This window comes from Acidovorax sp. GW835-FHT14B10 (assembly GCF_058793725.1).
The window spans coordinates 109,191-163,339 of record NZ_JBXAGC010000006.1 but is presented as its reverse complement, the minus strand read 5'-3'; the positions used below and the strand labels follow the sequence as shown (position 1 = coordinate 163,339).

At 65.1% G+C, this 54,149-nt stretch carries 62 protein-coding genes (2 of these 62 cut by a window edge); 8 read left to right on the top strand and 54 right to left on the bottom strand.

What is annotated here, in order from left to right; genetic code table 11:
• On the bottom strand, positions 1-1,655 hold the 5' portion of the coding sequence (mobH, locus tag AC1Q5S_RS07175) for a MobH family relaxase (protein WP_454840385.1). The gene continues 208 nt to the left of window position 1, outside the view; the window shows 1,655 of its 1,863 coding nt (coding positions 1-1,655); it begins with the start codon at positions 1,653-1,655; the stop codon falls past the left edge of the window.
• A gap of 306 nt (positions 1,656-1,961) precedes the next feature.
• On the opposite strand from mobH, the gene AC1Q5S_RS07170 reads away from it, so the two are divergent.
• Genes AC1Q5S_RS07170 through AC1Q5S_RS07160 form a run of 3 tightly spaced genes read left to right on the top strand, consistent with a single transcriptional unit; the run spans position 1,962 to position 3,130 of the window.
• A complete protein-coding gene (locus AC1Q5S_RS07170) occupies positions 1,962-2,279 on the top strand; it encodes a type II toxin-antitoxin system PrlF family antitoxin (RefSeq protein WP_009876619.1) in 318 nt (105 codons plus the stop codon).
• Complete coding sequence (locus AC1Q5S_RS07165; protein ID WP_009876618.1) at positions 2,279-2,737, top strand: type II toxin-antitoxin system YhaV family toxin; 459 nt, start codon at positions 2,279-2,281, stop codon at positions 2,735-2,737. Before AC1Q5S_RS07170 ends, AC1Q5S_RS07165 begins: the two co-directional genes overlap by 1 nt.
• Before the next feature lie 27 nt (positions 2,738-2,764).
• Complete coding sequence (locus AC1Q5S_RS07160; protein ID WP_312483803.1) at positions 2,765-3,130, top strand: DUF3742 family protein; 366 nt, start codon at positions 2,765-2,767, stop codon at positions 3,128-3,130.
• Positions 3,131-3,157: 27 nt separating this feature from the next.
• Here AC1Q5S_RS07160 and AC1Q5S_RS07155 read toward each other — a convergent pair whose 3' ends face one another.
• From AC1Q5S_RS07155 to AC1Q5S_RS06895, 53 genes are all read right to left on the bottom strand, one after another.
• On the bottom strand, positions 3,158-4,705 hold the full coding sequence (locus AC1Q5S_RS07155) for a conjugal transfer protein TraG N-terminal domain-containing protein (RefSeq protein ID WP_312483804.1): 1,548 nt from the start codon (positions 4,703-4,705) through the stop codon (positions 3,158-3,160).
• 15 nt (positions 4,706-4,720) lie between these two features.
• Positions 4,721-5,065: a hypothetical protein gene (locus tag AC1Q5S_RS07150; RefSeq protein WP_492238568.1), complete on the bottom strand. Its 345-nt coding sequence runs from the start codon at positions 5,063-5,065 to the stop codon at positions 4,721-4,723.
• Positions 5,066-5,076: 11 nt separating this feature from the next.
• Positions 5,077-6,474: an integrating conjugative element protein gene (locus AC1Q5S_RS07145; RefSeq protein ID WP_492238567.1), complete on the bottom strand. Its 1,398-nt coding sequence runs from the start codon at positions 6,472-6,474 to the stop codon at positions 5,077-5,079.
• A 9-nt stretch (positions 6,475-6,483) separates the two neighbouring features.
• Complete coding sequence (locus AC1Q5S_RS07140) at positions 6,484-7,431, bottom strand: TIGR03756 family integrating conjugative element protein (RefSeq protein WP_047350889.1); 948 nt, start codon at positions 7,429-7,431, stop codon at positions 6,484-6,486.
• The gene (locus AC1Q5S_RS07135) at positions 7,428-7,874 is read right to left on the bottom strand and encodes a TIGR03757 family integrating conjugative element protein (protein WP_047350888.1); all 447 of its coding nucleotides are present in this window, start codon (positions 7,872-7,874) and stop codon (positions 7,428-7,430) included. The genes AC1Q5S_RS07140 and AC1Q5S_RS07135 overlap by 4 nt, the downstream gene beginning before the upstream one ends.
• A gap of 158 nt (positions 7,875-8,032) precedes the next feature.
• A complete protein-coding gene (locus tag AC1Q5S_RS07130) occupies positions 8,033-8,527 on the bottom strand; it encodes a JAB domain-containing protein (RefSeq protein WP_047350887.1) in 495 nt (164 codons plus the stop codon).
• 184 nt (positions 8,528-8,711) lie between these two features.
• A complete protein-coding gene (locus tag AC1Q5S_RS07125; RefSeq protein ID WP_047350886.1) occupies positions 8,712-9,476 on the bottom strand; it encodes a DsbA family protein in 765 nt (254 codons plus the stop codon).
• A 13-nt stretch (positions 9,477-9,489) separates the two neighbouring features.
• Positions 9,490-12,372, bottom strand: a complete 2,883-nt coding sequence (locus AC1Q5S_RS07120; protein ID WP_009876609.1) for a conjugative transfer ATPase — start codon at positions 12,370-12,372, stop codon at positions 9,490-9,492.
• A complete protein-coding gene (locus tag AC1Q5S_RS07115) occupies positions 12,372-12,812 on the bottom strand; it encodes a TIGR03751 family conjugal transfer lipoprotein (RefSeq protein WP_003158644.1) in 441 nt (146 codons plus the stop codon). Before AC1Q5S_RS07115 ends, AC1Q5S_RS07120 begins: the two co-directional genes overlap by 1 nt.
• On the bottom strand, positions 12,793-14,223 hold the full coding sequence (locus tag AC1Q5S_RS07110; RefSeq protein WP_455240163.1) for a TIGR03752 family integrating conjugative element protein: 1,431 nt from the start codon (positions 14,221-14,223) through the stop codon (positions 12,793-12,795). Before AC1Q5S_RS07110 ends, AC1Q5S_RS07115 begins: the two co-directional genes overlap by 20 nt.
• Positions 14,213-15,130, bottom strand: coding sequence for a TIGR03749 family integrating conjugative element protein (locus AC1Q5S_RS07105; protein WP_454840393.1), 918 nt, complete (start codon positions 15,128-15,130; stop codon positions 14,213-14,215). Before AC1Q5S_RS07105 ends, AC1Q5S_RS07110 begins: the two co-directional genes overlap by 11 nt.
• A complete protein-coding gene (locus tag AC1Q5S_RS07100) occupies positions 15,127-15,816 on the bottom strand; it encodes a PFL_4703 family integrating conjugative element protein (protein WP_454840394.1) in 690 nt (229 codons plus the stop codon). Before AC1Q5S_RS07100 ends, AC1Q5S_RS07105 begins: the two co-directional genes overlap by 4 nt.
• A complete protein-coding gene (locus tag AC1Q5S_RS07095) occupies positions 15,813-16,223 on the bottom strand; it encodes a TIGR03750 family conjugal transfer protein (protein ID WP_492238566.1) in 411 nt (136 codons plus the stop codon). Before AC1Q5S_RS07095 ends, AC1Q5S_RS07100 begins: the two co-directional genes overlap by 4 nt.
• Positions 16,224-16,235: 12 nt before the next feature.
• Positions 16,236-16,595, bottom strand: a complete 360-nt coding sequence (locus AC1Q5S_RS07090; RefSeq protein WP_454840397.1) for a TIGR03745 family integrating conjugative element membrane protein — start codon at positions 16,593-16,595, stop codon at positions 16,236-16,238.
• A gap of 16 nt (positions 16,596-16,611) precedes the next feature.
• Complete coding sequence (locus AC1Q5S_RS07085) at positions 16,612-16,845, bottom strand: TIGR03758 family integrating conjugative element protein (protein WP_003050225.1); 234 nt, start codon at positions 16,843-16,845, stop codon at positions 16,612-16,614.
• The gene (locus tag AC1Q5S_RS07080) at positions 16,842-17,222 is read right to left on the bottom strand and encodes an integrative conjugative element protein, RAQPRD family (protein ID WP_247735634.1); all 381 of its coding nucleotides are present in this window, start codon (positions 17,220-17,222) and stop codon (positions 16,842-16,844) included. Before AC1Q5S_RS07080 ends, AC1Q5S_RS07085 begins: the two co-directional genes overlap by 4 nt.
• A 461-nt stretch (positions 17,223-17,683) precedes the next feature.
• Positions 17,684-18,433, bottom strand: a complete 750-nt coding sequence (locus AC1Q5S_RS07075) for a TIGR03747 family integrating conjugative element membrane protein (RefSeq protein ID WP_047351277.1) — start codon at positions 18,431-18,433, stop codon at positions 17,684-17,686.
• Entirely contained in the window at positions 18,430-20,616 is a 2,187-nt protein-coding gene (gene traD / locus AC1Q5S_RS07070) for a type IV conjugative transfer system coupling protein TraD (protein ID WP_047351278.1), read from the bottom strand. The genes AC1Q5S_RS07075 and traD overlap by 4 nt, the downstream gene beginning before the upstream one ends.
• A gap of 4 nt (positions 20,617-20,620) precedes the next feature.
• Positions 20,621-21,169, bottom strand: coding sequence for an integrating conjugative element protein (locus tag AC1Q5S_RS07065; RefSeq protein ID WP_003460312.1), 549 nt, complete (start codon positions 21,167-21,169; stop codon positions 20,621-20,623).
• Positions 21,166-21,756, bottom strand: a complete 591-nt coding sequence (locus tag AC1Q5S_RS07060) for a transglycosylase SLT domain-containing protein (protein ID WP_455240162.1) — start codon at positions 21,754-21,756, stop codon at positions 21,166-21,168. Before AC1Q5S_RS07060 ends, AC1Q5S_RS07065 begins: the two co-directional genes overlap by 4 nt.
• Positions 21,738-22,463 carry a TIGR03759 family integrating conjugative element protein gene (locus tag AC1Q5S_RS07055; RefSeq protein WP_047351280.1) on the bottom strand — a complete coding sequence of 242 codons (726 nt, stop codon included), beginning with the start codon at positions 22,461-22,463 and terminating at the stop codon, positions 21,738-21,740. The genes AC1Q5S_RS07060 and AC1Q5S_RS07055 overlap by 19 nt, the downstream gene beginning before the upstream one ends.
• 14 nt (positions 22,464-22,477) lie before the next feature.
• A complete protein-coding gene (locus tag AC1Q5S_RS07050; protein ID WP_047351281.1) occupies positions 22,478-23,128 on the bottom strand; it encodes a hypothetical protein in 651 nt (216 codons plus the stop codon).
• A complete protein-coding gene (gene pilL2, locus AC1Q5S_RS07045; protein ID WP_047351282.1) occupies positions 23,125-23,724 on the bottom strand; it encodes a PFGI-1 class ICE element type IV pilus protein PilL2 in 600 nt (199 codons plus the stop codon). The genes AC1Q5S_RS07050 and pilL2 overlap by 4 nt, the downstream gene beginning before the upstream one ends.
• 161 nt (positions 23,725-23,885) lie before the next feature.
• Positions 23,886-24,758 (bottom strand): hypothetical protein, encoded by an 873-nt coding sequence (locus tag AC1Q5S_RS07040; RefSeq protein ID WP_047351283.1) that lies wholly within the window; start codon positions 24,756-24,758, stop codon positions 23,886-23,888.
• Between the two features lie 112 nt (positions 24,759-24,870).
• Entirely contained in the window at positions 24,871-27,150 is a 2,280-nt protein-coding gene (locus AC1Q5S_RS07035; protein WP_047351284.1) for a helicase-related protein, read from the bottom strand.
• A gap of 100 nt (positions 27,151-27,250) precedes the next feature.
• Entirely contained in the window at positions 27,251-28,384 is a 1,134-nt protein-coding gene (locus tag AC1Q5S_RS07030) for a DUF6094 domain-containing protein (protein WP_255352826.1), read from the bottom strand.
• Between the two features lie 40 nt (positions 28,385-28,424).
• Positions 28,425-29,075: a hypothetical protein gene (locus AC1Q5S_RS07025; RefSeq protein ID WP_047351286.1), complete on the bottom strand. Its 651-nt coding sequence runs from the start codon at positions 29,073-29,075 to the stop codon at positions 28,425-28,427.
• 76 nt (positions 29,076-29,151) lie between these two features.
• A complete protein-coding gene (locus AC1Q5S_RS07020; RefSeq protein WP_003290203.1) occupies positions 29,152-29,412 on the bottom strand; it encodes a hypothetical protein in 261 nt (86 codons plus the stop codon).
• Positions 29,413-29,428: 16 nt separating this feature from the next.
• Positions 29,429-29,836: a hypothetical protein gene (locus AC1Q5S_RS07015; RefSeq protein ID WP_003460301.1), complete on the bottom strand. Its 408-nt coding sequence runs from the start codon at positions 29,834-29,836 to the stop codon at positions 29,429-29,431.
• Positions 29,837-29,932: 96 nt separating this feature from the next.
• Complete coding sequence (locus AC1Q5S_RS07010) at positions 29,933-30,364, bottom strand: hypothetical protein (protein WP_084002082.1); 432 nt, start codon at positions 30,362-30,364, stop codon at positions 29,933-29,935.
• Positions 30,361-31,050 carry a DUF3275 family protein gene (locus AC1Q5S_RS07005; RefSeq protein ID WP_047351287.1) on the bottom strand — a complete coding sequence of 230 codons (690 nt, stop codon included), beginning with the start codon at positions 31,048-31,050 and terminating at the stop codon, positions 30,361-30,363. Before AC1Q5S_RS07005 ends, AC1Q5S_RS07010 begins: the two co-directional genes overlap by 4 nt.
• A gap of 57 nt (positions 31,051-31,107) precedes the next feature.
• Positions 31,108-32,025, bottom strand: coding sequence for a DUF3577 domain-containing protein (locus AC1Q5S_RS07000; RefSeq protein ID WP_047351288.1), 918 nt, complete (start codon positions 32,023-32,025; stop codon positions 31,108-31,110).
• A 260-nt stretch (positions 32,026-32,285) separates the two neighbouring features.
• Positions 32,286-32,798 carry an XF1762 family protein gene (locus AC1Q5S_RS06995; protein ID WP_047351298.1) on the bottom strand — a complete coding sequence of 171 codons (513 nt, stop codon included), beginning with the start codon at positions 32,796-32,798 and terminating at the stop codon, positions 32,286-32,288.
• Between the two features lie 5 nt (positions 32,799-32,803).
• Complete coding sequence (locus AC1Q5S_RS06990) at positions 32,804-33,646, bottom strand: phosphoadenosine phosphosulfate reductase domain-containing protein (RefSeq protein WP_023124706.1); 843 nt, start codon at positions 33,644-33,646, stop codon at positions 32,804-32,806.
• Between the two features lie 146 nt (positions 33,647-33,792).
• Positions 33,793-34,146 carry a DUF3085 domain-containing protein gene (locus AC1Q5S_RS06985; protein WP_047351289.1) on the bottom strand — a complete coding sequence of 118 codons (354 nt, stop codon included), beginning with the start codon at positions 34,144-34,146 and terminating at the stop codon, positions 33,793-33,795.
• Between the two features lie 143 nt (positions 34,147-34,289).
• Positions 34,290-35,102 carry a hypothetical protein gene (locus AC1Q5S_RS06980; protein ID WP_047351290.1) on the bottom strand — a complete coding sequence of 271 codons (813 nt, stop codon included), beginning with the start codon at positions 35,100-35,102 and terminating at the stop codon, positions 34,290-34,292.
• Between the two features lie 286 nt (positions 35,103-35,388).
• Positions 35,389-35,667 (bottom strand): hypothetical protein, encoded by a 279-nt coding sequence (locus AC1Q5S_RS06975; protein ID WP_003290191.1) that lies wholly within the window; start codon positions 35,665-35,667, stop codon positions 35,389-35,391.
• 97 nt (positions 35,668-35,764) lie between these two features.
• Positions 35,765-36,499 carry a DUF5983 family protein gene (locus tag AC1Q5S_RS06970; RefSeq protein WP_003290190.1) on the bottom strand — a complete coding sequence of 245 codons (735 nt, stop codon included), beginning with the start codon at positions 36,497-36,499 and terminating at the stop codon, positions 35,765-35,767.
• 212 nt (positions 36,500-36,711) lie between these two features.
• On the bottom strand, positions 36,712-37,104 hold the full coding sequence (locus tag AC1Q5S_RS06965; protein ID WP_003290188.1) for a hypothetical protein: 393 nt from the start codon (positions 37,102-37,104) through the stop codon (positions 36,712-36,714).
• 21 nt (positions 37,105-37,125) lie between these two features.
• Positions 37,126-37,338 (bottom strand): hypothetical protein, encoded by a 213-nt coding sequence (locus tag AC1Q5S_RS06960; protein WP_003290186.1) that lies wholly within the window; start codon positions 37,336-37,338, stop codon positions 37,126-37,128.
• Between the two features lie 330 nt (positions 37,339-37,668).
• The gene (locus AC1Q5S_RS06955) at positions 37,669-38,226 is read right to left on the bottom strand and encodes a hypothetical protein (RefSeq protein ID WP_003290183.1); all 558 of its coding nucleotides are present in this window, start codon (positions 38,224-38,226) and stop codon (positions 37,669-37,671) included.
• Between the two features lie 247 nt (positions 38,227-38,473).
• The gene (locus AC1Q5S_RS06950; protein WP_047351292.1) at positions 38,474-40,075 is read right to left on the bottom strand and encodes a DNA cytosine methyltransferase; all 1,602 of its coding nucleotides are present in this window, start codon (positions 40,073-40,075) and stop codon (positions 38,474-38,476) included.
• 536 nt (positions 40,076-40,611) lie between these two features.
• The gene (locus AC1Q5S_RS06945) at positions 40,612-42,624 is read right to left on the bottom strand and encodes a DNA topoisomerase III (RefSeq protein ID WP_455240161.1); all 2,013 of its coding nucleotides are present in this window, start codon (positions 42,622-42,624) and stop codon (positions 40,612-40,614) included.
• Positions 42,625-42,903: 279 nt separating this feature from the next.
• Complete coding sequence (locus tag AC1Q5S_RS06940) at positions 42,904-43,344, bottom strand: single-stranded DNA-binding protein (RefSeq protein WP_011489282.1); 441 nt, start codon at positions 43,342-43,344, stop codon at positions 42,904-42,906.
• Between the two features lie 73 nt (positions 43,345-43,417).
• Positions 43,418-43,945 (bottom strand): DUF3158 family protein, encoded by a 528-nt coding sequence (locus AC1Q5S_RS06935; protein ID WP_003460292.1) that lies wholly within the window; start codon positions 43,943-43,945, stop codon positions 43,418-43,420.
• A complete protein-coding gene (locus AC1Q5S_RS06930; protein WP_011489281.1) occupies positions 43,942-44,721 on the bottom strand; it encodes a PFL_4669 family integrating conjugative element protein in 780 nt (259 codons plus the stop codon). Before AC1Q5S_RS06930 ends, AC1Q5S_RS06935 begins: the two co-directional genes overlap by 4 nt.
• Positions 44,722-45,051: 330 nt before the next feature.
• The gene (locus tag AC1Q5S_RS06925; RefSeq protein WP_003460288.1) at positions 45,052-46,296 is read right to left on the bottom strand and encodes an STY4528 family pathogenicity island replication protein; all 1,245 of its coding nucleotides are present in this window, start codon (positions 46,294-46,296) and stop codon (positions 45,052-45,054) included.
• Between the two features lie 3 nt (positions 46,297-46,299).
• Positions 46,300-46,860 (bottom strand): DUF2857 domain-containing protein, encoded by a 561-nt coding sequence (locus AC1Q5S_RS06920; protein ID WP_003460285.1) that lies wholly within the window; start codon positions 46,858-46,860, stop codon positions 46,300-46,302.
• A gap of 15 nt (positions 46,861-46,875) precedes the next feature.
• A complete protein-coding gene (locus AC1Q5S_RS06915; protein WP_047351295.1) occupies positions 46,876-48,528 on the bottom strand; it encodes a ParB family protein in 1,653 nt (550 codons plus the stop codon).
• Entirely contained in the window at positions 48,521-48,778 is a 258-nt protein-coding gene (locus AC1Q5S_RS06910) for a hypothetical protein (protein WP_003460282.1), read from the bottom strand. The genes AC1Q5S_RS06915 and AC1Q5S_RS06910 overlap by 8 nt, the downstream gene beginning before the upstream one ends.
• A complete protein-coding gene (locus AC1Q5S_RS06905; protein WP_003460280.1) occupies positions 48,762-49,637 on the bottom strand; it encodes a ParA family protein in 876 nt (291 codons plus the stop codon). Before AC1Q5S_RS06905 ends, AC1Q5S_RS06910 begins: the two co-directional genes overlap by 17 nt.
• A gap of 43 nt (positions 49,638-49,680) precedes the next feature.
• Positions 49,681-49,893 carry an AlpA family transcriptional regulator gene (locus AC1Q5S_RS06900; protein ID WP_003460278.1) on the bottom strand — a complete coding sequence of 71 codons (213 nt, stop codon included), beginning with the start codon at positions 49,891-49,893 and terminating at the stop codon, positions 49,681-49,683.
• Positions 49,894-50,012: 119 nt separating this feature from the next.
• Positions 50,013-50,768: a hypothetical protein gene (locus AC1Q5S_RS06895; protein WP_003460276.1), complete on the bottom strand. Its 756-nt coding sequence runs from the start codon at positions 50,766-50,768 to the stop codon at positions 50,013-50,015.
• Positions 50,769-51,353: 585 nt separating this feature from the next.
• Here AC1Q5S_RS06895 and AC1Q5S_RS06890 point away from each other — a divergent pair.
• The 5 genes in view from AC1Q5S_RS06890 to arsC are tightly spaced (at most 16 nt apart) and all read left to right on the top strand, a layout consistent with a single transcriptional unit that may run on beyond the window.
• On the top strand, positions 51,354-51,698 hold the full coding sequence (locus AC1Q5S_RS06890) for an ArsR/SmtB family transcription factor (RefSeq protein WP_039964609.1): 345 nt from the start codon (positions 51,354-51,356) through the stop codon (positions 51,696-51,698).
• On the top strand, positions 51,695-52,159 hold the full coding sequence (locus AC1Q5S_RS06885; protein ID WP_003460271.1) for an ArsI/CadI family heavy metal resistance metalloenzyme: 465 nt from the start codon (positions 51,695-51,697) through the stop codon (positions 52,157-52,159). Before AC1Q5S_RS06890 ends, AC1Q5S_RS06885 begins: the two co-directional genes overlap by 4 nt.
• A gap of 12 nt (positions 52,160-52,171) precedes the next feature.
• Positions 52,172-52,669, top strand: a complete 498-nt coding sequence (locus AC1Q5S_RS06880; RefSeq protein ID WP_003460269.1) for an arsenate reductase ArsC — start codon at positions 52,172-52,174, stop codon at positions 52,667-52,669.
• 10 nt (positions 52,670-52,679) lie between these two features.
• The gene (gene arsB / locus AC1Q5S_RS06875) at positions 52,680-53,765 is read left to right on the top strand and encodes an ACR3 family arsenite efflux transporter (protein WP_003460268.1); all 1,086 of its coding nucleotides are present in this window, start codon (positions 52,680-52,682) and stop codon (positions 53,763-53,765) included.
• A 16-nt stretch (positions 53,766-53,781) separates the two neighbouring features.
• On the top strand, positions 53,782-54,149 hold the 5' portion of the coding sequence (gene arsC, locus AC1Q5S_RS06870) for an arsenate reductase (glutaredoxin) (RefSeq protein ID WP_003460267.1). It continues 55 nt past the right edge of the window; 368 of the gene's 423 nt are visible here — the first part of the coding sequence; the start codon lies at positions 53,782-53,784; the stop codon falls past the right edge of the window.

Sequence of the window (54,149 nt, the reverse complement as noted above, 5' to 3'; positions counted from 1 at the left end):
GCATCCTGCTTGGCAAGGGACTCCACCTGGGGGTGTTCCTGCGCATAGCGCTGGAACACCCCCGGACTGACCAGATAGGCCGTGTCGCTGACCGTATGCACGAGCGCCTTCGCATCGTTGATGATGAGCCGCCGCGAGGCGACTCCCTGTTTCAGCCATGCCATGAAATGCTCGCCGGATGGCTGTGCCCCGGAGGACGAAAGTGCCGCCGGGGGCGCGGGCGATGGTGGTGGCGCTGCGGCCCTCGCTGGCGTGAGAGCTTTGGGAGGTGTGGCAGGCGCCTTGCCTGAGACGAACTGCGCCTCTTCCTTGGCGCTGGACAAGTCGTCCATGCCCACCATCGCCAGCATGTCCTCCATAACGTCCGGCATGGGGTCGACTGCGGGCGGCGTAGCGGCGACGGTGCTGCCGCTCTCCCAAGGCGGCATCTCCTGGCCATCGAGGGACGGTGGTACACCGGCCACAGGCGGCGTGGCCGGCGCACCTGCGTCGTTCTCTGCGGGCGTCGCGTCGATCACTACCGTGCCCGCAAAGGGCGTTGGCCGCTCGCCGGATTCCCAGATCAGCGCGGGAGCGAGGCGCAACAGGGTAAATGAATGGGACCAGCCGGTCGCGCTGGTGACGCTCGCGCGCCAGACTGCCTTGCCGTCCAGCGTGGGCTGCAACATCCCATGGTCCTGCAACACGTTGAATACGGCGGTGTTGTTCGCCGGGATACCGTCGATGCCCTGGGACAGCAGATGCGCGCGCAGCTTGTCGGAGACCGTCTTGCTGACCAACCACAAAGCGTCTTCCGTGAGCCAGCCATCGGAGGCTTCCGGCTGGTTCAGCTTCAGCTCTTCCTTGAGCAGGTAGCGCAACCCGTCCAGCAGCTTGCGTTGCAATGCGTGCTTAGGTGCGGCCATGGCACGCGCCGGATCGCCGCCCAGTTCCTGCGCCACGGAGGCGCGATCGGCCTGCACGACGAGTTCGCCCAGTACCCCGGCATGCTCGTACTGGCCCGCCAGGACGTAGAGCAGCGGCCCCCACAATGCAGGGTAGCCACTGAGCCAGTCCAGAAGCTGGGCGTCCAGTAGTTGGCGATAGAGCAGGCCTGTCGCGGCACTGTGTAGCCGGTACTTGCGGTCCTCGCGGTAGCGGAAGCGGTACGGCTGGTGCAGGGGGCCGTGCCAGGGGTGCCAGGTGCTGCCGTCGGCCAGTTCGACGTGGAGATCGACGGCGAGCTTGCCGATGTCGTGCAGCAGCGCCGCGTAGGCGACGGCGGCGGTCCAGGCTTCGGATTGCGCCGCCTGGTCTTCGGGGGTGCTTCCGGCCGGCAGGAGGTGCGACTGACGCAGCTTGAGGGCGTAGGCAACAATCTCCAGGCCGTGGTCCAGCATGCCGCCGGGGTACGCATGGTGATGGGCCTCCGATGCGGGAAACTGCTGGACCAGCTCGGCGTAGCGCTCCAGCGGCATGCGGTACAGGGTGGCGAACTGTTTGCGCGACAGCGACGTGCGCTGCCAGATGTGCTCCAGTAGCTTCTGCCGGCGCGGTGTCGCCAGCAGCGATGCGGCCGACTCGGGCCGCAGCCGCCCTTTCGGGGGATCGGTGGCGGGTGTTGGCGGCGGAGCGGCAGCGGCCGAGGCCCGTTTTCGCTGGAACAGTGAGAGCATGTAGGGTGTCCTGGTGGCGGGCCGACCGGGAGGCCTTTTCGCCTTTTCGAGGTAGGGCCTTTCCCCTTGCACCCCATTCCCTTGCCCTTTCGGCCTTTTGGCCTTTAACCATTTGGGTATAGGGCGTGGGGCATTGACCGTCCACGGCCAATGCGGGATTCGGCGGGCCGGATTGATGCGTGAAGGCTTGGTGTTCCCGCCCTACGATGGGCCAGTTCTTGGACTCGGGAGGACGCCATGAGACCCCATATTGACATCGTAAGGAATATTCCTTACGATGGAGGCATCGCTATTAGGAGAACGGCCATGCCTGCCATTCATGAAGTTGCCACCCTGACCTCCAAAGGCCAGATCACGCTGCCCAAGCCCATCCGGCAGGCGCTCGGTGTCGATGCCGGCGGCAAGGTTGCGTTCGACCTGCGTGACGGAGAAGTCGTCGTGACCCGTGCCGACGCCGAGCACGAGGACCCCGCCATCGGTGCGTTCCTGAGTCTGCTGGCCCGCGACATCGAGGCGGGCCGGAACGTCCATGGCCTGCCCGAGGATCTAACTCGCGCCATGCTGGAGCAAGCGGGTCACGGCGTGAAGCTGGACGAGGAAATCGACGGCGAAGTGGAACTCTGATGCAACGGCATGGCTGGGCATTGCTGTTCCACGACTGTGTGATCGAGCAGTTGCAGAAGCTGCACGCAGCCGCACGGCGCGCGCAGGAGAACGACCCGGAGGGCTTCGAGTCCAACGCCAACGTCAAGCTCTTCCGGGCCTTGAACCAGTTGATATTAGATGTGGTGCCCGGTGATCCGGCACGCGACGAGTACCGCCAGGGCAACACCCTGGGGCTGGCCCACCGGCACTGGCGAAGGGCCAAGATCGGAAGGCGGTTCCGGTTGTTCTTTCGGTACGACTCGAAGGCCAAGGTCATCGTGTACGCCTGGGTCAATGATGAGCAGACCTTGCGGTCTTCGGGAAGCAAGTCAGATCCCTATGCCGTGTTCGAGAAAATGCTCGGGCGTGGGAATCCGCCAGACGATTGGAACGTATTGGTGCAGGCAAGCAAGCAGGATTGGAGCAAACTGGAATAGGCATTCCTCATGTAGCAGGAGACGACCATGAACACGACACCCCGCATCAGCACCGCAGAACGCCTCGGCCGCAGCGTTGGCCGTGGATGGCGCGCCTATGCGCGCGGCGAGCGCCGGCTTTCGTGCTGGCTTGTTCTGCAGGGCTTGCCGGCGCGTGTGGCTCAAGTACTGCTGTCGGCGATCAAGCTGAGTGTCCTTGGCGTGCTGCTCTACTTCGCTTTCTGGCTGGCCCTACTGGTGGTGTTTCTTGTGTTCGTGGCCCATGGTTACGATACCGATGATTTGGCGACGCCAGAGCCGGAATGGCGGGATGGCCATGTCGGTTTCGGTCTCTATACCGTAGATGAACATCGGATCGACCCGCACGACCCCAACGATCCCCAGAACACTTAGCCCTGAGCGCATGCAACAGAGGGCGTGCTATTTCTTCTTTCCGGGTGTCGTTGCCCACTTCATGGCATTGCCGAACGCCAGGTCGCCGGCCTTGCCGCCTGCGGCCCGGGCACCAGCGGTGCCCATCGTGAGGCCCTGTAACAGGTTCCCGACAGCGTAGCCAGCCCATCCCAAGGCTGTCACCCAGAACAGGGGCAGTACGATGAACATTGTTGCCATCACGAAGTTCAGCAACATATCGCCGAAGGCATTGTTGAGCCCCATGACGGGGTCGAAGTTCGAGTGGGGCCGGTTCCACCCCCAGCCCCAGCCGTAGAGTGCGTCCAGGATCGTGCTATCGATCCAGCGAGCCAACTGGAACCAGAAGTCCACGAAGAACAGCGCGAACTGCACCACCGATGCAGTCATCACCGTCTTGAGGCCGTAGGTTCCGACCACGAGCACCAGTGGGATGCAGATGACCAGGGCCATCTTCAGAAGCGACAACACCATCGGCAGAGCCTGGCGTAACGCGTCCATGGCGGGGAAGTAGCCCAGTGATCCGATTGCCAGGCCAACATCGCTCGCAGCTCGGGTGACGATGTTCGGGTCGGTCTTTTCGATCTGGCCACCGTAATCTGTATAGACCGATCCCTGGTTGAGCTTCTGTTGGCGAGGCGAGGCGATGGCGCGGATCACCGAGTCATCTACCTCAGCCCGGCTCAGGAAGCCAGCCCAGCCCGCCAGGCGATTCAGCAGGCTCGGGTCCACCTGGCCCAGCAGCCGCGCGCGCAGTCCGTTGCTGCCGTCGGACCACCACTGCCTGCAGGTCGGGTAGCCGCCACCATTGGCAACTTGCGCGAGCCCAGCATCGCGGGTGTCGTCATAGGGCCATGCCTCGCGCGCCGTACTGGAGCGGTAGCTGTCGTAGTAGCCACCCGTGTCCGTGAAAAAGCGCGAGCCAATCCAGGTCACGTCTTGCATCTGCTGCTCATCGAGATCCGGGCGCTGCATGAACAGCTTGGCGCGCGCCGGTCCGTAGCAGTCCCGAGAAAAATCCGCCACCTCTTGAGCCAGCACCGGATCGTCGATACGGGTTGCATCGATCTCCATCCGCATCTGCCGCAGATCTGTGCCGCACGGGATCGCAGCCACCGAGGCGCTCGTGACGGCGCGCGAAAGCGCGTGCATGAAAGCCCACCAGACCGGAACCTTCGCCGACTGGTTGTTGATGCTGCTGAAGGACTGCGACCAGCCCGTCTCCGTTGGCTGCGGCACGCTGACTTGGCACTGCGCCGAGCGCGAGCTGTCGTACTGGATAGTGTTGAGGTCGACATCGATGAACGGAATACCGGCGAACATGACGACCACGATGGCCACAAATACTCGGTTCTCGATGCGCGCCGCCGAGAGCACGCCCTTGTTGCCTTCGTCGGCGCCCTCCGCTCTGGCCTTGAGCCATTCCTGGATGACGATCGCCACAAAGGGCAGCGCAAACACCCCGCTGGACACCAGGACGGCCCAGATGCCGTTGTTGACGATCCAGGACACGAGGGTGAGGTAGTACTCCAGGTAGTCGGTCGTGAAAAGCGTCATGGCCTCGATCTCCCCTCAAGCGGCCTGCATCAACAGGCTGGCTTCGAGCGCCACAATGGCAAGGACGCCGGCGACCTCTGCGCGGATCAGCCGACGTCGCGCCTGCGTGTTGTCTTCGCGGGCCAGCAGCCGACGGCGCATCCAGACCCATCCATAGGCCGTACCGCCGTACAGGCACAGTCGCCAGATGAAGAAATACCCTGCGGACGCGGCCAGCCACCGCTCCCAGGCCGCGACACTGCCGACCAGGTAGATGCCCGCAACGTTGGCCCCTACGGCGGCGGCCACGACCAGCACAAGCCATAGCAGGGTTTTCGCCGCGTGCCGGCTGAACAGCCAGCGTAGTGGACGCCAAGTCATGCGAGCCTCGCTCATGGCCGACCTCCCGGATTGCCCTTCTGGAGTTGGTCGAGACGGTCGGGCACCGGATCACCCTCGTAGATGCCACGCGAACCCGACGCGCGCGTGCTATGGCGCTGAATGATGGCCATGGGCGAGTTATTCGCCAGTTCGCGCCGTAGCTCCAGTTCGGTCTTGAGGTTGCGGATTTCGCGGTCGAGCGTATCGCTCTCCTTGTTCACGCCCTCCACCGCAAGCTCGTTCGCCGCGACGTTGGGCTCTTTCTTGCCCGTGAGCAGCGTGCGCTGTAGCAGCAGCGCCTTCTCCAGCACTGAGGACAGCGCGACCTCGGACGCCAGGCGCTGCGACAGCAGGTGCTGGTCTGGCTCGTCGCGCAGCGCCTCGATCACGCCGCGGGTGATGGGCAGCGATGCACTGCCAGCCTCGCGCAGGTTCTCGGGCGTCGTGTTCTTCGCCTTGGACACCAGATCCTGGAGCGCCTGCAGCTTTGCGTCGTATTCTTCCTGGATCAGCGGCGTCAGCCCTACGCCGGGCGTCGTCTCGGTCTTGGTGCAGGCATCGCAAGTGCGCTGTTCCTTCTCGCCGAGTACGCGCGTGGCCCACTCGACGGCGGCCTGCGGCGAGGTCCAAGTCTGGCACGAGAGACTGCTACAACTGGTCGGTGCGATGGAGGACGTATCGGTCACGCTGCGGCCGTTGACCAGGTTGTAGCCGGCGCGGGTGACATCGCCGACGACCTTGATCGCGGGCTGGCCGGAGCCCCCCGCGTTGCTGCCCCCGACCCACGGCACACCGTCATTGCCGCGGCGCGTCTCGGCCTGCTCGATGGCCGAGACCGCATCCGTGCTCGACACCGCATCGCGCAGCGCCAAGCCTTCTGCCATCTGGCTCCAGCTGAGTTGCCCGCCCGCCGTCTCGGCCATCTTCTCCGCCATGGCACGGCACGTCAGCTTGGAGCGGTCGAAATCGAGCCGTGCCTGCAGCACGCCATTGGTGAGCAGGTTGTAGAGGCCGGGATCGGCCCGCTGAATGATCAATGCCGGCAACGACGCCACCGCGCTGGTGGCGCTTTGGATCACCGATGACATGATTTGCTGGAAGCCGTTGGTGACGCCGTTGAGCTGATTCTTCAACGTGGTCTGGATGCTCATGTCACCGCAGATCAAGTTGCTGTTCCAGCCCACGCCGACCCCGAGAGAGCGCATGCCAGCCGCACGTCCCATCGACACGGCGTTTCCGCCGCCGATCGAGTACATGACGTCATCGCCGATGACACTGCCGCCGGTCTGGTAGCCCAGTTGGCCCCAGGCCACACCGCTCGTCAGCGCGAGCGCACCGGCCACCGCCAGGACGATCCTCGTGCGACGTACCCGGCGGGAGAACGGATTGAATGCAGGACGGAACTTCATGGCACCACCTCAGAGGAAATCGACGCTGCCGAGAAACACCTGGCCCCGGCGTTCGCAGCAGGCATACGGCCGCCAGAGCGCCCAGGCGTAGTCGCCTTGCTGGGCTTGCGTCAGGGAGCCATCGCGGGGGAACACCGCGCAGGACGAGGACAGGACAGGCGTGAGTTCCTGCCACTTGCCCGTCGAGGCGTCGCTCTCCATGAGCGCGCCAGCCGGCCAGTAGCCATCGCGGGAGTTGGCGAGCAGCGGCTGATAAACGTGGATCTGCCCCCGGCGCGTGACGACATCGCCTGCGCGCTGGGCCACCACTGCACCAGCCTTGTGGTCGTCGGTCTGGTGCAGGAAACCCCCGCGGGGATACACGTTGCCCCAGAGGTTCATCGTGGTGCGTGCGCCGACCTCACGCATGCCGGGAATCAGCGCCTCCGGGTAGGCCATCTCGGGCACGTTGTAGCGCCAGGCCAGCGTGTCCAGCGTGCTGAGCAGATACGGCATGAAGGCTGTGCCCGCGCCTTGGCAGAAATAGCCCGACGACGAAGCGAACTGGTTGAACACCTCGGCCCCCGGGTGGCCGATGACGTCCGCGTTCTTGAACTTGGCGAGGTTGTTTTCGTGGTCCTCGTTCGTCGTTCCGTCCCCGCCGGCTTGGGCGGATGGGTTGGGCGTGCTCATCGGCCGGACTTCGATCCAGGGGTTTTCGCCGGTGTTGCTGTAGCTGGAGACGACCGCATCGGGGATGTAGTGGCGGACCTTGATGGACGTGCGTACCGTACAGCCCGTCCAGGTGCAGTAGAGCCAGTAGCAGATCCCGGCGACGCGGTATTCGAGGCAGTCTGGCGATGCCACCGAGCCGACGATGGTTGCGGTGTTGAGCGCGTAGCTGCCCGTGGCGCTGAGCAGCAGAACGGACGCCACGCCAGCACGCAGGCGGCGCATCAGGTCGAATGGGCGGGTCACGGCTGGGCCCTCCAGTGCTGCTCGATGCGAGCGACTGCGCGGGCCACATCCGGTTCGCCATAGACGACGTAGCGTTGATCCACCACGACGGCCGGGACGCTGGTGATGCCCAGGCTCCATGCGTCGGTGACGCCCTGGTAGGCGGAAGCGATGCGGCGTTGGAGATCGGTGCCGCCGCTGTTCAGTCGGCGCTTGACGATGGCGGTCGCCTGCTCGGGTTCGGCGGGCAGTTCCGCAGAAAGCTCCGCTTCAATCCGGTGCGCTTCGTCCAGCTCGATCAGCCGCTCGCCGCCCATGGTCTTGACCGGATGGCGGCTGTCGGTGATGACCAGCACATCGGCAGCGAATGTGGCCGGACTGAAGACACCCAAGGACACCGGCAGTGCAACGGCCAGGCCAAGGGCTCGCCAGCTTGGCGCGAACCTGGGAAAAGATGCTGGCATGACACGTGCCCCGGAAGTTGATCAGGGCCATAGTCAAACGCCGAATCCGGTGCAGCCCCCACAAACAATGCGCATCGCGGACACCCCGCATACCTGCTTGCTTCGGGGCAAGGAAGAAACGGAGGCCGAAGCCCCCGTTGTGATCAATGAACGATGCGCTACAGCAAGCTGTGCTCCGCGAAGGAGTACGGAATCCCCTGGCCAACGATGATGTGATCCAGTACCCGAACATCGATCAGCGCCAGCGCTGCCTGCAGTTGCTGGGTCAGCGCACGATCGGCGCTCGACGGCTCAGTGACACCCGAGGGGTGCTGGTGCGCGAAGACCACTGCGGCGGCTTTCAGCTCCAATACACGCTGCACGACGACACGGGGATAGACCGCAGTCGAATTGATCGTGCCCCTGAACATCGGCTCGTAGGCCAACACTTGGTGCATGCTGTCCAGGAAAACGATTGCGAATACCTCGTTGGGCTCAGCGACCAGTTTTAGACGCAGGTAGTCCCGCACGGCGGCCGGTCGGCTGAGGCACGGTCCGACTTTGAAGATCCGTCTCTCCAGCAGCGCGATAGCCTGCTGGATGATCCAGTCCTCATGCTGGGCTGCGACAGCGGAAAGCGACTCCACGCAGGAGTCATTGACGACGAGAGACATGGCGAACCTCCGGATGATGAGATCAGAGGGCGCACGCCCTGGGAGGGCAAGCCCTCCTGGGGATGAGAACAACGGAACAAGGTGCATCCACCACCACGCAGCGGTGATTGTTCGCGGCCAGGATGCGGAGAGAACGGGGAGCGGTCAGCGCAGAAGACTGCGCCGTAGCCTCAAGGACCGCGGGCTACCTGGGCATGTCGCCGACAACGTCGGCAGGCATTTCGGTGGCGGGTGTGGCGGGTGGTTCATCAGCGGACAGCATGTCCATGGCCGACAGCAAGGCATCGCCTTCGATCGGTCCCTGCAGCAGGATGGACTGGCCCATCTGGCGATCGAGCAGGCGCAGCGACGGCGTGGCCGTCACGCCGCTTTTCGTGGCTTCCGCGGCCTGGGCGCGGATGGCCGCGTCGACCCGCTCGCTTGCCATGCACTGCTCGACGGCCGGCGTCGATTCGGGGTAGCGCAGGCCATCGGGCAGTCCCAGGCCGTCGCTGCGCGTGTGGGCATAGACCCACTCGACGGCTCGCCAGAAGGCAGCATGCCCGCCGGCTTCGGCGACGCACTCGACCAGACGCGCCTCGGCCAACGCGGCCGGCTCGTGCGCAGCCAGCGGCTGGTGGTGCCATTGCAGGGTCACGTCGGCGTTGCTGCCGACCCAGCGCTTGAGCTGCGGGAAGTACTCCCGGCAGAACGGACATTCCAGATCGGCATAGAGCGTCAGTGTGAAACGGCCCTCGGGGTTGCCCATTTTCCAGGGCGGCCCGGCCATCTGCGCCGTGCTAGCCGGCGTGGGCGAATGCGATGAGGATTCGCCGGGCGACCGGGACACGAGCCAGATCAGCAGCAGCGCGACCAGCGCAGCAGTCAAGGCCCAAGGCCAGCGGGGCCGCCTGTGGCGACGGCGGAACGCCTGGACTTGTATCGGAATGGAAGGACGCTTCTGCTCCATGGTGTTCTCCGGCTTACGACAGTTCCAAGGCCGGCGACTCGATGCCGCGTGCCTGGTCGATCTTCTCGGCGACCTTGAAAGCTGCTTCCAGCTCGGTGCAGCCGTATTGCTGCATGAGCTGGTAGCGCTCTGCCTTCTCTTCGGGTTCGGTTTGCGCGAGCGCGAGGTACAGGCTCGGCGGCACGGCGCGGAACAGCACTTCCATGCTCTTGGAGAGGATGACGCCCTCGGTGAATTTCCCCGCCTCTTTGCGCGCCGAAAGCATCAGCGCCTTCTGCGCGGGCGAGAGTTCGCGGAACCGGGCGATCTTCTCCACCTCGTCCGGCGGCATCGACAGGCAGATCCACCACTCGATCATGTTGAGCATGGGTTCCGCGGCGCGAGGCAGATCGTCTATATTCTGCGTCGCGAGCCAAAACCAGGCACCCAACTTGCGCCACATCTTCGTGATCTTCACGACGTAGGGCGCGAGCAGCGGGTTCTTGGTGATGATGTGCCCTTCATCGGTCACGTTGATGATCGGGCGGCCCAGGTACTGGTCGCGCTCGGCGATGTTGTTCACCGTGCTGATCAGGCTGATGTAGGCGATGGAAAGCTGCGCGTTGTAGCCTTCGCGGGCATAGGTCGCCAGATCGACCAGGGTGATGTCGGCCTCGGGCCACGGCGTGCCGTCGCGGTCGAACATTTCGCCATCGGTGCCTTGACAGAACATGTCCATGGCATCTGCCATCTCCAGCAGCCGCACGCGCCGCATCTCTGGCAGCGTTGGGTCCTGGCCGCGCTCGCGCAACGCGTTGCGCACGTCGCGCGTGAGCACCGTGCGCTTCTCGGCCACGCAATGCTCGGCGGCGTCGAGGATGCACTGGCGGATGAGCGAGCGATCGGCCCGCGTCATCCGGGCCTCTTCTTTATCCTCGCCGCCGGTGATCATCAGCCGTGCGGTGATTTCCAACTCGCCGAGTACGTCGCGCTGCTCGTCCGCTTCCATGGCCGATGCATCGGGTGGCATGTCCTCGTCCAGCACATCGGCATCCAGCGTCTGCACGTCGCTCGGCGTTTCGATCAGCCGACGCGCGTCGGCGAACGGCGCCAGGCTGATGCCCGAGCCTGGGGCCAGCTTGACCCGGTTCACAGTCAGGCCCAGGCGCTTGGCGAAATCGCTGAACAAGCCGAAGCTGTTGCCGGCTTCCACGATGAAGAGGCGCGGCCGGTAGATGGCCGTGACCTGGTTCAAGAGGTTGTTGAGCGTTGCGCTTTTGCCGGAGCCGGTGGGGCCGAACAGGAACAGGTGCGCGTTCATCTGCCGATCCAGGCGGTTGAGCGGGTCAAAGGTGATCGGCCCGCCGCCTCGATTGAAGAACGTATTGCCCGGATGGCCCGTGCCCTGGCTGCGGCCCCAGGCCGGTGAGAGGTTCGCCACGTGCTGGGCGAACATCAGTTGGGTGAACCAGTTCCGTCGATCCTGGCTCGGGTTGTAGCAGCACGGCAGCCAGCGCAGATAACTGTTCAAAGGCGCGACTTCATCGTCCTCGCGCACGGGCTGCAAACCGGCGTTAAGCATCACGTTCGCCAGATCAAGGCCGCGCCGGTCCAGTTCGGCTTCATCCCGGCCGCGCAAATAGAACGCCAGTGTTCCCCGGTACAGCTTGTGCGCGCTGCCGATCAGCGAGCGGGCCTCCTGCACATCCTTGAGCGTCTGTTCCGATGCCAGTGTTTCGCCGACTGCCTTCTTCGCCAGGTGGTTCAGGTGCGATTCGAGGATGTCCTGGGGTGTCGCCACCATGGTCAGACACATCGTCGTGTCCTCGGGCATCTGATCGAACAGCGTATTGATCGCATCGCCTTTGCGAGTTTCGCCAGTCAAATGCCCCGTGCCGGGCGGCATGCGCAGCCGGTCAGTGACCAGCACACGATGCGGCATGCCGTCGAAGTGCCAGGTGCCGTGCTCCGCGTCCGAACGTGGCTGGCTGAAGAAAAGCCGCTGGCTGAAATCCCGTCCGCTCGCCAGCTCGATCTCACCGTCTTCTGTCTCGTCGGGGTAGCGTGCCAGCGCATAGAAGCGTTCGCGGTCCTCGACCCCAGGGCCGAGCAGCGTGGGACGCGGGTTAAACCACCGCAGTAGCCAGTCATGGACGTCGGCCGCGACCATGCGCCGGGCCTGGATGCCGGCGTTCGCCAGCCCGCCACACAGGCGATCACAGACGATGTTCAGCATCTGCTCGGGCGTCTGGCCGCGGCGGCTCGCCTGCCCGGTGGCCCGGCGATAGACGACCATGCGCACGCGCCGCGTCTGGCCGCGCCAACGCAGCCGCGTGACCACCGTGTCCTCGAACAGTCCGCCCGGCTTCGCTACCGCGCGCAGGTGGTGTCCGAAGAAGCGAAGGTAGAACTCGGTGAAAGCCGTATTGCGGGCGCGCGGCTGCACGTAGTCGCGCAGGGTCTGCATGTACTGGTCGAAGCTGGGTTCGTCCTGGGCGTAGAGCTGGAGTACCCAGGGGTTCTCGTCCAGTTCATCGAACGAGTCCTGGAGCGCGTTCTCCAAGGCGTCGCGGGCATGCGCGAGCCAGCCGGGTTCCCGGCCCTCGGTGCCCAGCGGCACCAGCTCGTAGAATGCCGCGACCGATTGCCCGTCTTCCAGCAGCATGGACTTCGAATCGGGCAGGAACTCCACCCAGGGCAGGAATTCCGCGAACGACGGCGCGACGTCGTACAGCGCCTGCTCGTCGGCCACGGTCGCCGGCCTGCGGCCATGGACCGCCGTGCCGGGTTCTGGGATGCCGGCCTGGCGCAAGGCCTCGACGTGGCGCTGCCAGCCCTCCGGCCGCTCGTCATCGCCTGCGCCGGATGCGGCCAGCTTCGGCGCGGCCGACTTGTGCCAGGGGAGTTTCCAGCGCATCAGTAGTCCTCCACGCGCTCGCCCGGCATGGCGTACTGCACGCGCTGGTACAAGGGAAAAACCGTCGTATAGCCCGGCACGGGCACGGGGTCCGTGCCTGCCAGGTGCGGGTACACGTACATCACCAGGTCGGGATTCGGCAGGCGCTGGAACTGGCGATAGACCTCGTTGCGCGCTGTGCGCGTGTAGCGCATCTGCTCGGCGGGCGCGGCCTGTACATCCATCTCGGTCAGCGGCCGGCGCAGGCTCTGGCGCGCGTCGAGCAATTGCCTGCGTGCCACCTGGCCGGCGCCACCGCCGCCGTCACCGGCGTTCTGCTGCCAGATGTCCATCATCGTGCTGTCGCCGTGGGGCAGCAGCTTTTCTTTGCTGGTGGCGCAGCCGCCGAGCACCGCGACGGCAAGGGCCAGCGCCAGGCCCTTATTCAAGTTCGAGAGCATGGCTTTCTCCTGCACGGTGATCGACCTTGCGACCTTCGGGATCGAAATCGATGGCGAGCGGCTTTTCGAGGTGGACGGCGACCTTTGCGCCGGGTTGGACATAGACGGCGGCGAAGGCCTGGCCGTACAACTTGTTCACCCAATCGGCCATGTCCCGAACGCCGCCGGCCAGGATGCGGCCCACGGCTTCGTTGCCCGAGATGCCGACGCTTCCGATGGAGCCATCGGCGCCCACGTAGGACATCTGACCGCTGTCGCTGTCGATGAGCGAGGCGACGCCGGCACCCGCCGCGGTGATCAGCGCCTGTGAGCCGAGGTACTGCTGGGCGTTGCTGCGCCGCTCTCCGCTGACGCAAGGAATGCCATACGGGTCGCTGATCCAGCCCAGGCCCCCACTTTGAGAGTTCTGCTGCTGGTTGTTCTGCTGGTTGCCGTCGCGGTCTTCGGGAATTGTCCGAATGGTCCCGTCATGGAACACAAAGGTGATGCTGCGCACCTGGCCGCGCACGCAAGAGAGCGTCCAGTCGCCCGAGGCCGTGCCGGAAAACACGGCGCCCGCCACGTCGGGAATGTCGATACCGTTTGCCGTGAGATTGTCGGGACCGACCAGGACTTTGAACGGATACGGATCGTTGACCGTACCGTCGATCGGCACGCGGCCGATCAGCGCCGTCATTGCCACCGATCCCATCAGCGTCGAGTTGGTCGGCACCGTATAGACCGGCTTGGCGCTCTTGACGCCTGCGGCGCGGGCGCCCGCGTTCGCCACGGTTTGTGCCGTGGTTTCCAGCGTGCTCTGCGCAGGGCCGAAGCTCGTCGGAAAGCTCATGCCGCCACCCGTGCCACGACTGCCGTTACGCCCATCAGCGGGCTTCGCGTCGTCCGGCTCGACCCAGCGCACGCCGCCTTCCATGCCTGTCTCGTCGCCGTTACGCAGTCCCAGGCCCACGGGTAGATCGGCGTGGCCGCCGCCGCGCCCGCCGATGCCTTCCAGGCGCCGCTGCAGGTCGGCGAGCAGTCCCTCGGTCTGCTGGCGTTCGCTGGCTGCCTGCTGCTGGTCGCGGCGCAGGTTGGAGCGCTCGGTCTCCAGCGCCGAATTGATGCGCTGGTCGATCGAGTTCTCGCGTTGGCGCAGGCGCTGGTTCTCTTCGCGCTGGGACTTGTTGTCGGACAGCGCCGTCTGCAGTTCGGTGCGCAACTGCTTCACCTGCGCCACGAGCGTCGCCACGGTATCGCGGGGGGTATCGCCCTCGATGCCCAGCGCCTTCATTTCCTCCGGCGTGAGCTTGGCGCCGGCATCCGCAGCGGGCGGCGCCGACGAGCCTCCACCCGAAAACAGCCGGATGGCGACGAACAGCACCAGCAGGGCCACGGGGATCATTAACCACTTCAGGAGTCCGTTACTGCGCATGGCGGGCCTCCTTGTCGTCGGTGGCCTCGGCTTCGGGCTGCGGCAGATGCACGGCTGGGTCGAAGCGGTTGATCGCCGGCAGCAGCGATTGCGCGAGGCCGTGCCCCCGCGTCACCAAGTACAGGACGGTCGTGTCCTCTGGCGTCCCGCGCGGGCCGACTGCTTCGTGCTGGAAGGTGGCGGTGAGGAAATCGCCCTGCAACACGCGCGGGTCGAGGGTGATCCAGCCGCCGCTGCTATTGGTGAGGCGCACGGCTGTGACCCACTGGTCTTCCAGACGCCACGAGGCGAGCGCAACTGCGCGCACCGGCAGCGTCGGCACCAGCGTGCCGAGGTCGAGATCGCGGCGCAGGTTCACCCGCATGACGCCCGGCAGCGGCTCCACGGTGCGCAGCGGTGCGTAGAGGTTCTGCGCGGCGAAGCGCGTCAGCACGACCGGAACCGGGGTTTCACGCCGCGCTGCCCGCGCGCCTGCCTGGTCCTGGGCGCGCGCCGGGGCGTCGTCTGCTCCGTCGGCTTGATCGCCATAGCGCGTCGGGGCGCTGTCGCCCTCGACGATGCGCACCGGCTCCAACTCGGCTTCGCCGTCCTTGGCCGGCTCGGCCGCGATATCGAGCAGAATCAGCGCGCCCGTGTCGGCATCCTGCAATTGCAGCCGTGTGGGCTCGATCGGCTCGCTCGCGCGCAGGTACACCGCGCCGCCCGCACTCTGCACCCGCAAGCGCTCGCCGACGCCCGCGGGCACGCCCACGCGGACGTTCCGGTTGATAAACACGACGCGCTCCTGCCCGACACGCAGGGGCACGGCCAGGGGCATGCGTTCCCAGCGAAGGATCTCCACGGCCTGGGCAAAAGGAGCCGAGGCGACGGCCAGCAGCCCCAGCAGTGCGAGTACAAGGTGCTTCATGGGGTTTCTCCTTGAGGCGCTTGCGGAGACAGGCCGCCAGGTGCCGGGCGCGACGGCTCCGGTGTGCTGATGCGCTGGGGCGCACCCTCGTAGCAGTCGAGCGCCAGGCCAAACGGATTGCGAGCGGGATCGATGTCCACCCGCGTGACTTTCACGGGGTAGCGCACCAAAGCCCGCTTGACTTGTTCCGCCCCGTAGTACTCGTCTGCGGTGATGTCCAGCGTCACCACCCAGTCGCGGTCGGACACCACGCGCACGCGCGCCGTGGGGTCGTCACCGTAGCCGCGACCGGGGATTTCGTAGATGCCGCGCACGCGCTGACGCAGCTCGCCCGTGGAGCGGCGATAGTCGTAGTCCGCTCGCAGGAGGGCCTGGCAGGATGGGGTGAGGTACGGCGAGAGCGTGTGGAGATTACGCGCATAGTCCTCTTCGCCATTCGTCGGCCAGCGGTTGAGGGTCTGAAACACGTAGAACGTGAACGCATAGACCGATTCGGGCGGCACTTCCCACCACTTGCGGGTACTGCCGGAGCGCAGATCAGGCGGGACGTGGATGGTCAGGTCGCGCGGAGCGCTCCACCAGCCGCCGCCCATGACCAGGGCGACGATGACCAGCGCGCCAACACCCAGGCGAAGCGTCTTGATGTGCGCCTGCAGATGGGTGATCTCGTTCTTGAAGCGGCTCATCGTGCCCCCCTTGCAGCAGACCTTCGGGTGGTCCAGAAGCCGGAGCGTGAGATCAGCGCATGGCCGCCCACCCAGCCCGCCACCAGCGGATAGCGCGTGGCGGTGCGCCACTGGAGTTGCCGATACAGCCAGGTGTCGGGACGCCCACGCTTGAGGCGACGCAGGATGCCGCCCCCGATGAACACGCCGAAGGCCACGCCCAGCACGACGAACGTGGGCGCGAGCGCGATCGTGCGGAACACCCAGGACAGCGGCGCACCGACCAGCAGGCCGGCGGCGCCGGACAGGCCGCAGCAGATCCACAGCTCGTCGGCGGTGAGGCCGCGCGCGACAACGGGATGGCGGTTGAGCCGGTGCGGAAGGAACGTGACCGTCCCGTCAGCACGGACGTGCTGCTGCTCGGACATACCGGCCTCGCCTTACAGGATGCCGGTGGCTTCGGTGAGCAGCCAGATGCCGATCACGAGCAGCACCGCGCCGATGGCGACCGTGAGGCCGAATTGGCCCCAGGTTTTGCGACCAGTGTGGATTTCCGCGTAGGTGCCGTAGGCGTGGTAGCACACGCCAATGAACATCGACGCCACAACCAGCAGGGCCACGAGCATGATGATGTCGTAGCCGTAGTTCCTGATCGTTTCCATGATGCCGTTGCCCGTGCCGCGGGTCGGGTTCTCCAGTTGCGGCAACCCCTGCGCGGACGACAGCGCGGGCAGCGCGGCGGCGCCCAGAGCCACGGTGGCGCGCTGGACAAAACGGGAAGTGAGGATGCGGTTTTGCATGGTCAGGCCTTTCAGGTCAGGAGAGGAGGAAGAAACTCAGGACGAGGTACATCGCGACGAAGCGGATGCAGACGCCGAGGAACTGGCGCTGGTTGAGGCGGCTCTCGGACCACCCCACGTAGGCCGTTCGGATGGCCCAGACGCCCCAGACGAGCAGGACCGCGAACACGACGCCGACCAAGACGGTCGCCATCGCGGAAGGCGCGATGCCGCTGTTGGCTTGAAATGCCGAGACCTGGGCGCCGTTCATGGCTTGGCCTCCGCGGTCGTCGGCGATGGCTCGACGGCCCGCTCGGTGCGGTAGTCGCCGGCCAGTTCGGCGGGGTCGCGCGGCTGAGCACGCGAAGGAAAGAGGTGCGCCTGGATGCCGGCGCGTACGCGCGCTAGGTCAGCCAGCAGCCGCGGGTAATCGAAGTGGTAGCGCTCGCCCGGCTGGACGGGAGCATGCGCGGCGCTGTCGGCGACGGTGCGCTCCAGCGCGTCGAGTTGGCGCAGCGCCGCGACCAATTCCTGGCGCTGCGCGGGGGGCTCGGCCAACGCCATCGGGGACTGGCCCAGCAGGAGGGCCGTCACGAGAAAAGTGGGCACGCCGCGATGCGCGGCACGCAACCAGGTTGAAGCCACCATCGCGCCATTCCTGTGTGATCAGCAATGGCTCGATCGTGGAGATCAGGGCTGCTTTAGGCCGCAAACAATAGGAACCCGCGGATGACCGGATTTATGGGAGATATAGACTCCCCGATCGGGAAGTGACTCACTCAATACTCGCAAGCCCTATGTTCCTTCTGACGCTCACAGCACTCGCAGTCTTGGCGCTATTCGCGCCAACGTATTTCTGGCTCCTGTCCGAGCGGTGCTACTACTGGCGACATCCGATCGCATGGGTCTTTGACGATGCGATGGTGCAAGGCATCGAGATGCCTACGGAGGTCCTTCTTTCTCCACTGCCCAACAGCGACTTTTCTTGGCAAGGACAAAGGCGCCAGGCAGAGCAGCTACGCTTGCACTACCGGGTTCGTAAACTGAGTGGGCGCCAGCGCAGTGCGTTGATGTAATTCATGCTGACGCCGTTGGCAGACCCGAAGGGGTTACAGGTACTTCTTGAAACTGCCTGCGGTCAGGCTCACGGCCAGTCCCAGCAAGGCGGCGCTCGGCAGCAGGATCACCAGCGGATGCACCGAGATCGGCAGCGCCAGGTACGTGACCCAGGGCAGCACAGCCAGCGGCATCAGGCTGGCTTTCGCGCGGTGGTAGATGAAGCCCGATTCCCGGCCCGCACCGAAGCGCCGCACGTCCCTCCGCACTAGGCCGTCGATCAGGCCGACGAACGCCGCAGTGAAGATCAGCGGCAACGTGAGCACCAGGACCAGCAGGCGCACAAGGAAGGTCAGCGTCGTGAAGGCTGCGGCGATCAGGTAGCTCTCGGTCCAGACATAGGCCTGGCTGATGTAGTAGCGAAAGTTGCGTGCCTGCCCGTGGCTGGGTGCACGGGCGCGCTCGGCGGTCTGGCTCATGCGCTCCAGCAAGCCCGAGCGCACGAACACCCATTCGTATCCGGTATCCACCAGCTCGTGCGCCGTGCGCCCCGGTTCCTGCACGACCACGCTGCGCGTGAAGTGGTTGGACAGGTGCCCCAACTCGTACTGCAACATCTGCTGGGAGTGTCGCCAGCCCTCGTCCTTCCAGAACAGGTGCATTCCGACGCACTCCACGACAATGGAGAACAGCAGCGAGCCGATCAGCACCCCCAGCAGCCGGAACGGCAAGGTGATGGTGCCGACGATCAGGCCTTGGCGCTGGTTCTGCTCCCGCTGCGCGGTCGAGGCGGCATCCTTCATGGCGAGGCCTCATTGCCGGCGCTGTCGTCGGTGACCACCGGGCCAGGTTCGGCCGCAGCGGCATCATCCAGCAGGTCGTCGGGCAAGGCCCCGTCCTGCAACGCCGGGGAACTGGTGAACGCCCACCACTGCGTGGCCTCGCTGTAGCTCTGGCGCATGTAGCCCGCCAGTTGTTGCAGATCCTGCGGCATGACCTCATCGGGGTCCGGTGCCGGCAGCGGCATGCGAGCCTTCCAAAGCTGGCCGCCCTGCAACAATGCGAAACACTGGCCCTTGGGTAAGGCGACGACGTGCGACGGCTCGATCATCGGCACGCTGGACATGCTGATGCGGTCCTGAGTGTTGGACGTGAAATCCGTCGCCCCGCGAATGTCCGAGCTGTCGGTCGCGCCGCTGACGATGGTGGTCGTATAGACCTCGACCTTCGGTAGTTGCCGGGTCAGCAGTTCAGCGGTCGCGGTCTCGCGCACGCGCAGCATGAACAGGTTGTTGAAGTTGCCGATGACCTGACCGGCCTTGGCGCGGTTGCCAATGCGGGCCTCAATGTCCGAGAGGGTCTGCGTGTACGCGGTGACTTGCAGCCCGGCGCCACCACCTTTGTTGATCAGCGGAATGAACTCGTCGCCCATCAACTCGTTGAACTCATCGGCATGGACGTTGATCGGCACGCGCGTGCCAGCCGATGCGCCCGGCAGGCCGTCATCGATCCCGTGCTTGTAGATATGGCCTGCCACCGAAACGAGATCGCTGAACATCGAGTTGCCGACCGCTGCGGCGACCTCGGCATCGGATAGCGCGTCCAGGCCCACATAGACGACTGCGCGCTTTCGGATGACCTGCATCCAATCGAAGATCGGGCGGGGGTCGGCCAGGTCGGAATAGTTCGGGGCCAGGAGCTGCGCGATCTTGCCGCTCGTGAGCTTTTCCAGCAGAGGCAAGAGGCTGGCGACGATCTTGTCGAAATACGTCTTGTCGTACCGCACGGCAGAGCGCAAACCGTCCAGCACAGGGTCGTAGTTGCGGGCTTGTGACAGGTACTGCTCCAGCGCCACCACGCGCTTCTCGCGCCCAATCATGTTGCGCGGGATGTTCTTCTCGTTGAGCTTGGCCTCGATCTGGACGATCACCTCCCAGGCTTTGGGCTCGGTCTTGGCGAAGTAGTGCTGGGCGTACTCGATGAACAGCGCGTCGATGTTGATGACATGCCGCTGGATCAGCATGTAGTCCGGACGCTGCCCCAGTTCCACCAAGGCGCGGGCGATGATGTTGACGAAGCGCCAGGCAAATTCCCTGAAAGCCGCCGAGTTGCCTTCACCGGAGAGTTGCCCTGCAATGCGGGTCGCCACCTCGCTGATACGTCCAAAGCGCCCCACGGCGTTGTAGCGGGCGGAAATGTCCGGCCAGCCCAAATGGAAGACATAGAACTCGCCCTCGCGGCCCGCGCGTTGCGCCTCGACGTACATCCGCTTCAGCAGATCGGCATCCCCTTTGGGGTCGATGACGATCACGACCTCGTGCTCTCCCGCCGCGTTCTTTCGCCGGATGTCCTGGGTCACGAACAGTTCGGCCAGCCGCGTCTTGCCCACGCGGGTTGTCCCCAAGACCAATGAGTGCCCGACGCGCTCGCCGAGCGGCAGGCTGACGTCCACCTCCTCGGGTTCGATGCCGTGCAGCCGAGGCAGTCCGCCCACGGGCGGCAGCGGGCGCACTGGGTTGAAAGGCACGTCCCAGCCGGTGAGTTTCGGCAGCCGGGAAAGCGGGAACCGCGCGAACTCCAGCCGTTCCTCCAGGCGCCGCGTCAGTCGGTAGGCCGGCGTCGGCTCGACGTAGCGCCGAAACTCCGGCCGGTATGTCTGCATGAGCCTATGGGTGTGTTTCTGCTCCCACAAAAAGCCGCGCCCCACAAACAGACGTTGCTGGCTGACCGGCACGTCCTTGCTGGTCATCACGTAGCGCGGCAGGCGGCGGATGTTGCGCCGGTAGCGCAGGATGACGCGGGCATCGCGGTAGCGGATCGCGCCATAGGCCCCGAACGCCAACGCGCTGCCGACACCCATGGCGGGGCTCAGCGCGAGCGACCACGGGGCCACCAGGGACAGAAACGCGGCGCCCGCACACGCCGCGACGGTATATAGCTCCACCGCTGGGCGAAGCAGCACCTCGACCGGCTGTTTCCCCGACATGGCTTCATTGCTCGATGCCGGTGGCCGTGATCAGCGCCGGGTAGTGCCGCAGGCCCAAGCGCTCGGCCAAGTCGTCACCGGACACGGGCGCGAGGGGGACGCCGGGTGCCAGTGCGCGCAGCCGCTCCAGGCCCTGGACGGTCTCGACGTTGACCACCAGACCGACCGCGCCGCGCTCGCGCAATGAGGCTGCATGGCGGCGCAACCAGGCCTGGGAAGCCTCGTCGTCGCCCACGACCACAAAGGGACGCAGGCCCGGCGCCTCGATCACCCGCCGCGCGACGGTGCCGGACGTGAGCTTGGCGCTACGCACCGGCAGCATCGCGGCCTCGTCCGCCGGTGTGGCAGGGATCTGAGGCGCCGGGACGGGCGACCGGGCCGGAGCGTTGGCGCGCGGCTGAAGGTTCAGGGCTTCGTAGTACGGCAGCGCCGACGTGCCGCCACGGTCTTCGACCACGATCAGCGGCTCGCCGGCACGCGAGGCCAGCGGCAGACCAGCCAGCAGCACGAGCAGGCCTTTCGCCGCGAGATGGGCTAGATGGGATTTCGTCATGGGGAGGTCTCCTGGCGCGCGGCGAGGACCGCGGCGGTTGGGTGCGTGCCCTGCACGCGCGCGAGGTGGCGGGACACGCTGCGGCGATAGCGGGCAGCGGGCTCACCGCCCGCCGGACGGTGGTAGCGGCCGATCGCCAGCAACCAGTCCTCACCGGCGGTGTGCTGCTCCTTCAGAATCTCGGCAGCGATGGCGAGGTTGCGGTACGGGTCGAGCAAGTCGCACGCGCTGGCGTAACGCTGCTGTTGGTAGCCGAGGTTGATCTGGCCCAGGCCCACGTCGATGCGCGTGTGCGGCGTGGAGCGCATCGCCTGCTGCAAACCGGCGCAGGCGTCGGCGCGGGTCGCGTAGCGGCGCGACTGGCCGGCGACGTTGAGGGACCAAGGCCACGGGACGATGCGTCCGTTACGCCGGATGCCGCTCTCCTGCAAGGCCACGGCGTAGAGCACCGTCGAGGGAATGCCCGCGCGCTGGGCGGCAAGCTGGTAGGCCGGTGGCGGAACCTCCTGCGCCTGGGCGGCGCAGGCGCAGAGGCCAGCACCGAGCACCAGAGCGCGCAACGGCGCCGTCAGGGTTGGCGCTGCCATTGGCCGTTCACTTCGCGCACGACCGCAGGCAAATCGCCGGGCAGGCCCAGCGACAGCCAGCGGCCGCCGTCGTGGTTGAGCGTGATGCTGCCGCTACGCACCCGTGCCGCGTCGATCTGTGCGCGCTTGGCCCAGTCGCGGATGCGCGCGTCGTCCTGGCGGCTGCCGACCATGTACAGGTCGAACTCGGTACCCGAGGATTGCAGGCGCCGCACGAGCTGTCCGCAGGCCACGCAGCCGTCCTTGACGAACACTGCCATGCGGCCGCTGCCGCGCACTGCGCCGGCGCTGGGCTTGTCGTCAGGCAGGTTCACCCGCTGCATGTCGGGGTTCAGGCGCTGCCAGGCTTCGTCATAGGCACGTTGATAGGCAAGCAGCTTCTCGACGCGGCGCGCTTCGATTTGCACCTGCAGTTCTGCGTAGCGCCGCCGTTCCTCGTCGGTGCGGGCCTCGATACCCAGGGCGGACAGCGGGTCCAGGTTGGGCGAGTAGATGCCTAGCGGCCCGTCCATCAACTCGCGATAGCGCGCCCATTCCTGCGGTTGCAGGCCCCACCCGCTTGCTACCTGGTCGCCCGGGGTTCGGGTGACCAGCGGACGCTCCTGGCTCTGCGCATTGCGGGCCGGGGCGGTGGCCGGCTGCTGCGCCCAGGCGGGCAACTGGGCGGATGCCAGCAGGAGCGCGGAAAGGATGATCGACGGCTTCATGTGGTGTGCTCCGGTCAGGGAATCGCCACGCGACGGGTCTGGTCGCCGGCCTGGAACACGGCGGTGTTGCCCTCAATCGCCTGTAAGCGCCACGGGCCGAGCGCATCACCTGGCAGCAGCACCTGAAGCTGGTCGGGCGTGAAGTCCGCGCTGCTCGGCGCGACGGACACGCTGCGCTGGCCAGCGCGCAATTCGGCGCCGACGACGCGGAACGGAAGCGGCGGCGGTTCGGGCTTGGCCGCGGCCTTGCCCGATGCGCGCGGCTGGGCGGGTGCGGCGGCGCGCGGAACGGGCGCAGCGGTCTGGCGCGCCTTGATCTGCTCGACCTCCGCGCGCAGCGCCTGAAGGTCGTCGGCAGCGGCATAGCCGCTCAGCGTTTTCTCAAGCTGGGCAGCGCGCGCTTCCAGGACTTGGCGGGTGTCTTTGAGGTCTGCCGCCGTTGCGACGGCGGGACGCTGCTGGATGGCCTCGATGGTCTCGACCAGGCCCGCCGCCCGCGCTTCCAGGCGTTGCAGGCGGGAATCGAGGCGTTCCTGGTCGGCCTGGTCGTTCATGGTCTGGTAGCCCAAGGCTACGAAGACACTGATGCCGATCAGCCAGAGCCACAGAAGGCTCTGCACCACCACGGCGGCGGCCGGGCGCCGGGCAGACTGCGGCGCGTTCATGGCTGGCCTCCCGAAAACGAAGGTTCCAGCGGGAGCGTCTGCACCGCCTCAGCGGCGGGTCGCACGGATGCGGGTTCGATGGCCACGCTGTCGCCGGGCCGCTCGAAGCAAATCTGCCGTGCGCGATCATCCGCATGCAGTTCCCAGGCCGGGCCAGCCAGTGTGAGCAGCGCATCGCGCAAGGTCATGGGGCCGAGGTGCAGGTGCGCCGCCGGCAGCGGCAGCGCGTACAGCTCGATCACCGCATGCACCGTCTGGCACAGGCTGTAACCGCTGCGCTTGAGTACATGCCGCAGCCCATCGCCGACGGTGGCGCGGGCATCTTCGGGCATGGACACGTCGATGGTCTGCAACAGCAGGTCCCGCTGCGCCGCCGTGGGTGCCAGCTCGACAAGCGTGTAGCGACCATAGCGCACGACGGGGATGTACTCGGGCGCCTCGGGTTCGGGCGCGGCCGAGACTTCCTCGATGGCATCAGGCGCGGGCGGCGCAGTCGTCGTCGCGCAGCCGCCAGCCAGCACCGACCAGAGTAGGCCGAGTACTCCCGCCAGCAGGCGGCGTTCGGGATGGTGAAACCAAAGTGGAGAGGGGCACATAAGCTCGGCATCCTGAAACATCGAGCCCTCACCATCGCCGCTAAGGCCGGGTGCAGCAGCAAACAATGCGAACTACGCTGCGCCCGATTTGCCGGCCGCACCCCGCTCAAAGAAAAGGCCCCCGAAGGGGCCAGTGAGAACGTAGGTCAGACTGCACCGAATCAATCCCGAGCCACCTGCTTCAGACCAGGATCGACCTGCGCCAATTGGATATGCGCCCAACAGCGGATGAATTGGCCGTTCTCGCCGATTGGCCGAATCTCCATTGCTGACGAATACCCGCCCAAGTCGCTGGCATCGAAACAGACGACTTTGATCTGGCCGGCGTCGCAGCGGATAGATTGGATCTGGTGATCGGTCATATCGACCGCGACGACCTGCGGGACAAGGCCCAATTCGCGGGCGGCCGACAGGATGGGGCCATATTCGGCAGCGTCGAAGCAGACGAACGGCCCTTCGTACCGGGCTTCTTCGGCCAAGTCTTTGGCCTTGTCGTAGTGGATACCCAGGTCGTATTCCTCCTGGGTGATCCTGACTTTGAAGACCGGCACGTCAGGGCTGCCGGAGGCATTGGCGCAGGCGACCGCGACTTGCATCTCGATCTCGCTGCCGTCGGCAGGTTCGGTCGAGGGGATGACGGCTTGGCCCGAGGGGGCTTCGTCAGCCATCCCCATGCGCTCGCGCATTTCATCGGCGAATGCCTGGGGGGCCATCAGGCCATAGCGCGCCAGGCGCACAGGAATGTCCTCTGCGCCAAGGTTGCCGTCCTCGATGCGCTGTTGCATGAAGGTGGCGATCTCGGCTTCCAGTGTTTCGCGGTCAGCCGCCGAGGGCACCTTAGATACATCGATCGACCAGGTATCCACTTCCGCGGCGGTATCGCCGGTCAGCAGACCCTCGCCGACGGCGCGTTCGCACATGCATTGCAGCCGTGCCAGCATTTCCAGCGCGGCCTCACCGTTGAGCAGATAGGTCACGTCCAGCGTCAGGCGAGCATTGACGGTTTCGGGCGTGGCTTGGGTATGGGTGTTCATGGAACTCTCCTTGGGATGAAAAAAGCGCAACCAAGTCCACGGATACCGTGGGCGTGGCTGCAAGGTGGGAACAACGAAAGCCGGCGGCGCTAGGCCGGCGTTGGCGTGGGGATCAGGCGGCGACAAGTTGCCGGGCCAGTGCGACCTCGACGGAATCACCGTCCTGGTTGAGCACATCCAGCCCCGATTCGGGTACATCGCCCGAAGTGGACTGCGAGACCATGATCTTCTTGGCCATCAGTTCAAGGCAGGTCATCTGCGAGGAACCGGCGTAGCCGAGGTAGATCACGCGCACGGACTCTTTCTGCCCAATGCGCCACGAGCGGCGGGCCGCCTGTTGAAGCGAGTACACGTTGTAGCCCGACTGCATGAACACGATCGTCGGAAACTCCAACAGGTCCAGTCCCGTCTTGACCAGCTCGGGGTTGGTGATGAGCACATCGATGCCACGGTCCAGTTGCTCGGCGATCCAGTCCTCGCGACGGCTGGCATCCACGCTTGCGCGCAGTACCGCCACTCGAAAACCTTCCTGCTCCAGCAGCACCTTCAAGCGCGATGTGGTGTCGCGCGTGCCGGTATAGACCGTGTAGGCTAGAACCTTGCGGCCCTGGGCCTTCTCCTCTTTGCAGATGTCGATCAGTTCGCGCTCTTTCGGCGTCACCTCGAACTCGTTGAACTGAGCGGGGACGAACGCCAAGGTGTTGCGCGTGCGCGGATGCACCACGGTCTCTGACCTGAAGCAGCAATCCGGCCAGGCCAGCAGCACGTTGAGCACCACACCCAGCAGTGTCGTGTCGCGTCGCGCCAGAGCCTGTTTCAGCTCCGCGGTCAGCCGACCCGCCAGGTCACGGTAGGCCGCGGCTTGCGCCACGTCCATCTGGACTTCACGAAACTCCTCGTCATACGGCGGCAGGACGTTGCCACCGATGTCCTTGAGCTTGAGGAAAATCGTGAACGGCAGGATGCACCGCAAGACCCCTTTCGGCCCGAAGCCGGGAGCCTTGACCGTGCGCACCGATACCTTGGTGCCCCTGGCCGTCTTGTGCGCCGTGCCGGCGCTTTCGGAGTAAATGTCCTTGAGGACCCCGTGGTCCCTCATGAACGCCATCGCGGCCGAGGTCATGCTCCCGCTCGTGGTCGGGCGGTAGCCGTCTTCGATCATCCGCCCAGGCAAGGCGCGGAACAGCAGATAGAAAAGATCGTCCCCGTATCCGCCCATCAGCGTGCCGGTCAGCAGCAAGGTCTTGCGAGCCTTCGCCGCCAGCACGCCCATGGCCTGGCCCTGGGCGCTACCGCCGTTCTTGTACTCGTGCGCCTCGTCGGCGATGAGCAGGTCGAACGTGCCTTGTGGCAGGTAGCGCTTGATGAACTCGGACGGCTGGTAGCCACCCTCACCGAATCCAAACTCCATGTTGGCCATCGCACGTTCCATGCGCGTGGCCTGACGATCGGAAAAAACCAGCTCGCCGTTGCCATCCATGAGGTTGATGAACTCGTGGATGTTGTCGCCCAGCATCGACGCCAGGAACCCGTCGCCGAACTTCTGCATCAGCTTCTGCGCGGTGACTTCCCCGATGGTCGGGATGCGCTTGAGGGCTTTCAGCACTGCCGAGGACTGGTCGCTGCCGGACAGGCTGCGCGGGCGGATCAGCGTCCACAGGGGCGCGGCGCAATGGCTGCACTTCCTGCGGTATTCCTCGGCTTGGAGCGCGACCGGGTTGACCGGCTCGCCGTCGAGGTCGGTGATGACCGTACCGCAGTCAGGGCACGCTGCCACGTCGCCATGGCGAGTGCGCCGCGTGGTGAAGACAGGCTTCCAGTGGAATCCCATCCGCATCCTGACGCGCCCCAGGACAAAGAACTCCTGGCCCGTGGGCTGCACACCCATCTGCTCGCGCAGCTTGATGAGCTTGACCAGCGTGTCCGGGCCGTTGAGCACCCAGACCTTGGCGCCTGCCACCGTCTCCTGAATCTCGCGCCGCCACTTGTAAACCAGGTGCGGTGGCGAAAGAACTAAGGTTCGGCGGTAGCCTTCGGCGTTGAGGACGGCGGCCGTGGCGATGCCGACGGTCGTCTTGCCGCAGCCCATTTCGCCATTGACGATCGCGGCGCGCTCGCCACGGTCGATCAGCAGCTCGGCGGCGGCATGGACGACTTCGGCCTGGGCCTGGAACAGCTTGCGCTTGAGGCTGGCGACGATGAGTTGCCGGTGCGCCTGCGGCTCGCCGGAATAGACCGGCGGGTTGGCGCTGTTGAGGGCGTCGAGCAGTTCGTCGCCGAACTCACCGACGAAATCCTGAAGGCTCAGGGTCAGTGGGGAAGATTCCGCGTCGAGCAGTTCGCCCTGTACGGACGTGGCTTCGGCGGTGGTGGTTTCGAGATCGAGGGACATGGTGATGCTCCAAAGAAAATGGGGCATGCACCACCCCCCGACGGGGCGATGGCATGCCCCGTGGTGGGAAAAAAGACGGCGAACCGTCGGTGAAAAGCGATCAGCGGATGGTCAACACCTCGCCCCGCGTAGCGGAGCTAGGCGTCATGTCCCACGCGCGGATGACAGGCACGAACTTGTCGGTGAGGATGCGGGTCTCGGCGATGGAGCCGTCTTCGCGTTCGGTGAATTCCCGCTGGAGCGTCTTGTCCTTGTGGGTGTCACCTTTGACGACGAGCACGCGCCCGGTCTTGGAGCGCACAACCCCCGAGATCGCGCCCGCGGCCAGAGCCAGGGCGAGATGCCAGTGGGACAAGGCACGCGCCGGTGGACGCAGCGATTGCTGCGCGGCCCCCAGGTGCGTGTCCAGCGACGGCCAGAGGCCTTGCAGCCGACCGACCTCATCGGCGAACTGCTCCGGCTCCATCGTCACGCGGAAGAAATGCTCCGGCTCGGCCGGACTGGCGGGGACGATGTACGGCAGGAACGGCCAATCGCTCGGCAGTTCCTCGGCTTCGACTTCGCCAAGCCCAACCTGCAGCAGCAGATTGCGCACGGCCTTGACGCCATCGGGTGCCTGCTCGCGCTGACGCACCCTGCGACCGAAGATCACCACCTGCTTGAACTGCGTTTCCACCGCTCGGTAGATCCGCAGGTCGGTGTAGTGGCGCGTCAGCCAGCCGACCAGCTCCGCGTCGAGCACGTAGCCGGGGACGATGAAGACCAGCACGCCGCCGTACTGCAACAGCGACAGGCTGCGCTGATAGAACAGTTTTTCGAGGCGGGCACGACCCTGGCCCTGATAGCCGATGTTGCCGTTGACGTCCTTGGACAGGTCGCCATACGGCGGGTTGAGCCAGAGCAGTCCGAACGACTGCTTGGAGACCATCGTGTCCATCAGGTCCGCGTGCAGGCAGTGATCGACCAGGCCACGGGCATGGCGTGCCCGCTCCGCGTCGAACTCAACGGCGAACGCCTTGGCCTGCTCGCGCCCGAGGGCGTGGGCGGCTTCGGCGATCGCTACGCCTTCGCCGGCGCAGGGATCGAGGATGCACATCGGCCCGTCGCTGGGCATCAGTGCGTTGAGGGCTCTTTCGAGCGTGGGTTCATCAGTCGGGAAATACCCGTTCTTCACGAAATTGCGGGCAAGCCGCGGGAACATGAGGGCCATGGAAGTCTCCTGGTTGGCGGGGATGAAAGACGGAAGCACACCAAGGCGTGCCTCCGAGGGTGGGTCAGGCCGCTACCACTTCCGGCGTCCAGATCTTGGCCGGGTATGGATAGGCGGTGAGCACGTCACTGCGGATCAGGGAGCCCAGCGCCAGGGTCAGCGTCGGCACGTCGATGGCGAGCCGATGGCCTTCCAGCGGCCCGAGGGCGAACGGAAGGCGGCCCAGCATCTCGCGGCGTTGCAGCAGTTCCAGCACGGTCTCGCGCCAGTGGTCGAGCAGCGGCAACGGGCACGTGTCCCGCACCAGCGTCCACATGCGGTCAAGCCGGTGGGCGTTGCCGCGTGGCAGCAGTGCGAGCGCGCTGGCGTTGGCCTTGTCGGGCTTCACGCAGCGACGATCGAACAGCCACACGTTGGAGAGCGATCCGAACAGCGTTCGTCGGTAGGCGCGAGTCATGCGCTTTTCCAGACGATCGACGTTGCCGATGAACACCGGCACGCTGCCGCCCTGGTCGGTGATGACGTGGAACTGGTCCAGTCCCTGCTCGTCGCGCCCGAGGGTCAGGCGAGCGAGGAACTGCTGGACGGCGGTGTCCCGCGCCCAGATCGAGAGGAAGACGAGGTTGCCCTGGTCATCGCCGACGCAAGCGTCGGCCATCACGTCGGGGCATTCGTCGATGCGGTAAAGCGTGGTGGAAGAAGTGTCTGCGGGCATGGTGGTGTCCTCGGATGAATGGGAACAGCACCGCCCGCTGGGGCAAGTACTGCCCCAAGGGGTGGAAGAAAACCGCTCAGTCCGGCTCGAACTGCCGGGTGTGCGGGTTGAAGTGAAGTGCCTCGTCCACCGCGGTAATCGGCGTGAAGCCGTCCAGGTAGATGTTGTTGAGGTACTGGTCGCGGTAGGTCAGTGCCCGCCGCGCCTGATCCTCGGTGAGGCCGTCGCTGATGAAGTACGCCAGCATTTCCTCGTCGGAAGAAACTTCGTCGTTGGACAGACTCCCTTCGACGAGCTTCAACAACGCGGGCGGGAGCGCAGCCAGGATCGGGTCCATGTCGGTTCCTCCTGGCTCAGACCAACAGCGCTGCGGCGGGTGCCGTGGAAGCCGTCGGTGTGCGCCGCCGCGCGTGGTGGGCGCGAACGCCTGCACGCCATTCGGCGGACTGCTCCGGTGCGAGATCCAGATAGGACAGTGGGCACGAGTAGTAGTACGGGTGCATGGACTCTTCCAGTGGCTTGTAACCCCACTGGCTTCCGCCGCGTTCAAGCAGATCGCAGCGGATGTAGCGCAGGGATTGACCCGGTGCGAGATCACGATGCACGCCTTCGACCTTGGCCGTCACTTCCGCGACGGACCAGAGGACGTTGCCACGCAGCGCGTGGGCGATGACCTTGACGCTGGCGCGCTCGGTCTCTTGCGGTGCGATCAGTTCCGCGATCAGTTCAGATCGCGATTGGGGGGAGAAATACCAGCCCATGAAAGGCCTCCTGAAAAGTGGAGCCGGAGGCCTCCCCGCGGGGGAGAACCCCCAGCGGGTGATGGAATGCCGCGTTAGCAGCGATGAAGTCGCGTGTCAGTACTCAAGATCACCGCAACCGGCCGGGCAGCAATCCCGATCGATGCCGTGCATGCAAATGCCGTTTTCGGCATTCCAGTCCTGAGTCTCCTGCCTTTCGGCGGGTGTTGCGTAGTCCCCGTATTCCTCTGCTATCTGCAGCGCATATGTCTGCTGATGCTCGGGTAACCGATGTACTTGCGCGTCAACTTCTGAACTGAATAGTTCCACGTACCAGTCGTGAGACTGTCCGCAGCCATGGATGGCTTGCTTGGCAGCCGTCTCGCAGACAGCCCGCCACGCGGTTTCATCCAGTGCGGAACGGTGTGTATCTGAAGCGATGTTGGACATGATGGAGACCTCCAAAGAAAAGGCCGAGGTCTCCCCCGCATGGGGAAAGAACCCCGGCGGGTGGATGAAGAACACCGCGGATGCGGCGTCTGCGATCACGCAGGTTGCAGTTCGGCCTGGCGGCTCCACTCCTGCGTCTTGAAGTCCAGCGCGTAGCCCAGTTCGCCCAGGCGGGCGATCTGCTCACGCAGGGCGCGACGGTCGATGGTCGAATCCAGTTTCACGGATTCACCCAGCGGCCACAGGATGCCGAACAACGCGGCGTCGCCACCCTCGGTACTGCCGGGAGTAGCAACCGCAGCGGGCGTTGGCGCATCCACTCCGAAGGGCGTGGTATCGACCAATGGGTCCGCCGATGCCTGCACGGGTGCGGGCTTTGCGGGCTTGGACGCTTTGACGGGCTTGGTCGGCGTTGCCGCAGGCTGCGCCCCTTGCTCTTCATCGAGCGGATCGACTTCCTGGGTGGCGAAGCTGCGGGCCTCGTCGCGGCTCAATTTGTCGATGCCGTTGAGCGTCATGCCATCGAGGTTGGCGCGGACTTCAAACCGCGCGCCGCCCGCGACCGGATAGGACTTCGCGAAGATGTAGCGGATGACGAATTCCCCGTCGTACTTGCCTTCGGGGTACTGCTCCAACTCCGCGTCTTTGACTGCGAACTCGCCGATGGGAGTGGAAAGGCGACCGACCGTGAACGGGCCGTTTTTGCCGCGGATGGTCCGCAACGTGAGCTGGCCCGGGACGACGATGGGTAGGACTGATCTCGTAGGTGCCGATGTGGCTGCCATGATGGTTCTCCTTGGGAAATAGGAAAAAGGCAAGGCCCCGTGAGGGGCCATGCCGGATCAGAACGAAGCAGCCAGTTCCGGCTCCTGCTCCTCGGCTTCACCTTCCGGCTCGCGCTCGGCGGGTTCGGCAGATTGGTCGGCAGCGATTTCGGCGGCAACCTCGGCTTCGGGCGCGGGTGCGTCCTCGGCCTGCGGCGCCTCGGCTTGCGCCTGGCTCGTCGGATAGACCTGGGTGCCGTCGATCTTGATGAGACCGATGTGGACCAGCGTCGATTCAAGGCTCGCTCCCGGTTCCCCGGCGCGCTCGCCTTTGGTGCGGATGTACGGATCGATCTTCATGTCGTTCAGACGGAAGGCGATCAGCACCTTGCGGTCCCCTTCGATGGCCTGCACGCACCGGCGAACCAGGTGCTCGGCTTCAGGGGTAGCGACGATGGTGTCGAAGTACCGATATTCCGGTTCACCGACAGGCCCGGCCAGCGCCGCGACGCTGCACGACAGGAACGGATCGCCATCCTTGCGGGTGACGTCCTTCGGACGGCTGAGGTAGCCGATGCCGCGGGTGATCAGCTCGTGCTGCTTGATCGAAGCCAGTTCGGCCCGGTCGAGCGGCTCGGCCTTGAGCAGTCGCGCCTTGAGGGACGCGGCGGCCTGGCCCTTGTGCTCACCCTTGTCGCGGATGTACGCATCGCCCCACAGGTCGCCGAGGCGAAAGCGCACCAGCGGGCGCTGCTTGGGATCGTCAACGCCGATGTAGCGCTGGACCAGTTTCTTGGCCTCGGCACCCGAGACCTTGACGTCGACGTAGCGGTAACTGGGGTCCTTGGCGGAACCGACCAGTGCGGCGATGGTGCATGCCAAGAAGGGCTGCGCACGGCGGCCGCCCCGGACGGGAACCTCGCGGGCACGTTGGACATAGCCGATGCCCGAGGTGTGGAGGTCGAAATATGATTTCTCGTTGGAAGTGGTGTTCATGGTGAATCTCCATTGGAAGAAGCGGAGACACACCAGGCCCACGCATGCGGGGAAGGTGCGTAACCCCGCGGTGGGTTGATAAGGCGAAAGCATCCGCCACCATCACTGGTGGCCGCTCGCGGACGGATGCGGTGCGAGCTGGCTCGGTCACGCAGTGGGAACTGCGCCGCAACCTCGATGACCGATGGTTGCCTGGCATGTCGCTGACAACGTCAGCAGCATGGGATCAGCATGGCCGGGACTCGCCCGCGCGGCAGCAATCAATCGGCATCCTGGCGCTTCCCTTTGTCCACGGCGCCCGGTGCCTGCCACAGGCACTTGGGACCGCGCAGGTGGTCGGGGGTGTCGGCGCGGGGGCGGCTGGGGCGGCTCCAGGCGCCGCCGCCGCGCGTGCCGACCAGCCGCCAGCCGGCGGCGCGCAGGCTGGCACCGCCTTCCTCTGGCAAGGTATAGGTGATCAGCCGCGTGTAGCCGAGGGCCTTGGCCACCTTCCAGGCGGCGCCATAGAGCTTGCTGCAAGCGTTCGGTGCGCCGTTGGTGCAGAGCCTGGTGACTTCGAGGGTCCAGCCGTCGTCCAGATGGCGGGCGACGGGGCGGCCGACGATGGCCACACCGCAGATGTCGTCGCTGCCGCACAGCGTGACCGCCAGGGCGAACTTCGCCCCTTGAACCTGCCGGTGGTGGCGGTGGTGCTCCTGGACGAAGGCATTTGCACAGCGTAAGGACACCGGGAACAGTTGCAGCAGCGATGGTGAGTTCGGTTGCCTGCACATGCGCATCAGTCGCCGCAGAAGCAGGCAATGGCTTCCTCGGCGCCATCGAACAGATCGCCTTGGTCGGCAGCGAAGCGCGCCAGATCGGCATAGCTGGGGCCATCGGCGCGGAACCGGGCGCCGCTGGGCTTGCTCGCCAGGTTCAGGGATTCCATGCGAATCCACCACACGGCGGCCTCGGGCCGGGCCTTGATAAGGGCCAGGCGCTGCCCACGCGGCTTGAGGAAACACAGGTCGCAGTTGCCTTCGAGCGTGCGTCCGTTCACCGTCAGCAGGTCGAGGTCGAACGGCTGTGCCTGCCAGAACGCGCTCACGTCGCGCACTGTGACGCCGGCATCCGCCAGCGGCATGCACATGGTCTCGTGGGTCGATTCGGTGGAGTGGCCGCGCGCACGAATCTTGGAGACGCGTCGCTGCTCATCGGCGCGGATGCCGATCATCTGGTCCCAGTCCGTCCATCCCAGATGCCGCAGGAAGCGGTGCATCGGGCGAATCTTCAGGCTGGTCGTGCAGCCCCGCGCAACGGGATTGGGCAGGTACTGGCGTTTGCGGATCAGCGCCTCGAACGGCTCGCCCTGGCGGCTGGCCCGATCGAAGTCGATCAGAGCGAAGCCCGGTTCCATGGGCACGTATTCGAGCCAGCGGATCGGCACCTGCCAGTGCTCGGCGCAATCGCGCACAAAGCGCAAGGTCGCTTCGACTTCCTTGCCCGTGTTGGCGAAGCAGACCACGGTATCGGCAGGCAGGCCGCCATTGGTCTGCAGCACGCGCCAGAGCATGTAGGCGCTCGTGCGCCCGCCGCTGAAGCTGATGCAGGTGGGCTGGGTGATCTTGAACGGGTCGTGCATGCGTCGTCTCCAGTGGCATGCCGGCGGGCTGGCCGGCGAGGCAGGCCTTGGCGGCCGGAGACGAGCGCGCACGCGGGGACATAGCCGCTGTGCGGAGGAAAGAAAGCCCCCGGGGAACCGGGGGCTGAGCAGGACGTGCTGCTGCTTTAAACGGGAGGCACGACCTCCAACGACAAGTGGGTGGCGGTGGCCGACAGCATCAGATCGTCCGCTGTGTGCAAGATGCGGGTGAATACGCCGTCCTTCGGGTCGAAGTACTCGGCGAAGTCGTCGCCGCCCAGCTCGCGTTGGGCGAGGAACCACCAGTCATCGAACGGATCGGTATCCGGGTCGCAGCCGACTGCATAGGCCAGCAACTTCTGGCGTCCGTCCGGGCGGCGTTCCTCGCGCTCGGCGAGGATGTACACGCCTTGGTCCTTGACGAGGACGGCTCGGCACTGGTTGGCGATCGCTTCGGTCAACACAGGGCGCAGGTCGGCGCCCTTGAATCGCAGTGACATGGTTGAAATCTCCTGTACGGATTAGAGAAAAGGCTCTCCACCGAATGGATGGAGAGCCTGTGCGGCACTTGGCCGGATGGACTGAACCGCCGTGGCGGGAACCTTGGGTCAGCCGTGGAGTTGCCTGGCTTCGTTTCGAGGCGTCATGCCGGCACCGCTTGGCGCTGCCGGGGAGCCTTGGTGTCGATCACGCTCACGTCGATCAGGCGCCAGCGACCATCGTCGATGAGCCGCTCCAACACTGCGCCAAGCATGTCGAAATACACCTCGTCGTACCGATCGACCAATTCGCCATCGCGGTGAAGTTCCACCACGTAGGCGTCGCCGCCGCGGTCGTACAGCACCGTGACGCGACCCTTGAACTTCGCGGTCGAGGTCGTGAAGCTGATCGCCGGAGGCGTCTCGATGATCTTGGATGGCTTGGGATCGACCCAGGTGAAATCCCGTGCACCTGCATCGACCAGCATGTGGGTGATTCGCCGGAAGCCATCGGGCGCCGGCATTTCCTCCAGTTGTTCGATGAGCTGGCCCAGTTCCATGCACTGCGGCTTGGGGATGGGCAGCTTGGCGGGCGCGGAGCCAAGGATGTGCGTCTTGACGGTGTAGGGAATGCCGTCGGACGTCATCTCCGTGCGCTCTTCCGGGGTGTCCGCGCGCAGGCCGTCGAAACGGCGCCGTGCGTAGGGTTGGACACGCACCTTGGCGCCTTCGCTGGGAACAGAGGTCACAAGGTTGGGATCGAGCACGGCGAACTCGGATGGCTTGAGCTTGACGACGATGGCATCGTCAGTCGCCGCGACCACCTTGCCGTCGAAGGGCTGGGGATCGATGGCGAAGCCCAGCGTCGAGGACTGCGGCTGATCATCGAACACGCGGTACTTGAACGACCGCACGTTGCGGGGCACATGGCCTGCGACAAGCGAAGGCATCAAGGATTTGATGAGGGAACGGTCCATGGGAATCTCCTTGAGGAAGGACAAGGGATTCCCGCCCGCAAGGGAGAGATCCCTTGTGGGTGGCGTGGATGGACGCGGAACGTCCGATAAGAAAAAAGACCAGCACGGTTTCCCGCACTTGCAGCCTTGAAGGTCTCGGCTGTCTGGGCATGTGTCGGCAACGCCGACGAACATGGGGCAAGGATGGCCTCGGAATGGGCGGCTCACCCGCATGAAACGGCACCGCGCCGCACCCGGTTTCCTGCGCTGCGGGCAAGAAAAAGCCCCTCGAAAGGGGCTGGATGGATCAGGCTTCGTACACGAAATAGTGTTCGCGCTGACGTGGAAAGAACACGTGCTTCCACGTGTCGCCGCTGGTGTTGCCACCGTCGAAGACGACCATTTCGTAGTCGTCAATGTCGCTGTCCACCAGGTCGGCGCTGGCGATATGGCGCATGTGTAGCATGCCTCTCGTGCGCTCGAATACCAGGATCTGGCCGATGGCGTCGTCCTGGCTCATGGCGTTGACGCAGGCTCCGAGCTGGTGCTCGAAGTCGGGTGCATGCGAGATGAGGTCGGGGAACATGAGGTTGCTCCTATGAAAATGGATCAGCCCAGCTCCGGGTGGGAGACGGGCTGACATGGGGGAGAACAAAGAGGCAGAATGGTGCGTGGCGCGACTGCTAGGACTCGGCCAGCGGCAAGCCCAGTAGCGCGGGCGCATCAGCGTCGAGGATGAGAATGCGCACATCGGCCTGGCCAGCCAGTTCAAGGATGTTCGCCAGGTCGTCCGGCATGCCCTTGTTCCGGTGCTCTTGTCGAAGCTGCTCCGCGCCGATGCCCTCGGCATGCTCCAGGTTCTGGTCCGTCCAGGGCGTGGAAATCAGCTTGACGCCGATCGCCGGGCTGTACGGAACCCGGAAGGCGATGAACAGAAAGGCCTCCGGCGTGGCGAGGTCTGCCAGGTTGGCGAGGTACTGGCCGGTTTTCCGGCTGATGTGCGCGCTGCTGATTTCCCAGCATCGGCTGTAATAGCCGGTCTCGAAACTCAACCGCTGCACCACGTCTCGCGCGGCTTCGGCCGAATAGGTGTCACCGACGTGGATCGGGCGGCCGTCGAAGTCGTCGCCATGAATGGCATAGACCACGGCACCAACTACGCCTTCGCTGACGCCTTCAACAGCATTGCATTCGGCCATCAGTTCGGCGCTGACAGGTTCAGTGCCATTCCTGACCACCGCGAACTCGCTGGTGACGATGCAGGGGGAAGAAACCAGTTCCTCATCGGAGAGGTGCTGTTGGCTCACGTGGATGGTTCGCCAGACATGCGGGCTTCCGTCCTCGTAGCTGATGGACAGCGTGCGGACGATTTTCAGATTCCAGTAGCCGCGGACAAAGGGATTGGGATTTTGGGACATGGGATTTCTCCAGATTGAATAATGGAGCCAATCCCCGCCACCGGGAATTGGACCCCGGTGGGTTGAAAGTGAGAAAAGCGTCAGGCAGCACTGATTGATGGCCTTGGGCCAATCAGCGCTGGGTACGGAAGGAAAATCGAGGGACATGGCCGCGTAGGCGCATGTCCCTCACGGGCAGTGAACGAAGAGGCGGAGATGTGCCGGAAACCGGCTCACCAGCCGTTGTAGTTCACCAGGAGGTCGGCGATGACCTTGCGGCGTTGCAGATCGAGACCGTCGAAGTCCGACAGTCCGTTGAAGTGGCAGCGCTTGAGCATGGCACCGCCCTCGCGCGCGTTGTAGAAGCTGACCATGGCGGACAGGAACATGCGTTCGCCGCTGCTCAGGACGCCGAGGGCATCGTTGAGCTGCAGCATGTTGGGACGCAGATCCCACTTGCTCTTGGCCTGGTTCAGACCTTCACGGGTGCCGTCACCGAACCATTCGGGGCCAGCGATCTCGACACCGCGCTTCCAGGCCTCGAAGAAGGCTTGGGGCGCGGCAGCGAAATGCTGTTCTTCCCTCATGATCTGATCGACGACTTCCCGCGGCAGTAGCTGATTCATGACGTGATTCCTCCAGTTGGATCAGGGAATGGCGAGCTGGGACCAGCCGCCTCTTTCGAGGGCACGTTGAGCCGCGGCATAGCTGCGGAAGTACTCGCGGGATTCCCGCGAAACGGGGCCTTCGGTATCGCGCGTGCCGATGTAGTGACCGGCGGCGCTTTGCAGGACTTCGAGCGGCAGGAACTTGCCGCAGTAGGTCAGGGCCAGTTGGCCGAAAGAGGCTTGCTGGGACATGGACGGGCTCCTTGGAAAAGCGGGGCCTCGTCCCTCACGGGATGGCAGCTCCCGCACGCGGTTGATAAAAAGCATCGACGTCACGGGGACGCGCGTCCGCAGACTTGATGCGATGCGGACTGGTGGGCAACGCAGGAGAGACCCGCGGCAGCCTGAAACCCTGGCTGCTGGCATGTGCTGACGAATCAGCGAACATGCGGGCAGCTTCGTGCGCGGGCCGCGCTGCGTCAGTTGGAAAACGGCATCCGGCCCAGCCCCGATTGATGGGCACCGGAAAAAAGAAGCCCCGCATCGAGTGCGGGGCTGTCAGGAGGGGGCGTCGGCGCTGGGTCAGGAGGGCTTGTCGCCCAGGACATGCTGCTTCCACAGGTCAAATGCCTGCTCGGGCGGAAGCTCGGCGAGAATGACGATGGGTTGGGCCTGTCGGGCGCGCAGCGAAGCGAAGTACGCTTTGCGGTCGGCGATGGCCTTGAGCTTGATGCCCTTGATGAACAGCAGTTTGCCGTCCTTGATGAACAGCACCTTGTTGCCGATGTCGCGGTTGAACGCGGCTCGCACCTTGCGCTCGGCGTGCATGGCATCGGCCAGTTCATCGATCAGGAAGTCGAGCGTCATGTCGATGTAATGAGGGTCTTCACCCTCGTGGCCGAGGTCGAGCGGTGCAGGCGGCAGGCCCTTGGCGAAGGCTTCGGCCTGCGCCAGCAGCGCCGCCTTGCCATTGAGCGCGTGGAGGAACGTCGAGCCGCCGTGGCCGTCGTTGCGGGCCTCGGCGATGGGAGTGCCGTCGAACACGACGGTGGCGCTGAAGCACATCGTTTCCTCGCTGGCGAAGTCGGCCACCTTGAGGTTCTTCAGCGTGATGCGGTCTTGCTTGGTGATGTTATCCATGGGAAGTCCTGAAATCGACCGGGTGGCGACATGCCCCCGACGGGACGTGGCGGCCATCCCGTGGGTTGAAAAAAAAAAGGAGGCATCGATGCCCCGGTGGGCAGCGTTCGCCGGTGAGATGCCGAGGCGAACTGGTGGGTGGCGCGGGTAGAACCCACGGCAGCCTGGACACCCCGGCTGCTGGCTGCTGCCGACACGTCGGCAATGCAGGAGGAAGAATGGCGTAGCCCGCTGGCGACGTCGTGCATCAATCCGGAGCTGTCGATCCCGTCTTGTGCAGGCACTGCACCAGCCGCTGGCCAAGCCACGCAACGCACGGCACCGCCATGGAATTGCCGATTGCCTTGTAGCGCGGGGCGTCTGCGGCGGGCTTGCCGCGATAGAGGACCAACGTGTAGTCGTCGGGCATGCCTTGCAGCCGCTCGCATTCCACGGGCATTAGCCGCCGCACCCGCCAGTGCGCCCAATCTCCGGGGCCGGGGTCATTCCAGTCGTACCGGAAATGCGCCTCGAAGTCGTGTGCCAGCACATGGGGCTTGTCAGCGCCGCCGCCGCTGGTGCGCAGTGCGTCCGATACGCCGCCGCCCAGTTCTGCGGTAAGACCCTGCTGCCGTCCCCGCAGGGCAACGCAGGCCACCATCGGCACGCCATAGCCCGGCTTGCCGTTGGAAAGGACGGTGCAAGCTACCTGCCCATGGCCCGACTCGAAACGCACTTCGCCGCGGTTGTTCTGCGCGAAGGCGATGGCGGGCACGACACCGGCGTTCGCATGGCTGTTGCGGTGCCCACCTGCACGCAGCGTCGGAGCCCGATCCATCGTGGCATCCGCGCCGCTGCCCTGCGCGGTGAAAGCGATGATCGGCACACCCTTACCCGTACCGTCTTCGCTGCTGCCCTTGCCGCCGTTGGCAGTGTCGAGGGTGTGGGCGATGCTGCCGGCGATCGACTGCACCATGAACGTCTCCGTGCGGATGTCGTGCTTGGGGCCTGCGGCCATGAGACATGCCGCCACATCGACGGGACCGGTGCCGCCACTGAATCCGAAGGTCGTCGTGACCGTGCCGTAGGGCTGCTTCAGTCCTGCGTATCCGCCTGCTGCTTCAGCACCCGATCCAGCAGCACGGGCAGCTTCTTGCCACGGCGCGCTGCCCGCAGAAGAATCCCCGAGCAGGCCTGTGCGCTCAAAAAGTACTTCGACGGGATCGAGGCCATCTCCACCACTTGCCACAAGAAACACACGCTTGCGGCGTTGGGCGACACCGAAATATTGAGCGTCGAGCACGCGCCAGGCGATGCGGCGCCGGGGTCCAGACACACAACCTGCGTGCGCCCATTTTTCCCCTGGCGGTTGGAGCGCACAGCCTTCTCCGGCCAGTGCGCCCAGGAAATGCCCGAAGGCATTGCTGCGGTCGTTGAGGACGCCGGGGACGTTTTCCCAGACGAGGGTTGCCGGCGGGCGGCGGTCTTGGTGGCGGGTTTGGTCGATGGCATTTGCAAGCTCCACATAGGCAAGGGTCAAGGCGCCGCGCGGGTCATTCAGTCCCTGGCGCGCGCCGGCTACGCTGAACGACTGGCACGGTGTGCCGCCGACCAGGATGTCGGGCGCCGGCACGGTGCCGGCGCGCACCTGGCGGGCGATCGCAGTCATGTCGCCCAGGTTGGGCACGTGGGGGTAACGATGGGCGAGCACAGCGCTCGGGAACGGCTCGATCTCAGCGAACCACGCAGCTTCGAGGCCGAGGGGTTGCCAGGCGAGGCTCACGGCCTCGATGCCGCTGCACACGCTGCCGTATAGCAGCGGCGCGTTGCGCGGCCTGCCGCGTGTTGGGGGGCAAGGATGGGGGTTCATGTCGGGTCTCCTGTTCGTGTGGCCCAGGGCCGTTGGGCGGGGGGCCGGGACGTTGATGGGCAGGAGAAAGGCGCCGAAGGCCCTGCGGCCTTCGGCTCGGGAGGAAAGAGGAACCACCCGTGGGCTGATTGGCAGGCCCGGTCGTCGCTAAAACCGTCTGCTGTCAGCAATCACACCCGGCCCATGTCGTGGCTGGGGCCGGCATCGTCTGGCGCACATCCGCGCACAAAGGGAGCCCGTTTTTGCGCCGGCGGGCACCGGCACCGAATACCGCTGACCACGAAGGGTCTCCGGGTGGCTCGTGCAGTTCGACAAGCCATCGGGAGACCCTTCGCAGTGGGCGGAAGAAATGCAGATCAGCAGAACGCGCGGGATGCGGTTCGCGGAGAAGCTACCTTCAGGTCCCGTGGCCGGAGCGGCCAGGCGGGACGCGCGCACGGATCAAGAAGGCGTTGCGCGCTGGGCGTCCCGCAGGGCGTGCGGGACAAGGGCCACGCCGCCGATGGCGGGCACGGCTCACGGGGAACGGGGTCGGGTCAGGACCCTTGGCGGCCGCTGCGGCGCGGGCGCGAGGCACCGCGCTTGGACGTGCCGGATTCGACCGGCAGCGTGCCTTTGCAGTCGGGGTAACGACTGCACGACCAAAACGGGCCGCTCTTGCCGCTGCGCTGACGCGTGGGTGCGCCGCACTGCGGGCATGCCGGCCCTTGGGGAACCTTGATGGACAGGGACGCGATGCTGTACTGCGCGATCAACTGCGAAATCCATGCAGCCTGCTTTCCGATGAATACGTCCAGCGTAAGCTGTCCAGCTTCGATCATGTCGAGCGCCTGTTCCCAGACAGCGGTAGTGCCAGGGTCGGCGATCGCCGCGGGCACGGCGTCGATCAGTGTGAAAGCAGCATCGGATGCGCGGATGGCGCGCCCCTTCTTCACGATATAGCCGCGTGCGATCAGGCCGCTGATGATGTTGGCTCGCGTCGCTTCGGTGCCGATGCCGACCGTGTCCCTGAGCTTCTGCTTCAGGCGCGGGTCCGTCACCAGCTTGGCGACTCCCTTCATGGATTTGACAAGTTCGCCCTGCGTGTACGGCCTGGGTGGCAGCGTTTTGAGCGCCTTCAGATCGACGTCGGCCACTAGGCATGCCAGGCCCTCGCGCAGCGCGGGAAGCACCTGGCTGCGCGCCGCAGCGTCGCCGTCCTCGTCGGGCTGAGGCTCGGTCAGTACCAGACGCCAGCCCTTCACCACGACCTGCTTGCCCGTGGCCGCCAGTTTCTGCTGGCCGCAGGCTAGGTTCGCCACAGTGCGATCGAACTCGTGGTGAGGGAGGAACTGCGCAAGGTAATGCGCCCGGATCAGCCGGTACACGGCCAACTCCTTCTCGCTCATGGCCGAGAGGTTCGCCGGTTCGAGCGTCGGGATGATGCCGTGGTGAGCCGTGACCTTGCTGTCGTTCCATGCACGCGAGCGCTGAGAGCGATCGAGCTGGTCCATTAACGGGCGCAGCGAGGGATCGGTCTTGAGCAGACTGTCGAGAACCGTGGACACCTCGGCGAACATGCTTTCGGGCAGATAGCCGGAATCCGAGCGCGGGTACGTCGTGGCTTTGTGCGTCTCGTACAGGGCCTGGGCGATCTCCAGGGTTTCCTGCACGTCCAGCCCAAGCTGCTTGGAACAAACCTCCTGCAAGGTGCCCAGGTCGAACAGCAGCGGCGGGCCTTCGCGCACGCGCTCGGTCTCGACCGACACCACCTGCGCGCTGCCCGCGCCGCGGATCTGCTGCGCGGCCTGCTGTGCGACCGGCTGCTGCAGGCAGCGGCCCGTGTCGTCGGTGTAGGCATCGGGCGGAACCCATTGCGCGGTGAAAGACTGGCCGCTTGCGGACAGGGACACGTCGATGGCCCAGTACGGTACGGACACGAAGGCCGCAATTTCGCGGTCGCGGTCCACCACGAGCTTGAGCGTCGGTGTCTGCACGCGGCCGACCGACAGCACGCCGTCGTAGCCCGCTTGTCGACCGAGCACGGTGAACAGGCGGCTGAGGTTCATTCCCACGAGCCAGTCGGCCCGCGATCGCGCCAGCGCCGAGTAGTACATCGGCAGCGTCTCGGCCGATGGCCTGAGCTTGCCCAGCGCGGCGCGGATGGACGCATCGTTGAGTGCCGACAACCATAGCCGCTCGATGGGGCCGCGGTAGCCGCACAGTTCGATGATCTCGCGAGCGATCAACTCGCCTTCGCGGTCGGCATCGGTGGCGATGACAAGCTGGGTCGCCTTCGCCAGAAGCGCCTTGACGACCTTGAATTGCGTGGCGGTCTTCGGTTTGACCTCGACCCGCCAATGCTGGGGAATGATGGGCAACTGCTCAATGGACCAGCGCTTCAACTGCTCGTCGTAGGCTTCGGGCGCAGCGGCTTCTACGAGATGGCCGATGCACCAGGTGACAGTGACGCCGGAACCGTTGAGACAGCCTTCACCGCGCTGCGTGGCGCCGAGAATCCGGCCAATGTCTTTGCCCTGGGAGGGCTTCTCGCACAAGAACAACCGCATATCCGTCCATCCGATTCCCGTGGTTCATGGAGTTGCTGGGATCGAGCATGCCGAGCACCACCGGGGGCAGCAGCAAACAAGCGGCACACGGCGGCGACCGCTTTCACGGGATGGAAGGGCTTGTGCGGGGATGGCGAGTGGCCGGAGGTATGCGGGTCGGGAGCGGCGATTCGCGGGTACGCGTGGAAGTCAGTGGACGTTGATGGAGCTATCCCCTGGGGATAGCTCGCGGCGCATGGAGGGCGGCTAAGCACCGCGGCAGCCGCCCTCCGTGCCGGGTCACTTCCTGCGCTTCGTCTCTTTCGGCGCGGTCGATTCCTGGTCGGCCTGCGGCTTCGGTTCTGCCTCCTGCGGCTTCGGGCTGAGGACCACAGACTCGATGCGGTACGGCAGGATGCCGACGCTGCGCGCGTTGACTTGCCAGGTCTCGCGTGGCTGATCTTCGTTGTCCGTCCAGGGCTCGCGCTCCATGCGGCCGATCACCAGCACCCGCATACCCTTCTGGTAGAGGCGCTGCCAGTGCTCGGCGTCGCGGTGCCAGATTTCCACCGGCGCCCAGAAGCCGCCACGGTCCTCAAAGGTGCCATCCTTCTTGGGAACGGGGTTGTCGAAATAGACGTTCAGGCGCAGCAGGCGGGTGGGCTCGTCGTTGCCATTGGGGAATTCGCGGTACTCCGGTGGCGAGCCGATGTTGCCTTCGCCAGAAAAATGCGTGCTCATGGTGTGATCTCCGTGGTGGTTGAAATACCCGTGCCTCGTCGGCGCCGGGCGCGTGCTGGGATGGCTGGCGCAATCACCGATCGCGCATTGCGGGTGGGGTGGACGTGAGCCGGCGCAGGTAGGCGTTGTCTGCCTCGGCCGCTTTGCTGGCGCATTCCTGCGCCTGCCTGCCCAAGGTGTGCAGCAGGCTGATCTGCATGTTCAACGTGATGCGCTGCAGCTCGATCGCGTGCAGGTCGGCCAGCAGGTTGGCCGGCGTGCTGGTGCTCGCCATCAGCTCCTGCCACAGGGCTACGCCCATGGCCGAGCGGTCGTGCTTGCGCCAGCGAAGGAACGTCGTTCCCGCGCCAGTTGTCTGCTGGGCCAGCTCGATGGGTAGCAGGTGGAAGGGATGCCCGACTGCCTGTTGCAGCACCTGTCGCTGCGCCAAGCCAATCAGTTCGTCGCGCATGGCGAAGCACTGGCTGGCCCAGGCCTCGAAGTCCCCTTTACCTTTAAAAGGCTTTAAAAGGCCTTTTAGAGAGGCCGCGTGTTCCAGCCGCATGAAGGCTTCCTGTTGCAGGCCCCGGAAGTAGCGGATCGGTTGGTTCAGATCGCTCATGCCGGTTCGTCCTCACCGGCTGCGGTTTCGGATGGCTCGGCAGTGATGGCTTCATCGCCGGACGGAGGCGCTGCGGCAGAACCATCGCTGCGCTGTTGCAGGCCACGGCGCGCGATGGGCGGCGCAAACTTCGAACGGCGTGTGCCTTCGAGCACCTCCTGGGGCAGTTCGCCGAACTTCTCCAGCGCCGCCCGCGCTGCGGCATTTTTGGCCGCGAAGTCGTCCCGGGTGCAGCCCGAGTAGCGGTACTGCTGCGCCAGACTGAACAGGCTGCGCAGCGCGTGGGCGCCTTCGTTGAGCCAGCGCTCCAATGTCGAGCGATCGATCAGCGCGGTGTGATGGGCGAGGATCAACTTGCGGGCGATGTCGTCGTAGTCGGCCAGGAGATAGACCGCCGCGAAGCCGAGCTGCGCGTTCACAAACAAGGGGAGCTTCACCGGCTGCACGTTGAGGTTTTCGCCCAGGCTCAATGCTGCGGGTACGCCGGCCAGCGCCTGGTCAACTTGCTCGCGCAGCGATTGCAGCGTGGATTTGGTCTGGTCGAGCTTTTCCTCGATGCGCAACATCCACCAGTCGCTGTACGGGTCGTCTTGCTCCGATCCGCGCTTCATCTTGTTCATCACGGCGATGTAGCCGTTGAGCCCGACAATGCCCGGCCGCCCCTCAGCGGCGGCACGCCCATGCCAGATGCGCGAGGCGTGGTGGGTGTGAAGCGTCAGCGACATCGCGCTGCGCAAGGAGCCGAGATTGAGTTGTAAAGGTTCGTTGGTTGCCATGGTGACCGCCCGCTGTGGAACAGGAGCCGTCAGGATCGACACGCAACGGAAGGCAGTCAGTCAACAAACCGAAATGAATCAGTCCCCGGTTGTCGTGGCAGTGCCAGCCCGAGGCACGAGCTATCCCCAGGGGATAGCTCCATCAAACGCCATGGAGCGCTGTTTGCGCGAATGTCAGCGTCGCTCCTGAAACCGGCGCCATTGCAGTGCGGTGGACGAAAGTACCGGGCCGTACCTGTCGGCGTTACGCCTTGCATTACATCTATCCCCTGGGGATAGCTCTACTGACGGCCACGGATGTCTGCTTCATGACCATGCCGCTCGTAACGATCAGCTCTTGCGCAGAAGGTCACGCAGCCGTTCGATGTGCTGTTTGGCCACCTCGGGTGGAACCACATTGCGTGGTGCCTCAGACGGCGCATCTCGCGCGGCGGTGGGGGGTGCTGTCGCGCCAGCCTGCTTGGCCCACGCGTTGAACTCGCCACGGATGGCGCGCTGGATGATGCCGAACAGGTAGCCGGCCGGGTTGCGGATGGTGTTGCCGCGACAACGATCGGCCCATTCGTCCAGCACGGCCTGACGCAGCGGGACATCGACCTGCTGCAATGCCACCATCGCCCCGGCCTGCTGCTCTTCTTTCAAACCAAGGAAGCGATCAGGCAAGCGGACACCTTGCATCGCGCGCACCTGCCCACGCTCGCGCGCGGTAGTACGTACTTCATTAATACGACTACTACGTACAGTACGGTCCTGCTTCGGATTCCGAAGAGAGCCGTCTGACGCGGGTTTCGGCCCTGCTTCGGATTCCGAAGACGGGTGCTCGGGATTCCGAAGAAGGCTTGGAGCCCCTTCTTCGGAATCGTGAACCATGTCCTCCTGTGGATAACTCTCTTGCGTCCCGATGCCCTGGCTGGCGAGGCGTTCGGCAAGGACCTGCAGCCGCGAGGGCAGCGTGCGGCCGGACAGCAACGGGTCTTCGGCGATCTCCTTGAGGGTGTGCAGACCCACGACCTGAACGGCCTTGGCCGAGTGGCCCAGAGCCTGGCTGACGAGCTGCAAGTAGTCTGCGTCGAGCTGCATCGCCTCGAATGGAGTCAAGGGCTCGTCGTGCAGAACATAGAGGTTGCCGAGAATACGGCCGGTCTTGGGGTCGCGTCTGCGCCGCACGAGACTCAACCAGCGTGTCAGGCGCAACAGCGTCAGCGCGCGTGCGACGGTCTCGTGGGAGGCTTGTCCAGCGCAGGGTGTTGATGCGAGCCATGGCCGAAGTTGCTCATATGTCGGAAACGCAGTGACGCCATCCTCGTTGAGCATCATCCGAAACACTTGCCACGCATTGCGCTCCAGCGGTGTCAGGCGTCGGTCGAGAAAGAGCCGCCGCGGCACGCTCTCGTGACGATTGCCGCTGAAAAGGAAACCGTCACCAGATGTTGACCCAGGCGACGGTGCAGATGCAGGTGCGGATGCGGGCGCCCGGGGTTTGGGCGCAAGGTCTTTCAGCGCGCTGTCGAACAGATCAGCGAGGGCGACGGGGCCATGGCGTGATGCTCGTGGTGCTGAGTCATCCACGGCCATAACTCAACCCAATCCTTGATCGATCCAGCCTTTGATCGCAGCCCAGACCACCGACAGCGGCAGTTCCATGCCTTCGGCGAGGTCCATTGCCGCATCAAGGACCGAGGTTTCGTCCTCCAGATCGACATTCCTGCTGTTGGTCACGGCCTTCCAGCGCCGCCACAGTTCCGTGTCCTGCTCCTCGTCCAGAACCGGATGGCGCCCCTTGCGTTTGGGCAGACCGAGAACTTCGCGTCGTAGCGCGACTTCCTGATGCGTAAGCCCGTAGAAGCGACTCACCATTTCCGTACTGGCGCCCAGGCGCAGCATGCGATCGACGGTGGCGATCTCCTTCTCCACGTCCTGCGCCTGCTTGAGCAAGCGTCGGAGCACTTCGCGGTTCACGGAGACAGAGCACCAGGAGACGTTGGCATTGGCCAATACGCTGATCAGCGCTGGATGCTTGAGCGCATCCAACTCTTCCTCCCCGAACCCCATCGCCTTGCATCGACGCAATTGGCCGTTGCGCAGGTCGTAGAGCGCCTGGGCGAGGACGGCCTGATTGAGTGGGTTCGGTGCGGACATGCTGGCATCCCTCGCTCAGGTCCCAGAACCGACAGCGCCGGCTTCCAGGTCCAGTAGGCGTCGGGCCAACCGCAGCAGTCGGAACAGCTTGACCAGCGCGGTGTCGCTCAATCGCAAGGCCGCATCGTCCTGGCCGTGCAGCAGTGCCGGCAGGTCGGTGACGATTTGCCCGCTGTCCAAGCCGACGTCGGCCGGCGGCTGACCGGCCAGAGAAACCAGCAGCGCGAGCACGGCGCGTCCCAGGGGCGACGAAGGCCGGGCCTGGGCGCGGCACGCGAACCCGATGCCATCGGGACGATCCGCGACGTACTCGTCCAGCTCGGCCTCGCCTGCGATCTCGCGCGCGAACTGCGCGATGTGGATGCGTAGCCGATCGGGCGTATCCAGTCCAGGGTCGATATACCAGATGTCCGAGATGGGATAGAGGCCACCGGCCTGCACTGGAATCGACTGCAACACGTTGGCTGAGAAATCGGGCGGTAGCGCATCGCCTAACTGATCGGCGACCATGCGCTGGATGGACTGGAGCCGCTCCGTCGTTGGTGCCGGGGAGATGATGTGCTCCTGAAGCAAATCGCCGACCCCTGCCGTAGGGCTAGCCGCGGAGGCCTCCCTCGGGGCCGTGTCGTCCTCGCGCCGCGTGGGCGCGGCCGCTGCATGGCCTGGACGTGGTGCAGGCGTGATAGTGGATGGTGCTGATTCAACCGGCGGTCGCGCGATGGCCCCAGGCTCAGGCAATGCGGGCGGCGCTGATGGCGGCGTCGGGTCGCTGACCAACGCACGGTGACGGCTCTCCGATTCGGTCAGGTCCAACGCCAGTACGTCGTAGTCGATGCCCAGCAATTCGGACATCTGGCCGATCAGCTCGTCTTGCACTCGCTGCGGCGAAAACTCGTCAGCCTGCGTGTCGAATTGCGACAGCACTTCCTGAAAGAAGCCGTCGAAATCCAGAGGAAGAGAGCGGCCTTTGGCGTACTGCTCCCAGGTGCGTTCACAGGCCTTGCGCATGACCGATAGCCGCTCGACCTGGTGGCGGCCCAATCCGCCATAGAGCACGGTCGGGATCGCGGGCAGCAGATAGCGGACCGCATCGACCATGCGGCTGATGTGCGACTGCTGTACCGGGTAGCCATCGGCGGCCAGGCGGCGAGCCAGTTCGGACTGGCTCAGCGTGGCGCCGCTTTCCTCTTCGTAGAACTCACGCGCTTTCTCGACGCCGAGGGCTCGCTCGATGAACGTCAGCCCGCCGCGTAGCTCGTTCTCCGCAAGGTGCCCGGTCAATGCGACGATCTCGCCACGTGCGGGCCAGGGGCGGAACAAGCACGATATGCGGAAGAATCGCTCGTCCTTGGTCTCCGACCAGAGTTCACGCAGGATCGCCAGCCGCGTGTTGCCGCCGTTGCGGATGATGTAGTGATCTTCGCCTGGACGGCGCGTGATGGCCGGCGCCGCATCCAGGCCGCGTTCACGGATGGATGCCTTGATTTCCTCGTAGGCGGAATTGCGCTTCTTGCGTGGATCGTGATCGTAGGGACGCAACTGGTCTAACGTCACGACCATCGGCGTGTCGACAATCGGGTCGCTCAAGGCGGTGGCGGATGGACCGCTACGTTCGAACCCGGCGGCAAGCAGCTTGCCAGCCATGTCCTGGGACCTCATATCAGCCATGGCCGCATTCCTTTACGCTCGCGGCCTGGGCTTGGGCCTGGCGCTCGGCACGGCGGATCTGCGCGCGGGCGTTGAGGGTCGCCCGGTGGTCGCTCGCGGTCGAGCTGGTGTAGATCGCGGCGCAGCCGACCTTGGTGAACTTGAGGTGTCCACCCGGTGTGCGCTTGACGTGCCAGCCTTCGCTGATCGCAAATTCGATCAGGACGCGTAGCCGCTTATGGCCGCGGGCCAGTTCATGTGCGCTTGCCATGCTGCCTCCCAGTCTCAGAAGGACGCTGCGGGCGGCCGGACACGAAGGCCAATTGATCCTGCCATTGCGGGAACAACTCGCTGGCAAGGGCGCGCATGGTGTCGAGCGCGGCTGGCGCGACTCTGCCCGGTGGCTGTCGGTACTCGACGCGATGCACCGGCAGGCCGCGGGTCGCAGCGCGCGGATAGGCTTCGATAGCCGGCACGTCAGTACCCAGCACACGGATGCCGGCATGCTCCTGGAACAGGTCGCGCAGGGCCTGCTGGATCAGCCGCGCGTTGGCGGACACGGGGTGGACGCGGTTGATGAGCAGGTGCAGCGGCGGCGGTTCGATGCCGAGGTGTCGGTACGGCGCGATGTCCTCCAGCAACTGCATGGTGCCGCGCCGCAACTCGCGGGCCGCGAGGATTTCCGGGGTCACGGGCGACAGCGCAAGATCGGAGGCGAGCACGGCCATCTCCAGCAAGACGCTGCGCGCGCCCTGGGTGTCGATCAACAGCAGGTCATAGAGAGGCGCCAGCACCGGCAACAGATGGCGTAACCGCAGGCGCCCGTCCGGCGCATGCAGCAGCAAGGTGTTCAGTTCGCCTCGGTGGTCGTTGGAGAGCACCAGGTCCAGGCCCGCGATGCTCGTGCGGGACACGAGCCGGTCGAGATCGCGCTCGTTGAAGGCCAGCAGCTCGTAGATGCCACCGGGCGCGCGGTGGGCCAGTTCGTAATAGGACGACAACGTGGGCTGCACGTCGAGGTCGAGCAGCAGTACGCGCAAGCCCGCGTCGGCGGCAAGACCGCCGAGGTTGGCTGCGGTGGTCGTTTTGCCGACGCCGCCCTTGGTCGAGATGATGGATACCACCTGCATGGCGCTCTCCGTCTAGGGATAGGGAATTCCGAGGGAGAGCCGCTCAGGTGCGATTGTTGAGGCGTTCGGCGATCCATTGGTCGATCTCGACCGAATCCCAGCCCACTGCACGCACGCCCAGACGCAGCGCCTGGGGGAACTTGCCGGCACGCATCAGGTTGTAGATGTGGGCACGCTTGAAGCCGGACTTGGCCTCGACTTCATCGAGACGCAAGATGCGGCGCTCGTTGGGCGGTAGTACAGGTATCTGCGACATGGCGGTCACTCCTGAACGCTCAGTGGCGTTTGTTGGCGTGACACCTATTCAAATGTCGACTTCTGTCTCAGGCCACCGTAAATGCGGTTTCCGTGACCGCAGATTCGGGCTTGCAAATCTCAGGAAACGGCGGCCCGCAGCTTGCGGCGGGCTTGTGCAAACTTGGCTTGCAGCGTGCGATCGGTAATGCCCATGAGTTCGCCGTGATGCGCGATCATCGCGGTAGCGATAGCTTCTTGGCTATTGAAACTGGAATACGGTGTGCCCGACGGGGATTGGCCGAGCATCAGTTCCAGCATGGTGCCGATGATGTGGAGGTAGGTGGCCTCGGCCCGGTCGCTGATGGGGCATTGCGCGCAGGCGGGAATGACCGTGGACTGCTTGAGTAGCGCGTCGTGCTGTTCTTGCAGCTCGCGCATTTGGCGCTTGCACTGCTCCAGAGCGGATTTAAGGGCCAATCGCTCGACCAGCATGGCTTGGCCGGTCTCCAGGGAGATGACGGGATGGGCGATGCGTTCGCTGCGAGAGAAGAGAAAGCCGGGCCGCTGCTCGGGGTAGTGCTGGCGCATCCAGCGCTTCAGATCGACGTGGCGAACCGTCAGATCAAGGGACTCGATCAGTGCGGTATCGCGTGTTGTGATGCCGTTCTGCCCGAAGGGCAGTTCCCCATTGAGGATGCCGTCGTAGATTCGGTCGGTGTATAGCCGCAGTTCGCCCCAGCGCGGGCAATCCAACGACTGTGGCAGATTCCTTGGCGATAAAACCGAGGCCAGGATCACCTGCTCGTATCGCAGCAGCCCAGCCCAGCGGATGGACGCTTCGATCGGGCGGTAGAACACCTTTGATGTTGGTGCATCATTCTTGTTCTCGTGCATGCTCCGTCTCCTTCCAGGAGAAGAACTACATGGCCGACTCCTTTGACGCCGACCCCGTGGTCGGGCAGTTGTCTGTGTAGGAAACGAGCCCCGAGGCCCGGTCCGTCATGGGTGCTTGAGCACTTCTCACCAGTGCGCTTTTACCGGTGGCTGTCATGTGCCCAATGTGCAAAAATTCATCGGCCGCTAGAAGGTCGAGCATCGGGACGTAGGCTCGACAGTGACGCTCACGCTATCAGCGTCGTAATAAGTTGCGGATTCTGCAAACCTGTCTCGGTATGGCCTTATATGCCAGCGGTTTCACAAGGCGCGACGGGGATGGTGGTCGGTGTCCAGGGTCTAGGAAAACGTAGCGAATCCACGCCTGTCATACCCGCCCAGGCATCCTGATATAGCGATAAAGAATCGCGCCCGTCGCCGACGCCGTTGGCTCGAAGCCTGTTTCGCACGTCGATGTGCGCCCTTCGACAAGCCAAATGTGGCCATGTAAACGAGCTTGCGTCAGTTCCGACATTCTCGGAAGCATCCATCGAACCGTTTCATTTTTTGGTGACGATGATTCAATAGATGTTGTATTATCGAATAATGAACGAGACCCAAGCCATATCCGCCCTGAGTGCCCTGGCCCACGCCCAGCGGCTGCGCGTGTTCCGCGCCCTGGTCGTCGCCGGCCCGGAGGGGCTCACCCCCAGCGTCCTGGCCGACCAGCTCGACGTGGCCCGCAACACCTTGTCCTTCCACCTGAAGGAGTTGTCCCATGCTGCCTTGGTCTCGATTGAGCAGCAGGGCCGCAACCTGATCTACCGTGCCGACTTCGCCCACATGAACGGGCTGCTCGGCTACCTGACCGAGCACTGCTGCCAAGGCTGTGTGTGCGAGGCCAACGCCACTTCCCGCACCTGCACCTCTGCTGAAAGGACTCTCCCATGAAGCGCTTCCACGTCCATCTGCACGTCGATGACCTGAACCGCAGCATCGGCTTCTACTCTCAACTGTTCGCCGCCCAGCCCGCGCGCATCGAGGGCGACTACGCCAAGTGGATGCTCGAAGACCCCCCGGTGAACTTCGCCATCTCCACACGCGGCAGCAAGCCCGGCATCGACCACCTGGGCATCCAGACCGACGACGCCGAGGAACTGGCCGCGTTGAAGGCTCGCGCGCAGGCCGCCGACATGGCGCTGCTCGACGAAGGCGCCACGACCTGCTGCTATGCCCGCAGCGAGAAGCACTGGATCACCGACCCGCAAGGCGTGGCCTGGGAACACTTCCACACGCTCGGCAACATTCCCGTGTTCAACGAGGCTCAGCCATCCGCGACCGGCGCGGCCGCGGCGTGCTGCGCGCCCCGCAACGAACGTGCGGCCGCGAAGCCGGCTTCATCCTGCTGCTGATCCGAGGCCCGCATGACCACAGAGACCACGTACAACGCGCTGTTCATCTGCACGGGCAACTCGGCCCGTTCGATCCTCGCCGAAGGCATCCTCAACGAGCTGGGCGCAGGCCGCTTCCGCGCCTACTCGGCGGGCAGCCATCCGAAGGGCGCAGTGCATCCGCTGGCACTCGCCACGCTGGAGCGGCTGCACCTGCCGGCGACCGGCTACCGCAGCAAGAGCTGGGACGAGTTCGTGGTGCCCGGTGCGCCGGTGTTCGACTTCATCTTCACCGTCTGCGACAACGCCGCCGGTGAGGTTTGCCCGGTGTGGCCGGGGCGTCCGATGTCGGCGCACTGGGGCGTGCCCGACCCGGCCGCCGTCGAAGGCACCGAGGAGCAGCAGCGCAAGGCCTTCATGGACGCCGCGCTGACGCTCAAGCGCCGCATCGAGCTGTTCCTGTCCCTGCCGCTGCAGCGTCTCGATGCCATGTCGCTGCAGCACGAGCTGCACAGCATCGGCACGAAGTGAGGCCAGCACGATGAGCGCGACCAGCCAAGTCCTGCGATCGGCGCAGGCGCCAGAGCCCATGAGCGTCTTCGAGCGCTACCTGACGGTGTGGGTGCTGCTGTGCATCGTCGCCGGCATCGCCCTGGGGCAGTTCGCGCCCGGCGTGTTCCAGGCCATCGGTCGCATGGAAGTGGCCCAGGTCAACCTGCCGGTCGGCCTGCTGATCTGGATCATGGTGATCCCGATGCTGCTCAAGGTGGACTTCGGTGCGCTGGGCCAAGTGCGCCAGCACTGGCGCGGCATCGGCGTGACGCTGTTCATCAACTGGGCGGTCAAGCCGTTCTCGATGGCGCTGCTGGCCTGGCTGTTCATCCGCCAGGTCTTTGCCGACTGGCTGCCGGCCGACCAGCTCGACAGCTACGTGGCCGGCCTGATCCTGCTGGCCGCCGCACCCTGCACGGCGATGGTGTTCGTCTGGAGCCGACTGACCGGCGGCGACCCGGTGTTCACGCTGTCGCAGGTGGCGCTCAACGACACCATCATGGTGTTCGCCTTCGCGCCCATCGTCGGGCTACTGCTGGGCCTGTCGGCAATCGCGGTGCCGTGGGACACGCTGCTGACCTCGGTGGTGCTCTACATCGTCATCCCGGTCATCCTTGCGCAGGTGTGGCGCCGCGCACTGCTGCGGCGCGGCCAGGCCGCGTTCGATGCCGCGCTGGCGGGCATCGGCCCGCTGTCCATCGTCGCACTGCTGCTGACGTTGGAGCTGCTGTTCGCCTTCCAGGGCCAAGCCATCCTGCAGCAGCCGCTGGTGATCGCCATGCTGGCGGTGCCGATCCTGATCCAGGTGTTCTTCAACTCCGGCCTGGCCTACTGGCTCAACCGCAAAGTGGGTGAGAAGCACAACATCGCCTGTCCCTCGGCGCTGATCGGCGCGAGCAACTTCTTCGAGTTGGCCGTGGCCGCCGCCATCAGCCTGTTCGGCTTCCATTCCGGCGCGGCGCTGGCCACCGTGGTCGGCGTGCTAATCGAAGTTCCGGTGATGCTGCTGGTCGTGCGCGTGGTCAACCGCTCACGCGGCTGGTACGAACGCGACCCGAACCCTGCCCATAGATAACCTAGGCACTTCCACCATGAGCAACATTACGATCTACCACAACCCCGCTTGCGGCACGTCGCGCAATGTGCTGGCCCTGATCCGCAACAGCGGTGAGGAACCTGCGGTCATCGAGTACTTGAAGACGCCACCCGACCGCGAGACGCTGACCACGCTGATTGCCGCGATGGGCGTTCCCGTGCGCACCGTCCTGCGCAAAAAAGGCACGCCCTACGCGGAACTGAGTCTTGACGACCCGAAGTGGAGCGATGCGCAGTTGATCGGCTTCATGCTCCAGCATCCCATCCTCATCAACCGGCCCATCGTGGTCACGCCGCTGGGCGTACGCCTGTGCCGCCCCTCGGAGAGCGTGCTGGAAATCCTGCCGCAGCCGCAGCGCGGCGC

Coding starts and splice junctions, on each gene's coding strand:
- AC1Q5S_RS07160 (WP_312483803.1), top strand. CDS start 2,765: ATGAACACGACACCCCGCATCAGCACCGCAGAACGCCTCGGCCGCAGC.
- AC1Q5S_RS06970 (WP_003290190.1), bottom strand. CDS start 36,499: ATGTCCCAAAATCCCAATCCCTTTGTCCGCGGCTACTGGAATCTGAAA.
- AC1Q5S_RS07105 (WP_454840393.1), bottom strand. CDS start 15,130: ATGAAGCACCTTGTACTCGCACTGCTGGGGCTGCTGGCCGTCGCCTCG.
- AC1Q5S_RS07040 (WP_047351283.1), bottom strand. CDS start 24,758: ATGAACACCCATACCCAAGCCACGCCCGAAACCGTCAATGCTCGCCTG.
- AC1Q5S_RS07020 (WP_003290203.1), bottom strand. CDS start 29,412: ATGGACCCGATCCTGGCTGCGCTCCCGCCCGCGTTGTTGAAGCTCGTC.
- AC1Q5S_RS06950 (WP_047351292.1), bottom strand. CDS start 40,075: ATGAACCCCCATCCTTGCCCCCCAACACGCGGCAGGCCGCGCAACGCG.
- AC1Q5S_RS07145 (WP_492238567.1), bottom strand. CDS start 6,474: ATGAAGTTCCGTCCTGCATTCAATCCGTTCTCCCGCCGGGTACGTCGC.
- AC1Q5S_RS07000 (WP_047351288.1), bottom strand. CDS start 32,025: ATGAACACCACTTCCAACGAGAAATCATATTTCGACCTCCACACCTCG.
- AC1Q5S_RS07090 (WP_454840397.1), bottom strand. CDS start 16,595: ATGCAAAACCGCATCCTCACTTCCCGTTTTGTCCAGCGCGCCACCGTG.
- AC1Q5S_RS06890 (WP_039964609.1), top strand. CDS start 51,354: ATGAACGAGACCCAAGCCATATCCGCCCTGAGTGCCCTGGCCCACGCC.
- AC1Q5S_RS07015 (WP_003460301.1), bottom strand. CDS start 29,836: ATGGGCTGGTATTTCTCCCCCCAATCGCGATCTGAACTGATCGCGGAA.
- AC1Q5S_RS07080 (WP_247735634.1), bottom strand. CDS start 17,222: ATGGTGGCTTCAACCTGGTTGCGTGCCGCGCATCGCGGCGTGCCCACT.
- AC1Q5S_RS06975 (WP_003290191.1), bottom strand. CDS start 35,667: ATGTTCCCCGACCTCATCTCGCATGCACCCGACTTCGAGCACCAGCTC.
- AC1Q5S_RS06925 (WP_003460288.1), bottom strand. CDS start 46,296: ATGGCCGTGGATGACTCAGCACCACGAGCATCACGCCATGGCCCCGTC.
- AC1Q5S_RS07165 (WP_009876618.1), top strand. CDS start 2,279: ATGCAACGGCATGGCTGGGCATTGCTGTTCCACGACTGTGTGATCGAG.
- AC1Q5S_RS07170 (WP_009876619.1), top strand. CDS start 1,962: ATGCCTGCCATTCATGAAGTTGCCACCCTGACCTCCAAAGGCCAGATC.
- AC1Q5S_RS06995 (WP_047351298.1), bottom strand. CDS start 32,798: ATGTGCAGGCAACCGAACTCACCATCGCTGCTGCAACTGTTCCCGGTG.
- AC1Q5S_RS06955 (WP_003290183.1), bottom strand. CDS start 38,226: ATGGATAACATCACCAAGCAAGACCGCATCACGCTGAAGAACCTCAAG.
- AC1Q5S_RS07050 (WP_047351281.1), bottom strand. CDS start 23,128: ATGAACGCGCCGCAGTCTGCCCGGCGCCCGGCCGCCGCCGTGGTGGTG.
- AC1Q5S_RS07060 (WP_455240162.1), bottom strand. CDS start 21,756: ATGGCAGCGCCAACCCTGACGGCGCCGTTGCGCGCTCTGGTGCTCGGT.
- AC1Q5S_RS07110 (WP_455240163.1), bottom strand. CDS start 14,223: ATGCGCAGTAACGGACTCCTGAAGTGGTTAATGATCCCCGTGGCCCTG.
- AC1Q5S_RS07085 (WP_003050225.1), bottom strand. CDS start 16,845: ATGAACGGCGCCCAGGTCTCGGCATTTCAAGCCAACAGCGGCATCGCG.
- AC1Q5S_RS06960 (WP_003290186.1), bottom strand. CDS start 37,338: ATGTCCCAGCAAGCCTCTTTCGGCCAACTGGCCCTGACCTACTGCGGC.
- AC1Q5S_RS07055 (WP_047351280.1), bottom strand. CDS start 22,463: ATGAAGCCGTCGATCATCCTTTCCGCGCTCCTGCTGGCATCCGCCCAG.
- AC1Q5S_RS07130 (WP_047350887.1), bottom strand. CDS start 8,527: ATGTCTCTCGTCGTCAATGACTCCTGCGTGGAGTCGCTTTCCGCTGTC.
- AC1Q5S_RS07125 (WP_047350886.1), bottom strand. CDS start 9,476: ATGGAGCAGAAGCGTCCTTCCATTCCGATACAAGTCCAGGCGTTCCGC.
- AC1Q5S_RS06945 (WP_455240161.1), bottom strand. CDS start 42,624: ATGCGGTTGTTCTTGTGCGAGAAGCCCTCCCAGGGCAAAGACATTGGC.
- AC1Q5S_RS06965 (WP_003290188.1), bottom strand. CDS start 37,104: ATGAATCAGCTACTGCCGCGGGAAGTCGTCGATCAGATCATGAGGGAA.
- AC1Q5S_RS07035 (WP_047351284.1), bottom strand. CDS start 27,150: ATGTCCCTCGATCTCGAAACCACCACCGCCGAAGCCACGTCCGTACAG.
- AC1Q5S_RS07025 (WP_047351286.1), bottom strand. CDS start 29,075: ATGCCCGCAGACACTTCTTCCACCACGCTTTACCGCATCGACGAATGC.
- AC1Q5S_RS06880 (WP_003460269.1), top strand. CDS start 52,172: ATGACCACAGAGACCACGTACAACGCGCTGTTCATCTGCACGGGCAAC.
- AC1Q5S_RS06940 (WP_011489282.1), bottom strand. CDS start 43,344: ATGAGCACGCATTTTTCTGGCGAAGGCAACATCGGCTCGCCACCGGAG.
- AC1Q5S_RS06910 (WP_003460282.1), bottom strand. CDS start 48,778: ATGGCAAGCGCACATGAACTGGCCCGCGGCCATAAGCGGCTACGCGTC.
- AC1Q5S_RS07100 (WP_454840394.1), bottom strand. CDS start 15,816: ATGAGCCGCTTCAAGAACGAGATCACCCATCTGCAGGCGCACATCAAG.
- AC1Q5S_RS07075 (WP_047351277.1), bottom strand. CDS start 18,433: ATGAAGGATGCCGCCTCGACCGCGCAGCGGGAGCAGAACCAGCGCCAA.
- AC1Q5S_RS07005 (WP_047351287.1), bottom strand. CDS start 31,050: ATGGCAGCCACATCGGCACCTACGAGATCAGTCCTACCCATCGTCGTC.
- AC1Q5S_RS06920 (WP_003460285.1), bottom strand. CDS start 46,860: ATGTCCGCACCGAACCCACTCAATCAGGCCGTCCTCGCCCAGGCGCTC.
- AC1Q5S_RS06915 (WP_047351295.1), bottom strand. CDS start 48,528: ATGGCTGATATGAGGTCCCAGGACATGGCTGGCAAGCTGCTTGCCGCC.
- AC1Q5S_RS06990 (WP_023124706.1), bottom strand. CDS start 33,646: ATGCACGACCCGTTCAAGATCACCCAGCCCACCTGCATCAGCTTCAGC.
- AC1Q5S_RS07120 (WP_009876609.1), bottom strand. CDS start 12,372: ATGCGCTGGAAACTCCCCTGGCACAAGTCGGCCGCGCCGAAGCTGGCC.
- AC1Q5S_RS06900 (WP_003460278.1), bottom strand. CDS start 49,893: ATGTCGCAGATACCTGTACTACCGCCCAACGAGCGCCGCATCTTGCGT.
- AC1Q5S_RS07135 (WP_047350888.1), bottom strand. CDS start 7,874: ATGCCAGCATCTTTTCCCAGGTTCGCGCCAAGCTGGCGAGCCCTTGGC.
- AC1Q5S_RS07095 (WP_492238566.1), bottom strand. CDS start 16,223: ATGTCCGAGCAGCAGCACGTCCGTGCTGACGGGACGGTCACGTTCCTT.
- AC1Q5S_RS07115 (WP_003158644.1), bottom strand. CDS start 12,812: ATGCTCTCGAACTTGAATAAGGGCCTGGCGCTGGCCCTTGCCGTCGCG.
- AC1Q5S_RS06885 (WP_003460271.1), top strand. CDS start 51,695: ATGAAGCGCTTCCACGTCCATCTGCACGTCGATGACCTGAACCGCAGC.
- AC1Q5S_RS06905 (WP_003460280.1), bottom strand. CDS start 49,637: ATGCAGGTGGTATCCATCATCTCGACCAAGGGCGGCGTCGGCAAAACG.
- pilL2 (WP_047351282.1), bottom strand. CDS start 23,724: ATGTGCCCCTCTCCACTTTGGTTTCACCATCCCGAACGCCGCCTGCTG.
- traD (WP_047351278.1), bottom strand. CDS start 20,616: ATGTCGGGGAAACAGCCGGTCGAGGTGCTGCTTCGCCCAGCGGTGGAG.
- AC1Q5S_RS06935 (WP_003460292.1), bottom strand. CDS start 43,945: ATGAGCGATCTGAACCAACCGATCCGCTACTTCCGGGGCCTGCAACAG.
- AC1Q5S_RS07065 (WP_003460312.1), bottom strand. CDS start 21,169: ATGACGAAATCCCATCTAGCCCATCTCGCGGCGAAAGGCCTGCTCGTG.
- AC1Q5S_RS06930 (WP_011489281.1), bottom strand. CDS start 44,721: ATGGCAACCAACGAACCTTTACAACTCAATCTCGGCTCCTTGCGCAGC.
- arsB (WP_003460268.1), top strand. CDS start 52,680: ATGAGCGCGACCAGCCAAGTCCTGCGATCGGCGCAGGCGCCAGAGCCC.
- AC1Q5S_RS07155 (WP_312483804.1), bottom strand. CDS start 4,705: ATGACGCTTTTCACGACCGACTACCTGGAGTACTACCTCACCCTCGTG.
- AC1Q5S_RS06980 (WP_047351290.1), bottom strand. CDS start 35,102: ATGGACCGTTCCCTCATCAAATCCTTGATGCCTTCGCTTGTCGCAGGC.
- AC1Q5S_RS07150 (WP_492238568.1), bottom strand. CDS start 5,065: ATGACTTGGCGTCCACTACGCTGGCTGTTCAGCCGGCACGCGGCGAAA.
- AC1Q5S_RS06895 (WP_003460276.1), bottom strand. CDS start 50,768: ATGCACGAGAACAAGAATGATGCACCAACATCAAAGGTGTTCTACCGC.
- AC1Q5S_RS06985 (WP_047351289.1), bottom strand. CDS start 34,146: ATGTCACTGCGATTCAAGGGCGCCGACCTGCGCCCTGTGTTGACCGAA.